General features: G+C 69.2%; 54 protein-coding genes (1 of these 54 only partly in view). 30 read left to right on the top strand and 24 right to left on the bottom strand.

Annotation, left to right across the window (positions count from 1 at the left end; genetic code table 11):
• Together ACFVJS_RS02520 and ACFVJS_RS02515 are read left to right on the top strand one after the other, a co-directional pair.
• A protein-coding gene (locus tag ACFVJS_RS02520) for a LysR substrate-binding domain-containing protein (protein ID WP_378877139.1) crosses the window boundary here: on the top strand, positions 1–59 show its end. 931 nt of this gene lie to the left of the window's left edge; the window shows 59 of its 990 coding nt (coding positions 932–990); its start codon lies beyond the left edge, outside the window; its stop codon occupies positions 57–59.
• A gap of 65 nt (positions 60–124) precedes the next feature.
• Complete coding sequence (locus ACFVJS_RS02515) at positions 125–1,381, top strand: MBL fold metallo-hydrolase (protein ID WP_378877137.1); 1,257 nt, start codon at positions 125–127, stop codon at positions 1,379–1,381.
• A gap of 26 nt (positions 1,382–1,407) precedes the next feature.
• Here the strand turns inward: ACFVJS_RS02515 and ACFVJS_RS02510 are convergent, their stop codons facing one another.
• Positions 1,408–2,583 (bottom strand): 4-hydroxybenzoate 3-monooxygenase, encoded by a 1,176-nt coding sequence (locus tag ACFVJS_RS02510; protein ID WP_378877135.1) that lies wholly within the window; start codon positions 2,581–2,583, stop codon positions 1,408–1,410.
• A 183-nt stretch (positions 2,584–2,766) separates the two neighbouring features.
• On the opposite strand from ACFVJS_RS02510, the gene ACFVJS_RS02505 reads away from it, so the two are divergent.
• The 3 genes from ACFVJS_RS02505 to ACFVJS_RS02495 all read left to right on the top strand — a co-directional run bounded on the left by ACFVJS_RS02505 (position 2,767) and on the right by ACFVJS_RS02495 (position 6,519).
• Positions 2,767–4,629: an AMP-dependent synthetase/ligase gene (locus ACFVJS_RS02505; protein ID WP_378877133.1), complete on the top strand. Its 1,863-nt coding sequence runs from the start codon at positions 2,767–2,769 to the stop codon at positions 4,627–4,629.
• 97 nt (positions 4,630–4,726) lie between these two features.
• Positions 4,727–5,599, top strand: coding sequence for an RNase H family protein (locus ACFVJS_RS02500; protein ID WP_378877131.1), 873 nt, complete (start codon positions 4,727–4,729; stop codon positions 5,597–5,599).
• Between the two features lie 11 nt (positions 5,600–5,610).
• Positions 5,611–6,519, top strand: a complete 909-nt coding sequence (locus tag ACFVJS_RS02495; protein ID WP_378877129.1) for an amidohydrolase family protein — start codon at positions 5,611–5,613, stop codon at positions 6,517–6,519.
• On the opposite strand, the gene ACFVJS_RS02490 is transcribed toward ACFVJS_RS02495, so the two are convergent.
• Entirely contained in the window at positions 6,516–7,631 is a 1,116-nt protein-coding gene (locus ACFVJS_RS02490) for a galactosyldiacylglycerol synthase (RefSeq protein ID WP_378877127.1), read from the bottom strand. The two genes, ACFVJS_RS02495 and ACFVJS_RS02490, sit on opposite strands and share 4 nt — an antisense overlap.
• 114 nt (positions 7,632–7,745) lie before the next feature.
• Here ACFVJS_RS02490 and ACFVJS_RS02485 point away from each other — a divergent pair, with 114 nt between their 5' ends.
• On the top strand, positions 7,746–9,959 hold the full coding sequence (locus tag ACFVJS_RS02485) for an Eco57I restriction-modification methylase domain-containing protein (protein ID WP_378877125.1): 2,214 nt from the start codon (positions 7,746–7,748) through the stop codon (positions 9,957–9,959).
• Positions 9,960–10,013: 54 nt separating this feature from the next.
• On the opposite strand, the gene ACFVJS_RS02480 is transcribed toward ACFVJS_RS02485, so the two are convergent.
• On the bottom strand, positions 10,014–10,862 hold the full coding sequence (locus ACFVJS_RS02480) for an acyl-CoA thioesterase domain-containing protein (protein ID WP_378877122.1): 849 nt from the start codon (positions 10,860–10,862) through the stop codon (positions 10,014–10,016).
• A gap of 134 nt (positions 10,863–10,996) precedes the next feature.
• Between ACFVJS_RS02480 and ACFVJS_RS02475 the strand changes: the two genes are divergently transcribed.
• The 7 genes from ACFVJS_RS02475 (at position 10,997) to ACFVJS_RS02445 (ending at position 17,505) form a co-directional block, all read left to right on the top strand.
• Positions 10,997–12,379 (top strand): NAD-dependent succinate-semialdehyde dehydrogenase, encoded by a 1,383-nt coding sequence (locus ACFVJS_RS02475; protein ID WP_378877120.1) that lies wholly within the window; start codon positions 10,997–10,999, stop codon positions 12,377–12,379.
• A gap of 43 nt (positions 12,380–12,422) precedes the next feature.
• Positions 12,423–13,181, top strand: coding sequence for an alpha/beta hydrolase family protein (locus tag ACFVJS_RS02470; protein ID WP_378877118.1), 759 nt, complete (start codon positions 12,423–12,425; stop codon positions 13,179–13,181).
• Positions 13,182–13,224: 43 nt separating this feature from the next.
• The gene (locus tag ACFVJS_RS02465; RefSeq protein WP_378877116.1) at positions 13,225–13,914 is read left to right on the top strand and encodes a hypothetical protein; all 690 of its coding nucleotides are present in this window, start codon (positions 13,225–13,227) and stop codon (positions 13,912–13,914) included.
• Between the two features lie 283 nt (positions 13,915–14,197).
• On the top strand, positions 14,198–16,405 hold the full coding sequence (locus tag ACFVJS_RS02460) for a DEAD/DEAH box helicase (RefSeq protein ID WP_378877114.1): 2,208 nt from the start codon (positions 14,198–14,200) through the stop codon (positions 16,403–16,405).
• A 136-nt stretch (positions 16,406–16,541) separates the two neighbouring features.
• Complete coding sequence (locus tag ACFVJS_RS02455) at positions 16,542–16,682, top strand: hypothetical protein (RefSeq protein WP_165109916.1); 141 nt, start codon at positions 16,542–16,544, stop codon at positions 16,680–16,682.
• Positions 16,683–16,793: 111 nt separating this feature from the next.
• Complete coding sequence (trxA, locus tag ACFVJS_RS02450) at positions 16,794–17,162, top strand: thioredoxin (protein ID WP_378877112.1); 369 nt, start codon at positions 16,794–16,796, stop codon at positions 17,160–17,162.
• A gap of 43 nt (positions 17,163–17,205) precedes the next feature.
• A complete protein-coding gene (locus tag ACFVJS_RS02445) occupies positions 17,206–17,505 on the top strand; it encodes a chorismate mutase (protein ID WP_378877110.1) in 300 nt (99 codons plus the stop codon).
• A gap of 4 nt (positions 17,506–17,509) precedes the next feature.
• Here ACFVJS_RS02445 and ACFVJS_RS02440 read toward each other — a convergent pair whose 3' ends face one another.
• On the bottom strand, positions 17,510–18,760 hold the full coding sequence (locus ACFVJS_RS02440; protein WP_378877108.1) for an FAD-binding protein: 1,251 nt from the start codon (positions 18,758–18,760) through the stop codon (positions 17,510–17,512).
• A gap of 127 nt (positions 18,761–18,887) precedes the next feature.
• On the opposite strand from ACFVJS_RS02440, the gene ACFVJS_RS02435 reads away from it, so the two are divergent.
• The gene (locus ACFVJS_RS02435) at positions 18,888–20,036 is read left to right on the top strand and encodes an endo-1,4-beta-xylanase (RefSeq protein WP_378877106.1); all 1,149 of its coding nucleotides are present in this window, start codon (positions 18,888–18,890) and stop codon (positions 20,034–20,036) included.
• A gap of 90 nt (positions 20,037–20,126) precedes the next feature.
• On the top strand, positions 20,127–20,315 hold the full coding sequence (locus ACFVJS_RS02430; protein ID WP_378877104.1) for a hypothetical protein: 189 nt from the start codon (positions 20,127–20,129) through the stop codon (positions 20,313–20,315).
• A gap of 17 nt (positions 20,316–20,332) precedes the next feature.
• On the opposite strand, the gene ACFVJS_RS02425 is transcribed toward ACFVJS_RS02430, so the two are convergent.
• From ACFVJS_RS02425 to ACFVJS_RS02400, 6 genes are all read right to left on the bottom strand, one after another.
• Positions 20,333–21,832: a CoA-acylating methylmalonate-semialdehyde dehydrogenase gene (locus ACFVJS_RS02425; RefSeq protein WP_378877102.1), complete on the bottom strand. Its 1,500-nt coding sequence runs from the start codon at positions 21,830–21,832 to the stop codon at positions 20,333–20,335.
• Between the two features lie 19 nt (positions 21,833–21,851).
• A complete protein-coding gene (locus ACFVJS_RS02420; protein ID WP_378877100.1) occupies positions 21,852–23,153 on the bottom strand; it encodes an aspartate aminotransferase family protein in 1,302 nt (433 codons plus the stop codon).
• A gap of 162 nt (positions 23,154–23,315) precedes the next feature.
• On the bottom strand, positions 23,316–24,356 hold the full coding sequence (locus ACFVJS_RS02415) for a TIGR03842 family LLM class F420-dependent oxidoreductase (protein WP_378877098.1): 1,041 nt from the start codon (positions 24,354–24,356) through the stop codon (positions 23,316–23,318).
• Between the two features lie 4 nt (positions 24,357–24,360).
• On the bottom strand, positions 24,361–25,794 hold the full coding sequence (gene hydA / locus ACFVJS_RS02410; RefSeq protein ID WP_378877096.1) for a dihydropyrimidinase: 1,434 nt from the start codon (positions 25,792–25,794) through the stop codon (positions 24,361–24,363).
• 10 nt (positions 25,795–25,804) lie between these two features.
• Entirely contained in the window at positions 25,805–26,653 is an 849-nt protein-coding gene (locus tag ACFVJS_RS02405; RefSeq protein WP_378877094.1) for a nitrilase-related carbon-nitrogen hydrolase, read from the bottom strand.
• Positions 26,654–26,751: 98 nt separating this feature from the next.
• Positions 26,752–27,051, bottom strand: a complete 300-nt coding sequence (locus ACFVJS_RS02400; protein WP_378877092.1) for a hypothetical protein — start codon at positions 27,049–27,051, stop codon at positions 26,752–26,754.
• Between the two features lie 251 nt (positions 27,052–27,302).
• Here ACFVJS_RS02400 and ACFVJS_RS02395 point away from each other — a divergent pair, with 251 nt between their 5' ends.
• Together ACFVJS_RS02395 and ACFVJS_RS02390 are read left to right on the top strand one after the other, a co-directional pair.
• A complete protein-coding gene (locus tag ACFVJS_RS02395) occupies positions 27,303–28,580 on the top strand; it encodes a DUF445 domain-containing protein (RefSeq protein WP_378877090.1) in 1,278 nt (425 codons plus the stop codon).
• Between the two features lie 17 nt (positions 28,581–28,597).
• Positions 28,598–28,840, top strand: coding sequence for an RNA-binding S4 domain-containing protein (locus ACFVJS_RS02390; RefSeq protein ID WP_378877088.1), 243 nt, complete (start codon positions 28,598–28,600; stop codon positions 28,838–28,840).
• Positions 28,841–28,939: 99 nt separating this feature from the next.
• Here the strand turns inward: ACFVJS_RS02390 and ACFVJS_RS02385 are convergent, their stop codons facing one another.
• The 8 genes from ACFVJS_RS02385 to ACFVJS_RS02350 form a co-directional block, all read right to left on the bottom strand.
• Positions 28,940–29,314: an FKBP-type peptidyl-prolyl cis-trans isomerase gene (locus ACFVJS_RS02385; RefSeq protein WP_165109902.1), complete on the bottom strand. Its 375-nt coding sequence runs from the start codon at positions 29,312–29,314 to the stop codon at positions 28,940–28,942.
• Positions 29,315–29,320: 6 nt separating this feature from the next.
• A complete protein-coding gene (locus tag ACFVJS_RS02380; protein ID WP_378877085.1) occupies positions 29,321–31,975 on the bottom strand; it encodes a DUF4153 domain-containing protein in 2,655 nt (884 codons plus the stop codon).
• Entirely contained in the window at positions 31,972–32,673 is a 702-nt protein-coding gene (locus ACFVJS_RS02375; RefSeq protein ID WP_378877083.1) for a response regulator, read from the bottom strand. Before ACFVJS_RS02375 ends, ACFVJS_RS02380 begins: the two co-directional genes overlap by 4 nt.
• Before the next feature lie 77 nt (positions 32,674–32,750).
• Entirely contained in the window at positions 32,751–33,182 is a 432-nt protein-coding gene (locus ACFVJS_RS02370; protein ID WP_378877081.1) for a CBS domain-containing protein, read from the bottom strand.
• Positions 33,183–33,259: 77 nt separating this feature from the next.
• The gene (locus ACFVJS_RS02365) at positions 33,260–34,132 is read right to left on the bottom strand and encodes an inositol monophosphatase family protein (protein WP_378877079.1); all 873 of its coding nucleotides are present in this window, start codon (positions 34,130–34,132) and stop codon (positions 33,260–33,262) included.
• A gap of 97 nt (positions 34,133–34,229) precedes the next feature.
• On the bottom strand, positions 34,230–35,243 hold the full coding sequence (rsgA, locus tag ACFVJS_RS02360; RefSeq protein WP_378877076.1) for a ribosome small subunit-dependent GTPase A: 1,014 nt from the start codon (positions 35,241–35,243) through the stop codon (positions 34,230–34,232).
• A gap of 4 nt (positions 35,244–35,247) precedes the next feature.
• Complete coding sequence (gene aroA / locus ACFVJS_RS02355; RefSeq protein WP_378877074.1) at positions 35,248–36,573, bottom strand: 3-phosphoshikimate 1-carboxyvinyltransferase; 1,326 nt, start codon at positions 36,571–36,573, stop codon at positions 35,248–35,250.
• Positions 36,574–36,642: 69 nt separating this feature from the next.
• Positions 36,643–39,264, bottom strand: coding sequence for a sigma-70 family RNA polymerase sigma factor (locus tag ACFVJS_RS02350; protein ID WP_378877072.1), 2,622 nt, complete (start codon positions 39,262–39,264; stop codon positions 36,643–36,645).
• A gap of 289 nt (positions 39,265–39,553) precedes the next feature.
• Here ACFVJS_RS02350 and ACFVJS_RS02345 point away from each other — a divergent pair, with 289 nt between their 5' ends.
• The 5 genes from ACFVJS_RS02345 to ACFVJS_RS02325 are packed head-to-tail and all read left to right on the top strand — an operon-like array spanning position 39,554 to position 44,453.
• Positions 39,554–40,276, top strand: a complete 723-nt coding sequence (locus tag ACFVJS_RS02345) for a hypothetical protein (protein ID WP_378877070.1) — start codon at positions 39,554–39,556, stop codon at positions 40,274–40,276.
• 54 nt (positions 40,277–40,330) lie between these two features.
• Entirely contained in the window at positions 40,331–41,104 is a 774-nt protein-coding gene (locus ACFVJS_RS02340; protein WP_378877067.1) for an SOS response-associated peptidase, read from the top strand.
• Between the two features lies 1 nt (position 41,105).
• On the top strand, positions 41,106–41,744 hold the full coding sequence (locus tag ACFVJS_RS02335) for an alpha/beta family hydrolase (protein ID WP_378877065.1): 639 nt from the start codon (positions 41,106–41,108) through the stop codon (positions 41,742–41,744).
• 47 nt (positions 41,745–41,791) lie between these two features.
• Positions 41,792–43,573: an IlvD/Edd family dehydratase gene (locus ACFVJS_RS02330; protein WP_378877064.1), complete on the top strand. Its 1,782-nt coding sequence runs from the start codon at positions 41,792–41,794 to the stop codon at positions 43,571–43,573.
• Between the two features lie 10 nt (positions 43,574–43,583).
• The gene (locus tag ACFVJS_RS02325; protein ID WP_378877062.1) at positions 43,584–44,453 is read left to right on the top strand and encodes a fumarylacetoacetate hydrolase family protein; all 870 of its coding nucleotides are present in this window, start codon (positions 43,584–43,586) and stop codon (positions 44,451–44,453) included.
• Here the strand turns inward: ACFVJS_RS02325 and ACFVJS_RS02320 are convergent.
• Positions 44,443–45,531, bottom strand: coding sequence for a LacI family DNA-binding transcriptional regulator (locus ACFVJS_RS02320; protein ID WP_378877060.1), 1,089 nt, complete (start codon positions 45,529–45,531; stop codon positions 44,443–44,445). The genes ACFVJS_RS02325 and ACFVJS_RS02320 overlap by 11 nt on opposite strands.
• A 255-nt stretch (positions 45,532–45,786) precedes the next feature.
• Here ACFVJS_RS02320 and ACFVJS_RS02315 point away from each other — a divergent pair, with 255 nt between their 5' ends.
• From ACFVJS_RS02315 to rsrA, 6 genes are all read left to right on the top strand, one after another.
• Positions 45,787–46,695 (top strand): carbohydrate ABC transporter permease, encoded by a 909-nt coding sequence (locus tag ACFVJS_RS02315; protein WP_378877058.1) that lies wholly within the window; start codon positions 45,787–45,789, stop codon positions 46,693–46,695.
• Complete coding sequence (locus tag ACFVJS_RS02310; protein ID WP_378877056.1) at positions 46,692–47,558, top strand: carbohydrate ABC transporter permease; 867 nt, start codon at positions 46,692–46,694, stop codon at positions 47,556–47,558. The genes ACFVJS_RS02315 and ACFVJS_RS02310 overlap by 4 nt, the downstream gene beginning before the upstream one ends.
• An 82-nt stretch (positions 47,559–47,640) precedes the next feature.
• On the top strand, positions 47,641–48,921 hold the full coding sequence (locus ACFVJS_RS02305) for an ABC transporter substrate-binding protein (RefSeq protein ID WP_378877054.1): 1,281 nt from the start codon (positions 47,641–47,643) through the stop codon (positions 48,919–48,921).
• 70 nt (positions 48,922–48,991) lie between these two features.
• Positions 48,992–50,500, top strand: coding sequence for an alpha-N-arabinofuranosidase (locus ACFVJS_RS02300; protein WP_378877052.1), 1,509 nt, complete (start codon positions 48,992–48,994; stop codon positions 50,498–50,500).
• A 123-nt stretch (positions 50,501–50,623) separates the two neighbouring features.
• Complete coding sequence (locus ACFVJS_RS02295) at positions 50,624–51,271, top strand: sigma-70 family RNA polymerase sigma factor (protein WP_378877160.1); 648 nt, start codon at positions 50,624–50,626, stop codon at positions 51,269–51,271.
• Positions 51,268–51,531, top strand: a complete 264-nt coding sequence (gene rsrA / locus ACFVJS_RS02290) for a mycothiol system anti-sigma-R factor (RefSeq protein WP_328529232.1) — start codon at positions 51,268–51,270, stop codon at positions 51,529–51,531. The genes ACFVJS_RS02295 and rsrA overlap by 4 nt, the downstream gene beginning before the upstream one ends.
• An 83-nt stretch (positions 51,532–51,614) precedes the next feature.
• On the opposite strand, the gene ACFVJS_RS02285 is transcribed toward rsrA, so the two are convergent.
• Both ACFVJS_RS02285 and ACFVJS_RS02280 read right to left on the bottom strand, forming a co-directional pair.
• On the bottom strand, positions 51,615–51,689 hold the full coding sequence (locus ACFVJS_RS02285) for a 50S ribosomal protein bL37 (RefSeq protein WP_370249596.1): 75 nt from the start codon (positions 51,687–51,689) through the stop codon (positions 51,615–51,617).
• Between the two features lie 91 nt (positions 51,690–51,780).
• Positions 51,781–52,620 carry a DUF2785 domain-containing protein gene (locus ACFVJS_RS02280; protein WP_378877049.1) on the bottom strand — a complete coding sequence of 280 codons (840 nt, stop codon included), beginning with the start codon at positions 52,618–52,620 and terminating at the stop codon, positions 51,781–51,783.
• Between the two features lie 83 nt (positions 52,621–52,703).
• On the opposite strand from ACFVJS_RS02280, the gene ACFVJS_RS02275 reads away from it, so the two are divergent.
• Complete coding sequence (locus ACFVJS_RS02275; protein WP_378877047.1) at positions 52,704–54,194, top strand: sensor histidine kinase; 1,491 nt, start codon at positions 52,704–52,706, stop codon at positions 54,192–54,194.
• A 23-nt stretch (positions 54,195–54,217) separates the two neighbouring features.
• Here the strand turns inward: ACFVJS_RS02275 and ACFVJS_RS02270 are convergent, their stop codons facing one another.
• The gene (locus ACFVJS_RS02270) at positions 54,218–54,472 is read right to left on the bottom strand and encodes a WhiB family transcriptional regulator (protein ID WP_008362075.1); all 255 of its coding nucleotides are present in this window, start codon (positions 54,470–54,472) and stop codon (positions 54,218–54,220) included.
• A 293-nt stretch (positions 54,473–54,765) separates the two neighbouring features.
• Between ACFVJS_RS02270 and ACFVJS_RS02265 the strand changes: the two genes are divergently transcribed.
• On the top strand, positions 54,766–55,143 hold the full coding sequence (locus ACFVJS_RS02265) for a hypothetical protein (protein ID WP_378877044.1): 378 nt from the start codon (positions 54,766–54,768) through the stop codon (positions 55,141–55,143).
• Here the strand turns inward: ACFVJS_RS02265 and ACFVJS_RS02260 are convergent.
• Together ACFVJS_RS02260 and ACFVJS_RS02255 are read right to left on the bottom strand one after the other, a co-directional pair.
• The gene (locus ACFVJS_RS02260; protein ID WP_378877042.1) at positions 55,140–55,889 is read right to left on the bottom strand and encodes a SigB/SigF/SigG family RNA polymerase sigma factor; all 750 of its coding nucleotides are present in this window, start codon (positions 55,887–55,889) and stop codon (positions 55,140–55,142) included. The genes ACFVJS_RS02265 and ACFVJS_RS02260 overlap by 4 nt on opposite strands.
• 49 nt (positions 55,890–55,938) lie before the next feature.
• Positions 55,939–56,319: an anti-sigma factor gene (locus ACFVJS_RS02255; protein WP_378877040.1), complete on the bottom strand. Its 381-nt coding sequence runs from the start codon at positions 56,317–56,319 to the stop codon at positions 55,939–55,941.
• Between the last annotated feature and the right edge of the window lie 228 nt (positions 56,320–56,547).

Genomic DNA, 56,547 nt, shown 5'->3' with positions numbered 1-56,547 from the left:
AGGAGGCCGCACCGACGTCTGTGCCGGGCGTCGGTTCTCCACGGAGCCCGGTCATCTGAGACGTGATCTCGAGGTGAGCCCGGCCTGCTCATCCGGAGACGTTGACAACATCCGGCATGAGGAGGTGCGCATATCGCAAGCTGATTTGGTATTGGCGACCCGAACCACTTTCTCCGCAGGATCTGGTGCCATGAACATTCCGGAAGGTTCAGCCAGTTCGACGCCGGGCTCCGGTGTCTCCAGGCGTTTGCTGCTTGCCGGCGCAGGCGCAACCGGGGTCCTCGCGGGGGCGGGCGCGCTGCCCGCATCGGCCACGGGTCCCGAGTCTGCCGCCCGCAAGTTCGGAGCGGGCAGGCGAACCCGTCTCGTTCTCCTGGGCACATCCGGAGGTCCGCCGTGGTGGCCAAGGACTGACCGAGCGGGTGTGGCATCAGCTGTGGTTGTCGGCGACCGGTACTACATCGTGGATGCCGGACACGGCGTGGGTCGTCAGGCCCGGGATGCCCGACTCGGCAACTGGAGACATGACACGGACGGTCCGCTGGACGCCCTTCGCGCGATCTTCCTGACCCATCTGCACTCCGACCACATCATCGACCTGAACAACCTGCTCATCGAGGGGTTGTCGAACGGGCTCGCGCGAGTGACCACACCGGTGCAGGTCTGGGGTCCCGGCAACCGGGGAACGCTTCCTCCCCGTTTCGGGCCACCGCCGGACCCGCAGGTGACGGCACCGGAGAACCCGACGCCGGGAACCGCCGAGATGATCGACCTCATGATGCGGGCGTATGCGACCGACATCAACGATCGGGTCTTCGACACCCGCAAACCACCGCCGTCCGCCCTCGCCTCGGGGTACGACGTCCCCATCCCGGAGCGTTACCTCGCCGACCCCAACGGGAACCCCCATCCGCGGATGAGCCCCGTGCCGTTCTACGAGGACGACCGGGTCCGGGTCTCAGCCACCCTGGTCCAGCACGCTCCGGTCTTTCCCGCGCTTGCCTTTCGCTTCGAGACCGACGACGGGGTGATCGTGTTCTCCGGCGATACCTCACCGAGCGACAACCTCATCGAGATGGCGCACGGTGCCGACATCCTCGTTCACGAGGTCATGGACCGAGAATGGGCCGAGGAGATCTTCCCAGAGCCTCGCGACACGTCGGCCGAGGGCCGCTTCCAGCACTTGATCAACGCGCACACGACCATCGACGAGGTGGGGCCGATCGCAGAGGCCGCAGGCGTACGGACGCTCGTGCTGAACCATCTGGTGCCCGCCAACTGGCCGGAGTACAAGTTCCACCGGGCTCAGAAGAACTTTTCCGGCCTGGTCGTCGTCGGTCGGGATCTCGACGAGTTCGGAGTGGGCGCAGCGCTTGGCTGAACGCCGCAGACCCCCAGGACCGCCGGTCAGAACCCGATCGGCAGCCCGGCGTAGTTCTCCGCGAGCCCGGCCGCAGCGTGCTCGCTGGAGGTCGCCCAACGTAGCTGGGAGAGTTGGAGTTGGGCGTCGAACGGGTCCTCGGCGGTGTGCAGCATCGTGGTCATCCACCAGGAGAAGTGGGTGCAGCGCCAGACGCGGCGCAGTGCGGTCTCGGAGTAGTCGTCCGCCAGTCGCGAGTCACCATCGAGCAGCGCGGTGAGCGCGGGAGCCAGCAGCGCGACGTCGGCGACAGCGAGGTTGAGGCCCTTGGCGCCGGTCGGAGGAACGATGTGGGCGGCGTCGCCGGCCAGGAAGAGCCGGCCGTGGCGCATCGGCGTGGAGACGTGCGAGCGCATCGGCAGCACCGAGCGGTCGGTGATCTGACCCGGCTGCAGTGTCCAGCCGTTCTGGCCGTGGCCGAGCCGGGCGGCGAGGGCGTCCCAGATCTGGTCGTCGGACCAGGTCGCCGGGTCGGTGCCGTTGGGCACCTGGAGGTAGAACCGCGAGACGCTCTTCGAGCGCATCGAGTGCAGTGCGAAGCCGTCGGGATGCCAGGCGTAGATCAGCTCGTCGGTCGAGGGTGCGACGTCGGCGAGGATGCCGAACCAGCTGTAGGGGTAGGTGCGGTCCCAGCTCTCCCGGGCCGGGATCGCGGCACGGCTGGGGCCGAAGGAGCCGTCGCAGCCGACGATCACGTCGGCCCGGATCCGCCGGGCGACCCCGTCGGCGTCGGTGAAGGTGACCGAGGGCCGGTCGGACTCGATGTCGTGCAGCGTGGTGTCGCTGACCTCGTAGTGGACCACCTGCCCGGCGGCGCGTCGGGCCTCGATCAGGTCCTTCTGCACCTCGGTCTGGCCGTAGACGTACACCGCCCGGCCGACCAGGTCGACGAAGTCGAGGTGGTGACGCTCCTCGGGCCACTGCAGATAGATCCCGCGGTGCTTGTCGGCCTCGCGGGCCAGCCGGTCGCCGAGGCCGACCTCGGTGAGCAGGTCGACGCTCGACTGCTCCAGGATGCCGGCACGGATGCGGGCCGCGACGTACTCCTCCGACCGGGTCTCCACCACGACCGAGTCGACTCCGTCGGCGGCGAGGAGATGGCTCAGCAGCAACCCTGCGGGGCCGGCGCCGACGATCACAACCTGCGTACGTTCATCTGCCATGGGGCCGAGTCAACCCCCGTTCGGGCAGTCGTCGCCAGCGTGGTTTTCCGGTGAGTGGAAACGATGGCCGGCGGCACCGATTCCCAAATGGTGCGGACGGGCCCTTGTGTCAGCGCTGGTGCGTCCCTACGGTCGAGGCAACTCAATTGTGACCCGAGTCACAACCAACGAAGGAGCGCCCCGATGCCCGACGTCCTTGCCGAACGCGCCGCCCTCGAGTCCCAGATCGGCGACCAGACCATGGTCGACGTCTTCACCAAGGTGGTCGCCGAACGCGGCGCCGAACCGGCCTTCTCCGACCGGCACACCGCCGACGGTGCGGGCTGGCGCACACTGTCCTGGTCCGAGCTGCACCAGCGGGCCCGCGAGCTCGCCGCTGCCTACATCGAGGCCGGCCTGAAGCCGGGGGAGTCGGTCGCGATCATGGCCGCCAACCGCATCGAGCACATCCTCGCCGACCTGGCCGCGGTGCTCGCCGGTGGCGTGCCGATCAGCATCTACAACACCCTCGCGCCCGATCAGGTGGGCTATGTCGCCGAGCATGCGGACCCGCGGATCGTGGTGCTGGAGACCGACGACCACGTCGCTCGCTGGGCGCTCGGGCTGAAGCGGGAGGAGATCCTCCGGGTCGTGGCGATCGACACCACGGTGGCCGACGACCCGCGGGCGGTCGCCTGGGACGACTTCGTCGCCTCGGGTGCGGCGGCGCTCGCCCGGGACGGCGGGGTCGGCGAGGAGCTCGACGCACGCAGTGCGGCGGTCACCCCGGACGACACCGTCACGATGCTCTACACCTCGGGCACGACCGGGCAGCCCAAGGGCGTGGTGCTCACCCACCGCAACATCGTCTTCGAGACCACCAGCTCGCTGTCGACCTCGGGGATCGAGGAGCCGGGCGTCCTGGTCTCCTACCTGCCGTTCGCGCACATCGCGGAGCGGGTGCTCAGCCTCTACATCCCGCAGTTCAACGGCGGTCACGTCTACCTGATCCAGGACCCCTCGCTGCTGCTCGCCACGCTCCAGGAGGTCCACCCCACCAGCTTCTTCGGGGTGCCGCGGGTGTGGGAGAAGATCCGCACCGGTGTGACCGCGCTGCTCGCCGCCGAGACCGACGACGCCAAGCGGGAGGCCGTGGAGAAGGCGATGGCGGTCGGCCTCGCCTACGTCGAGTCGCAGCAGACCGGGCACACCACCTCGCCCGAGCTGCAGGCTCAGTTCGAGCAGGCCGACGCCGCAGTTCTCTCGACCATGCGTGCCCTGCTCGGGCTCGACAAGGTGGAGTGGGCGGCCAGCGCGGCCGCGCCGATGCCGCTCGAGGTCGCGAAGTTCTTCGCGGGTCTGGGGATCAAGGTCTACGACGTCTACGGGATGACCGAGACCACCGGCGCCGCGACCGCCAACGGGCCCGACGGCTTCCGGCTCGGCACGGTCGGCCGGGCTCATCCCGGGATCGAGGTGCGCATCGCGGAGGACGGCGAGATCCTGTTCCGCGGTCCGATCACGACCCCTGGCTACGTACGCCGGCCGGAGGCGACGGCCGCGCTCCTCGACGAGGACGGCTGGCTGCACACCGGCGACATCGGCTCGCTCGACGAGGACGGCTTCCTCAGCGTCGTCGACCGCAAGAAGGAGATGATCATCAACTCCGCGGGCAAGAACATCGCACCCTCCAACATCGAGAACCTCCTCAAGGAGAGCCCGCTGGTCGGTCACGCGATGGTGGTCGGTGACGGCCGTTCGTACGTCGTCGCCGTGATGACCCTCGACGGCGAGATCGCCCCCGTGGTCGCTCAGAAGCTCGGCGTCGAGGCCGGGTCGCTCGCCGAGCTCGCCCAGCACCCGGTGATCCGCGGCGCGGTGGCCCAGGCGGTCGAGGCCGCCAACGCCCGGCTCTCCCGTCCTGAGCAGGTCAAGGCCTTCGAGCTGCTCGGCGAGGAGTGGACGGCCGAGTCCGAGGAGCTCACGCCCACGTTGAAGCTGAAGCGGCGCGTGGTGAGCAAGAAGTACGCCGACATCATCGACGGTCTCTACGCCGCCGAGCAGTGAGAGGGTCGGCGTCCGGATCCTGACGCCATCCTCTCGTCCTCAGGACCCGCCCGGTAACGTCGAGATCGACTTGTTCGGGCGGGTCAGGAGGTCTGCAATGCGTTGCTTCATCGTCGTCAAGGAGCGCAGCGACGCCGAGAAGTGGGACTGGGTGCTGGCCGGTCCGGGGCTGCACACGGCGGGATCATTGGGTGCTCGCGGGACCGAGGACGCGATCATCGCGGCGGTGGGTGCGGTGTACGACTCGCTCGTCGAGATCGCGCCGGTGCAGATCGTGGTCGCGCTGCCGTCCAACTCCCGGTTCTGGATGCTGACCGACGAGATCGCGGACGCCTATCCCGGGGTCACCGTGGTGCCGTTCGTCGACGATGACGCGGACATCCGCGCGGAGGCCGTGGAGGCGTTGGCGGTCTATCGGGCCGGTCCGCTGCCGCCGCTGGTGGTGGCGACCGACGGCTCGGCCCACCGCGGGTTCATCGGATGGGGCTGGCTCGCCGGCGACGGCCAGCACGGCTTCGGCCGGCAGGTGCCCAACGCCCGGATCCGGGACCCGCAGTCGCTGGTGGTCCTCGCCGAGCTGCAGGCGATCGCGGAGGCGGTGCGTGCGCTGCCGCGGCGCACGCTGACCATCCGGACCGACTCGCGGGTGGCGCTGGCGCTGATCGAGGACTGGCTTCGGGGCGAGGAGTCGATGCCGAAGGGCTACGAGACCGAGCATCGCGCCGAGCTCGCGGGCCTGACCCGGATGCACGACGACCTGTGCCGCGAGTCCGAGCGGCTCTCCTTCGAGTGGGTGCGCGGACACGTCGGCGAGGCGCTCAACGAGGGCGCCGACTCGCTGGCCAAGCTGGCCCGGCGCTTCGCCGAGGGCACCTGGGGGCTGACCGCCGACGAGGTGCCGGCCCGGGCGCGGGCGATCGCCGAGACCTTCGCAGCACCGCTCGCTTCTGGGTCCGCTTCGGCCGGGTAGGTTCGGGTGTCGTGAACCCTCCTGCGGTTGCCATCGCCCCCGACGAGCCCGCGCAGGTCCGCGCACGCCTCGATGCGCTGGGGCTGGACGGCATCTTCGACGTACACACCCACTTCCTGCCCCAGCGGATGCTCGACAAGGTGTGGGCCTACTTCGACTCGGCCGGTCCGCTGACCGGCCGGGCGTGGCCGATCGCTTACCGCCACTCGGAGGAGGAGCGGCTCCGGGTGCTGCGGGCTCTCGGCGTACGTCACTTCACGGCACTCACCTACCCGCACAAGCCGGGGATGGCGGCGTGGCTGAACCAGTGGGGTGCGGAGTTCGCGGCCGACAAGCCGGACTGCCTGCAGTCGGCGACGTTCTACCCGGAGCCGGGGGCCGGCGACTATGTGCGGGAGGCGGTCGAGTCCGGCGCACGGATCTTCAAGGCGCATGTCCAGGTCGGCGACTACGACCCCAACTCGCCGCTGCTGGACCCGGTCTGGGAGGTGCTGTCGGAGTCGCGCACGCCGCTGGTGATCCACTCCGGCCATGGGCCTGCTCCTGGTCGGTTCACGGGTCCGTCCGGGATGGAGACGCTGCTCGGACGCTATCCCGATCTGGTGCTGATCGTCGCTCACATGGGACTGCCGGACTACGCCCGGTTCCTCGATCTGGTGGAGAAGTACGACGGGGTGCATCTGGACACCACGATGGCGTTCACCGCCTTCACCGAGGCTTCGACGCCGTTCCCTGCAGAGGAGCTGTCGCGGCTCGAGGCGCTGGGGGAGCGGGTGCTGTTCGGGAGCGACTTCCCCAACATCCCCTACCCCTACCTGGAGGCGGTCGACGGGGTGCTCGGCCTCGGGCTCGGGGACGAATGGGCGCGTGGTGTGCTCTACGAGAACGCCGCGCGGCTCTTCGGGCTGTTCGCCGCCTAGGCCACGGCGGTCTCGTCGTAGCTGTCGGTGAGGATCTGGACGATGTCGGGGACCCCGAGCGCGAGCCGGTTGAACCGGGGCGACTCGGCGGCGACGACCAGGTGCTTGGCGAGCTCGATCTCGTCGCGGGCCCACGGGATCAGCCCGGCACGGTCCAGGTTGGCGGAGTTGGCGGCGCCGTGGCCGGAGATCGAGCGGTAGGTGATCACCGGGGTGCCGGAGGCGAGAGCCTCGAGGGAGGTGAAGCCGCCGGCGTTCTGGACGACGCAGTCGCTGGTCGCCATCAGGGCGCGTACGTCGGTGCGCCAGCCGAGCGCCACGACTCCGGGGATCCGCTCCAGGCGGCGCTTGAGACAGGGGTCGGTCGCGCAGAGGACGATCGGGGTCATGTCGCTGTGCTCGAGGATGTCGCGGGCGGTCTGCTCGAGTGCGCCGGCGCCGAGCGAGCCGCCGGTGACGAGCGCCCGCGGGCCGGTCAGCTGGAGGTCGGCCAGCGGGTCGGGGAAGACCTGCCCCGGGACGTACGCGGCCCCTGGCGGGACCAGCGGCTGGACCACGGCCGCGTTGCCGCCGAGCATGCGCGCCTCGCGGGCGGCGACCTCGTGGATGGCGAGGTTGAGGTCGATGCCGGGGTGGATCCACAGCGCCGGGACCGCGGCATCGGTGAGGTAGGTGACGGCAGGGACGGTGAGCTGTCCTGACGTGCGGAGGTGGCCGATGACCTGGGAGCAGAAGGGGTGGGTCGAGATGACCAGGTCTGCGCCGCGGATGACTTCGGTGATCTTGCGTGTGGAGAGGCGGAGGAACCGGTTGAACGGCTTGTGGAGCGGGCGTCCGGGCATGACCAGGCTCATCGTGGTGCCCCAGGAGTCCGGGCTGACCTGGAGCTGCATCTTGTAGCCGACCTTCAGGCTGTGCCCGAGTCTCCACGGCATCAGATCGACGAAGTCGAAGATCTCGACGTCGCAACCGGCCTCCCCGAGTGCTCGTGAGATTTCTCGGGACGCGGAGTTGTGCCCCGCGCCGTAGCTCGCCGAGATGATCGCCACGCGGGGGGTCGCGCCGGGCCGGAGGTGAAGGAGGGGCCCGAGCCGCTCCGAGTCGATGGACATGCGCCGGATTCTGTACGCATGGTGTGACGTTGTGGTGAACGGGGGCACCCCGGCGCGTCACTCTTCACCATCGGTTCGCCTCCCCGAACCTGCGGGCGTTCTATGGTTCATCCTGTGATCACGGCCCGGCAACTGCGTCATCGTGCGCGGTCGGCGGTCGCCGAGCTGGGCGGTGGCCCCTCGGCGGTGGCCGTGGTGATGCGCCGGGTCGTGGTGGCCTTCGCGGAGGCGCGAGGCATGGCGCTCACCGATGCGGCATTGGACACTGCGGGGCTGCTGACGACTGCCGGGGACTGTTCGCTGCCGGATCGTCTACTGTCGAATTATCTGTTTCCGGACGGGATCGGAGCCGATGATCTGGTCCTGGAAGAGATCGGCTACGTCTACGAGGCGTTGCTGGAGGACTCCTCGCGGCGCGACAACGGCGCCCACTACACCCCACCAGAGCTCGCTGACGAGGTGGTGGCGCATGCCCTGGCTCCGGTCGCCGCTCCCGACGCCACCGTGGTCGACATCGCTGCCGGCACCGGCGTCTTCCTGCTCGCCTCCGCCCGCTACCTGGCGGCGTCGTGCCGGATGCCGCTGACCGAGGTCGTCAGCGGGTGTCTCTACGGCGCCGACATCGATCCGGTTGCCGTCGACATCGCGAAGCTGTCGCTGTGGCTGCTCTGCGAGGACCCCTCGCTCCCGCTGACCTTCCTCGACGACCGGATCCTGTGCGGCAACTCGCTGGTCGGGCTCGTCGACACCGCCGAACTGCCGGACGGCCTCACCGACCCGAAGGCCTACGCCGATGCGATGGTCGCGGTCGCGCTGCCGCTGGGCGGCCGGCCGGGGAAACGGCTGGAGGAGGCGTACGCAGCGCTGGGCCGGGCACGGCGTCTGCCCGTCCCGGCGGTTCGGCCGATCCACTGGGCGCTGGTCGCGCCCGAGGTGATGGCGCGCGGTGGTTTCGACGCGGTGGTCGGCAACCCGCCCTACCTCGGGGTGAAGCGGGTCCGAGACGCGATCGGTCAGCAGCTGCGCGACTACCTGGCGCACACGCTCGCCGCCGGCACGACGAGGCGGGCCGACTACGTCATCTACTTCCTGCTCCGGGCAGCCGCGCTCAGCCGCGGCGAGATCGGTCTGATCACGACCGACTCGATCAGCGAGGGCGACACCGCACGGTTCGGGCTCAGCACGCTCCTGGATCGCGGCTGGCAGGTCGCCCGGGCGGAGCGGTCGGCCCCGTGGCCGACCGCGGGGGTGAGGTTCGCGAAGATCTGGCTCACCACCCGGCCGCTCGACAGCGCCTGGCTCGACGGCCGCACCGTCCCCGCGATCACCGGGACGCTCGAGGACGGTTTCTCGCTCCCGGAGCCGGCGCGGCTGGATCTCGACGGCCCGCTGCCGCACGGCTACCAGGGCACGATCGTGCTGGGGCGCTCGCTCGTGCTGACGCCGTCGGACGCGGAGGCACTCCGCCGCGGGCCCCTCGGCCACACCGTGCGCCCCTACCTGAGCGGAGAGGACCTGGTCACCCCGTGCGGCTCGACCGCCTCGCGGTTCGTGGTCGACGTCGGCAAGCTCGGCCTCGAGGAGCTCGCCGAGGACCGCGCACTCGCACGTCTGGTGCGGTCGAAGGTGCGCGCCGAGCGCCGCCGCCAGTTCGTGAAGTACCCCCAGCTCAAGGAGCGTTGGTGGGGCTTCCTCAGCCCGGTCGACGAGCTCTACCGCGACGCCGCCGGGCTGTCGCACGTCATCGCGTTCAGCAAGCACAGCAAGCACCTGTGGCCGGTGCTGGTCGGAGCCGACCATGTGTTCTCCAACGGACTGGTGGTCTACCCGACACAGGATGCGGCTGCGTACGCGTTCCTGGCCTCGGACCTACACCGCGTCTGGGCGATGCGCGCCGGCGGCACCATGCTCAACACGGCCTACCGCTACAACCCCTCGCGCCTGCGCGCCACCTACCCGTTCCCCGCAGACCTCGGGCCGCTCCGGCCGGCCGGGCAAGCGCTCCTGGCAGCCCTCGAGCGGGTCGGCGACGAACGCCGGATCGGCATCACCGGCGTACTCAACCTCGTCGGCGACCCCGACACCCACGACCCCGCGACCACCGCCCTCCGGCAGGCCATCGCCGACGTCAACCACGCCACCGCCCGCCTGCACGGCATCGACGAGTCCCTGGCCACCCCCGAGCTGACCCCCTCCGGCTTCGGCCTCACCCCGACCCGCCAGCGAGCCCTCATGGCCGAGCTGGTCGCCCAGAATCTCGCCCTCGCCGAGGCGTCACAAGCGTCGGCCGAGGCGTCGGGTACGTCGGCCGAGACGTCACCACGGTGACGCCTCGGCCAGCGCGAGCGACGCTTCGGCCGACGGGGCCGACCTCTCGGCGGGCTAGACCGGTGTCGCGGGCCCACCTTCGACAGGAGCGGTGAAGTCGACGGTGCGCTTGGCGTTGGCGAGGGCCGTGACGGTGGCGGTGCCGATGGTGCCCTCGCGGTCGAAGACCTCGGCGGTGCCGACGGAGATGCCCTCGTGGGCGACGTGGTCGATGGTGGCGAGACCGACCTCCATCCCGGCGGGGCGGCGGGCGAGGGCGAGGGAGATGTCGGTGTTGATCCACTCGACGCCGTTGCTGCCCCAGTTGGTGACCATCGAGGTGGCGTCGGCGATGGAGGCGACGGTCTGGAACGGGGTCATCGGCTCGCCGGCGACGGTCGGGACCGCGACCTGCCAGGTGACGTGGCGCCCGGCGTTCTGGTGCTTGCCGAAGTCGTCGGACCAGGGGTTCTCGGAGACGAAGAAGGGTACGTGGGGCTCCGAGGTGGGCGGTGCCACCGAGAGCGGCGGGGGAGTGGCGCGCTCGGTCGCGGACCAGACCTCGCCGGCCGGGTTCTCGCCGGCGAGCAGGTAGGTGCAGGTCGCCCGCGCCACGACCTGTTCCGAGCCGTCGCCGGACGACTGGACCATCTCGGCATCGAGCAGCGCGATGCGGGGCCCGTTGCGTACGACGCTCGTCCGGATCCTCGTCGGCACCATCCGCGGCGGCCGGAACAGGTCGACGTGATAGCGGGCCGGCACCAGCTCGGAGGCGCGGCCGAGCACCTCGATCTGGTCCTCGAGGCCGCGGGCGATCAGGCCGCTGGCGGCCACTCCGTGCATGTGGTCCTCGGCCCACATGCTGCGAGCCATCGGCGTAGGCTCGAAGCCGTCATCGGTGCGCCGGAAGAATGCGAGATCCATGCGCACATTCTAGAACGTGTCCTAACTTCGGATTCAGTTGTGAAAACCGGCAAATAGTAACGGTTTCGTCATTACAAGTGGCCTAAAACCACGTACCATCGCACCCAAAGCAGCCCCGATCGAAGAGGACGACGATGAGCAACACGCCTCCGTACCAGGTGACCGACCCCGCCACGGGTGAAGTGATCGAGACCTTCCCGTTCGCCACCGACGCCGAGGTGGAGGAGGCGCTGGCGCGGTCGATGAAGGCGTACGAAGCCTGGCGCTCGACCCCGATCGAGGAGCGTTCCGCGATCGTGAAGCGCGCCGCGGACCTCTTCACCGAGCGCGCCGCGGAGCTCGGCTCGATCATCCGCACCGAGATGGGCAAGAAGACCTCCTCGGGCGCGGGCGAGGCGGAGTTCTCCGGCGAGATCACCGCCTACTACGCCGACCACGGCCCCGAGCTCCTCGCCGACACCGACCTGCCCGGCCACGAGGGCAAAGCGGTCATCCAGCGCCTGCCGCTCGGCCCGGTGCTCGGCGTGATGCCGTGGAACTACCCCTATTACCAGGTCGCCCGTTTCGCCGCGCCCAACCTGGTCGCCGGCAACACGGTCATCCTCAAGCACGCCGAGAACTGCCCGCGCTCCTCGGCCGCGATCGCCAAGATCTTCGAGGACGCCGGCCTTCCCGACGGCGTCTACCAGAACCTCTACGCCACCCACGAGCAGATCGCCACCATGATCGCCGACCCGCGCGTGCGCGCGGTCTCGCTGACCGGCTCCGAGCGCGCCGGCACGGCGGTCGCCGAGGCCGCGGGCCGCAACCTGAAGAAGGTCGTCCTCGAGCTCGGTGGCTCCGACCCCTACATCATCCTCGACTCCGACGACATCGACGCCGCCGCCGAGACCGCCTGGGCGACCCGGATGGAGAACGTCGGCCAGGTCTGCAACGGCAACAAGCGGATGATCGTGAACGAGGAGGTCTACGACGACTTCGTCGCGGCCCTCACCAAGCGTGCCGCCGCGATGACCCCGCTCGAGGGGGAGGACGGCGACGACACCGTCTACTCCCCGCTGGTCGCCCGCAAGGCGGCCGAGGCGCTGCGTGAGCAGATCGAGGACGCGGTCTCCAAGGGCGCCACGCTCCACGCCGGTGGCGAGATCTCCGAGGGTCCCGACGCGTTCTTCGCCCCTGCGGTCCTCACCGGTGTCACCCCGGAGATGCGCGCCTACAGCGAGGAGCTCTTCGGCCCGGTCGCCGTCGTCTACAAGGTGAGCACGGACGAGGAGGCCGTCGAGCTGGCCAACGCGGTCGAGTACGGCCTGGGCGGCGCCGTCTTCTCCACCGACGAGGCCCGCGCGATCGCCGTCGCCCAGCAGCTCGAGGTCGGCATGGCCAACGTCAACACTCCGGCCGGCGAGGGCGCCGACGTGCCCTTCGGTGGCACCAAGCGCTCCGGCTTCGGCCGCGAGCTCGGGCCGCTCGGCATCGACGAGTTCCTCAACAAGCGTCTCTTCTACGTCGAGCGCTGAGCGGACCGATCGGTCGCCCCAGGATTCTGAGAGAATCCTGGGCGTGGCTGAGAAGGTGACCTTCAAGAGTACGTCCGGACCCATGCTGGCCGGTCTCATCGACCTGCCCGAGGGTGAGGTGCGTGGCTGGGGCGTGTTCAGCCACGGCTTCACCCTCGGGAAGGACTCACCGGCCGCCGCGAGGATCTGCAAGCAGCTGGCCGCCGAGGGCATCGGCATGCTCCGCTTCGACAACCTCGGCCTCGGCGACTCCGAGGGCGACTGGGGCGACGGCTCCTTCACCCACAAGGTCGCCGACACCGTCGAGGCCACCCGCTTCATGGCCGAGCGCGGCACCCCTGCCGAGCTGCTCGTGGGCCACTCCTTCGGCGGCGCCGCGGTCCTCGCCGCGGCCAACGACTCGGTCGGCGTCGATGCCGTGGCCACCGTCGGTGCCCCGTTCCAGCCGGCTCACGTCGAGCACAACTACGACGCCGTGCTCTCCCGGGTGATGGAGGACGGCGAGTCGCCGTGGATGGCAGGCGGCAAGTCGCTGACCCTGCGCAAGGCCTTCGTCCATGACGTACGCCGCGCCGACCTGCGCCACAAGATCATGCAGCTCAAGAAGCCGCTCCTGGTCATGCACAGTCCCACCGACACGACGGTCGGCATCGAGAACGCCTCCGACATCTTCAACACCGCCCGCCACCCGCGCTCGTTCGTGGCGCTGGAGGGCTCCGACCATCTCCTCACGAAGAAGGGTCAGGCCCAGCGCGCCGCCCGGATCATCTCCGCCTGGGCGGATCAGTACCTGATCGACTGAGTCGCTTCCGCTGATCCGGCCCGGCGTCGGCTAGGTTCGGGACATGCTCACGAAGCCGAAGTTCCCGATCAAGGAGCTGATCAAGGCAGGTCCCGCGGCGCCGCAGGTGCTTGTCGGGCACCTGGTCGCCACCCAGGGTCCGGAGATCGCCCAGAAGGTGGCCGAGGACCGCGCCGAGCCCGGCTTCGACGCCGATGCGTACGTCGACGAGCTGATCAGGAAGCACCGCTGGTTCGCCCGTGCGCAGGGTGCCGGCGGCGGCGCGATGATCGCGGTCGCCGAGATCCCGGCCCTCATCGGTGGCCCCGCCGCCGTCGCGGCCGCGGCAGGCACGGCGATCCTCGGCGACCTGGTCGCGCTGGCGTGGATCGAGCAGCGGCTGGTGATGCACATCGCGGCTGCGTACGGGCACGATCTGGAGGATCCGGCCCGGGTGGACGAGTTCCTCAGGCTGGCCGGAGTGGATCTGCTCTTCGACGGCGGCGGCAGCGCGGCGGGTGCCGCGGGCAGCAGGTTCGGCGTCCGTGCCGCTTCCCAGTGGGCGGCGAGGAAGACCATCCAGGCCACCAGGTCGATGGCGCAGCTCGTCGGTGCGCGGGTGGCCCGGCGTGTCGTCCTGCGCGGCATCCCGGTGCTCAACATCCCGCTCGGTGTGGTGCTCTCGGACACCGCCACCAAGCGTCTCGGACGGCGCGCACGCGAGTTCTACCGGGCGCGTCCGCGGCCTGCCTGACGCGTGTGTTTGATCAATTGACAGAAAACACCGAACGAGACTTCCACTAACAGGTGTGGGTGGGGTTACACTCGCTGCAAGCGCCCGGCTCGTGGACGTTCGTCGTGGGGACCGAACGAGTCACTGGCCCGGTCGATGAGGCGCCGATCGCGCGTATCCGCTGTTTGGACGCGGTCGTCAGTCGTCAGCCATCGACCTGCGCGAGCCCTGGGAGGGCGACCGGCCGATGAGGGTCGGCATTTGGACATGCCACTCACCCGTGCGTGGCCCAAGGAGGATTCAGTTGGCTCAGGGAGCCGCTACCCGGCGCAACAACCGGTCCGGCCGTTCGCGTAGCAACGGAAACGCCGGCAAGTCCGGGCAGAACGGTCGCCGCAAGGGCGTCCACAAGGACAACGAGGGCATCATCCCGGTGCTCGCTCAGGTCGTCCGCGAGGTCGAGTCGGCCGTGCAGCGCCGCTCGGCGATGCCCGACGTGCGCACCAAGTTCCAGGTCGTCGCGCTCCTCGCCCGAGACGAGCGCCATCGCGTGCTCGAGGACGAGACCCTCAACGACGGCCGCCGCGCCGAGCAGCTCAAGCGTCTGGACGGGATCGCCACGATCCTCGCCAAGACCGCGACCATGGACTCGCGCCTGTTCGAGCTCCTCGCCGAGGACGCCGAGATCTCCGAGGCCGCACTCGACCTGAAGCACGAGCTGATGGCCCGCGGTGGCGTCGACGTGCCCGAGGACGAGGAGGAGGACGAGGACGAGACCCCCGCTGTCGTCGTCCCCGACAAGCGCGTCGTCCCGACGAGCGTCATCCAGCGCCAGCTCTCCAACCCGTTCCTGGTGCCCGACTTCACCAATGCCCGCCCGCCGGTGCACGCCCGCCGCCTGTCCGGCTGGGAGCTCCTCGGCCCGCTGTTCCGCAGTTTCGAGTACGCCGACTCCGGCCCCTCGTGCATGCCGCTGCCCGACCCGCCCGCCTACGGCCCCGGCCATGTCGACGCGCCCGGCACCCGCGAGCTCATGCACCATCAGGCCCAGATGGTCGCCTCGGCGGCGCAGGGCCACCGCACCTACCTGCTGGCCGACGAGCCCGGCCTCGGCAAGACCGCGCAGGCCCTGCTCGCCGCCGAGGCGGCCGACGCCTACCCGCTGCTCGTGGTCGTGCCCAACGTGGTCAAGGCCAACTGGGCGCGCGAGGTCAGCCTCTGGACGCCGTCGAAGAAGGCCACCGTCGTGCACGGCAACGGCGAGGACATCGACGGCTTCGCCGACATCATCGTGGTCAACTACGAGATCCTCGACCGCCACGTCGGCTGGCTCGGCGAGTTCGGCTTCAAGGGCATGGTCGTCGACGAGGCCCACTTCATCAAGAACAAGTCCTCCCAGCGCTCCCAGCACGTGCTGGCCCTCTCCGAGAAGATCCGGCAGCGTACGGCCAACCCGCTGCTGATGGCGCTGACCGGCACCCCGCTGATCAACGACATCGAGGACTTCCGGGCGATCTGGCAGTTCCTCGGCTGGATCGATGACGTCAAGCCGCTCAACGGTCTGCTCGAGGGGCTCGAGGAGACCGGGCTGACCCCGCAGGACAACAGCTTCTACGGCGCCGCCCGCCGCGTCGTCGTCAACCAGGGCATCGTGCGCCGCCGCAAGATCGACGTCGCCAGCGACATCCCGGCGCGCCGTGTGGCCGACCTCCCGGTCGAGCTCGACGACGCCGAGGGCCGCTCGATCCGGGCCGCCGAGGCAGAGCTGGCCAAGCGGATGATGCAGCGCTACGACACCGCGATCGAGACCCGCGTGACCGGAGCCAAGCCGGCTCCGGGCGAGCTCGACCTCGAGCTGATCCGCCGCGTCGCCACCTGGGAGCGCGAGGACCAGGACGCCTCGACGGGCGAGAACGTCTTCGGCATGATGCGCCGCATCGGCAAGGCGAAGGCGACCCTGGCCGCCGACTACGCCGCCCAGCTGGCGCGCAACGTCGGCAAGGTCGTCTTCTTCGCCAAGCACATCGAGGTCATGGACACCGCGCAGAAGCTCTTCGAGGAGCGCGGCATCCGCTACTCCACGATCCGCGGCGACCAGACCTCGAAGGCGCGCGAGAAGGCCATCGACGAGTTCATGAACGACCCCGAGGTCGAGATCATCGTCTGCTCGCTGACCGCCGCCGGGGTCGGCGTCAACCTGCAGGCCGCCTCCAACCTGGTCCTGGCCGAGCTCTCCTGGACCGACGCCGAGCAGACCCAGGCGATCGACCGGGTCCACCGCATCGGCCAGACCGAGCCGGTCACCGCCTGGCGCATCATCGCCAGCCAGACCATCGACACCCGGATCGCCGAGCTGATCGACTCCAAGGCGGGCCTCGCTGCCCGCGCCCTGGACGGCTCCGACGAGGAGGTCACCGACTCCGCCGACGTGCAGCTCGAGGCCCTGGTCTCGCTGCTCACCGACGCGCTCCGCAAGCGCGAGTCGGGCCGCCGGGGTCGCCGCGCCGCCTGACCGGGCCCGACTGGGCCCGACCTGGGCCCGACCTGGGCCCGACCTGGGCCCGACCTGGTTCCGGGACTCGACCCAGGCCTCATCTCAGGGAGAATCCTGAGGTGGGGCCTGGGTGCTGCGGCGTACGCTTGAGCACATGTTCTGGATCATCCTTCTCCTCGTCGCGGCGGCCGTCGGCGGCTACGTGTTCCGGGTGCCGATCGTCGCCAAGCTGACCGGTCAGCCGCGCAGCCGCATCGAGCGGCACATCGGGCCGAAGACCAAGCGCCTTCCCTGATCTGACCGGCCCGGGCACCGCCCTCGGGAATCACCGGTAGGGCACGTACGTTGGGACTACGTGCCCGCCGATCCGGCGCGCACGCGACTCCAGACCGGAAGTGAGAGCCCCATGCCCACCGTCGAGCTCGGCGCAGAGAACTTCGAGAGCACCGTCACCGACAACGAGATCGTTCTCGTCGACTTCTGGGCGTCCTGGTGCGGCCCGTGCCGCCAGTTCAGCCCGATCTACGACGCCGCCTCCGAGGAGCACCCGGAGATCGTCTTCGGCAAGGTCGACACCGAGGCCGAGCAGGCCCTCGCCGGCGCCGCCAACATCACCTCGATCCCGACGCTGATGGCCTTCAAGAAGGGCAACCTCGTCTTCTCCCAGCCCGGCGCCCTGCCTGCGCCCGCGCTGAAGCAGGTCATCGACGCGGTCGTCGACCTCGATATCGACAAGGCGCTGGCCGAGCAGGCCCAGAAGGAGTCCGGCGAGTAAGACTCGTCACTGCTCCTGGCTTCGCATCAGGTTGGATAGCCGTGTGAACGAACCCGACAGCGCCGCCCACGACGAGCTCCTGCGCCTACGCGGCAGCATCGACAATCTCGACGCGGCCCTCGTCCACCTCCTCGCCGAGCGCTTCAAGTGCACCGAGCAGGTCGGCCGGCTGAAGGCGCGCGCGGGCTTCCCGCCTGCCGACCCCAACCGCGAGGCCGTCCAGATCGAGCGGCTCCGCCGACTCTCCGACGACGCCGGGCTCGACCCCGAGTTCGCCGAGAAGATCCTCAACGTGATCATCGCCGAGGTGATCCGCAACCACCGCCAGTTCGTCGAGGACTGAGGGATCAGCCCAGCACCCGGTCCAGCCACGCATTCCAGAACCGGCGATCCGGGTCGAAGCGGCGTACGAGGTCTCTGAAGTCTTCCCAGCGCGGGAAGCCGGCGCCGGGATCTGCGGTGGTGAAGAGCTTGCCCCAATGTGGCCGGGTGCCGGCCGGTAGCCGCCGCTCGAGGTCGGGCAGGAGCTTGCCCACACCGGCAGGGTCGGCCCGCCAGGTGAAGTGCAGTGCCAGTACGTCCGTGCCGTAGGCGGGGGAGAGCCACAGGTCGTCGGCGGCGACCGCGCGGATCTCGCCGACCTGCAGCAACGGCCGGACCCGGTCGGCGAGCGACCGGACGGCGTCGACCGCCTCCTGGGCGCGGTCGAACGGCACCAGGTATTCACTCTGCAGCTCCGCGCCGACGCTCGGCTGGAAGTCGAGCCGGAAGTGGGGCAGTCGCTCGTGCCACGGCCCCGGCACGCCGAGCTGCTCGGTGCACGGCGCCGCGTCGAGACCGGGGATCACGTGGCGAGGCTCGGTCGCGAGCACCGTCCCCGGGATCTGCGGCGTCGTCGAGCTCGACTTCACCCAGACCTTGCCGACCGAGCCGTCGGGCGCGTCGCCCCAACGCGTGAAGATCGACACCGAGTAGGCCGCACCGAGGATCTCGGTCAGATGCTCTCGCAGGTCGGCGAAGGTCAGACCCTCGTGGACCGTCTGGGAGATCTGGTAGCTCGGCGAGGTCAGCAGCTCGAGGTGGGTCACGATCCCCAGGGCGCCGATGCCGACCACGGCCCCGGCGAAGTCGGGTGACCCGGCCTCCAGGCGCACCAGGTCACCCCGGCCGTCGACGATCTCCAGTGCCGTCACGGAGGTGGCCAGCGAGCCGTTGCCGACGCCGGACCCGTGCGTGCCCGTCGCGACCGCTCCGGCCACCGAGATGTGGGGGAGCGAGGCGAGGTTGGGCAGGGCCCGCCCGCGTTCCTCGAGCCAGGCCGCGAGCTCGCCGTAGCGCATCCCGCCGGGCACCCGGACGACGTCTCCGGCCAGGCTCGGGGCGGACTCCAGGGCGTCGAGCGAGACCAGCACACCGGGCGTGTCCGCGAGGTCGGTGAAGGAGTGCCGAGATCCCAGCGCGCGCAGTCGTGGCTCGCGCAGCACGAGGTCACGTACGTCTTCGACGGAGCGTGGTCGCACGAGCTTGCGAGCGGTGTAGTCGTAGCTGCGAGCCCACGTCGATCCGGGAGCGTCGAAGGCGGGGGTCTCGGTGCGCATGCAGGGATCGTAGCCGGATATCGGGGATAGATGCGCGTGAATAGAAAACGTTATCGACAACGATTGATAAGCCCTGCTCGCTCGCGCCACTCTGTGATGCCGATCACATCCACTCCTTGGAGGCATCGTGAAGATTCGCCACCTGGCTGCGGCGATCGCCGCAGTCTCGACCGCAGTCGCCGTCACCGCAGCGTCCACGGCCCACGCTGAGCCCCGCGGCTTCCAGCCCCCGTCCGACTCGCTCCGCTCCTATGCCTCGCAGATCGGTCTCCGCGTCGGTGTCGCGGTCAATCCCGAGGTCCTGGCCGACGAGGAGCTCGCCGGCATCGCCGCCGACGAGTTCTCCAGCCTCACCCCGGAGAACGAGATGAAGTGGGAGACCGTCGAGCCCACCCGCGGCACCTACGACTGGTCGGGTGCCGACGCCGTCGTCGAGTTCGCCAAGGCCCACGGCCAGAAGGTGCGCGGTCACACCCTGCTGTGGCACAACCAGAACCCGGCCTGGCTGACCGAAGGCGTCGACAACGGCACGATCAGCACCGACGAGCTCCGCACGATCCTCGAGAAGCACATCACCGACGAGGTCACCCACTTCCGTGGCAAGGTCTACCAGTGGGACGTCGCCAACGAGTTCTTCGCCGACTCCTGGAGCCCCAACCCGCTCCCCAACGGCATGAACGGCGACAACTTCTGGATCAAGCACCTCGGCACCGGCATCGTCGCCGACGCCTTCCGCTGGGCCCATGCCGCCGACCCCAAGGCCCAGCTGTTCTACAACGACTACAACATCGCCGGTGAGGACGGGAACAGCGCCAAGTCGACCGCGGTCTACAACTGGGCCAAGGAGCTCCTCGCCCAGGGTGTGCCGATCCACGGGATCGGCAACCAGGGTCACCTCGACACCCAGTACGGCTTCTCCGGCCAGCGGTTCCGCGCCGACCTGCAGCGCTACGCCGACCTCGGGCTGAAGGTCGCGGTCACCGAGGCCGACGTACGCACCTTCGTCGACTCCGCCGAGACCCAGGTCCCGACGGACGACCTGGCGCTCTTCGCCCATCCCTACGAGTTCTCGCAGATGCTCCAGGCTTGTCTCGCCGTGCGCGCCTGCACCTCGTTCACGGTGTGGGGCATCGACGACGCCCACTCCTGGGTACCGGGCTGGTTCGAAGGACAGGGCTACGCGTTGCTCTGGGACGTGAACAAGCAGCCCAAGGAGGCGTACACCACGCTGAAGCAGGATCTCCGGCTGGCCCTGGGCGCGGCGCGCCGACACTGAGGCAACCCGGTCACCGTCGGGTCGTGGCGACTCCCGCGCGTCGGTGGTCTACTTGAGACCGAGCACATCGATCGATCTGAGCGAGGGTAGATGAGCGAGTACGCAGCAGAGGCAGACCTCGAGGAGCAGGCGACCGACGTCGTGCAGGAGACTGTCGACGACGAGGCGCCCCTGGACGCCGAGGAGACGGTGACCTCGCCGCCGGACGACGTCAACGAGGCCGACTACGCCGAGCAGAAGCTCGACGCAGTCGGCCCCGACGACGACTACGACTACTGATCCGGCCGGAACACCTGCTAGGAGTTCTGCGGGAACCCCAGGTTGATCCCGCCGTGCGAGGGGTCGAGCCAGCGGGTGGTGACGGCCTTCTCCCGGGTGAAGAAGTCCAGCCCGGCGGGACCGTAGGCCTTCGCGTCCCCGAACAGCGACGCCTTCCAACCGCCGAAGGAGTGGTAGGCGACGGGCACCGGGATCGGCACGTTCACACCGACCATGCCGACCTGCACCTCACGCTGGAACCGGCGCGCGGCGCCGCCGTCGTTGGTGAAGATGGCGGTGCCGTTGCCGAACTGGCCGGAGTTGATCAGCTCCAGACCCTCCTCGTAGCCGGAGACGCGTACGACCGAGAGCACGGGGCCGAAGATCTCCTCGGTGTAGACCGTGGACGTGGTGGGAACGCGGTCGACCAGTGTCGGGCCGATCCAGAACCCGTTGGGATCGCCGTCCACCTCGACCCCGCGGCCGTCGACGACGACCTCCGCCCCGTCGGCGGCGGCCACGTCGACGTAGCTCGCCACCTTGTCGCGGTGGGCGCCGGTGATCAGCGGGCCCATGTCAGTGCCGCGGGTGCCGTCGCCGGTCTTGAGCGTGGCCATCCGGGAGGTGATCTTCGAGATCAGGCTGTCGGCCACCGAGTCGACCGCGAGCACCACCGAGATCGCCATGCAGCGCTCGCCGGCCGATCCGAAGCCGGCGTTGACCGCCGAGTCGGCGACCAGGTCGAGATCGGCGTCGGGCAGCACGAGCATGTGGTTCTTGGCGCCGCCGAGCGCCTGGACACGCTTGCCGGCGGCGGTGCCGCGCTCGTAGACGTAGCGGGCGATCGGGGTGGAGCCGACGAAGGAGATCGAGGCGACGTCGGGGTTGTCGAGGAGCGCGTCGACCGCCTCCTTGTCACCGTGGACGACGTTGTAGACGCCATCGGGCAGTCCTGCCTCGGCCCACAGCTCGGCGATCCAGTTCGACGCGGTCGGGTCCTTCTCAGACGGCTTGATCACCACCGTGTTGCCAGCCGCGATCGCGATCGGGAAGAACCACATCGGCACCATCGCCGGGAAATTGAACGGGCTGATGATGCCCACCACGCCCAGCGGCTGCTTGAGGGTGGTCACGTCGACGCCGGTGGAGACCTGCTCGGAGACGGTGCCCTTGAGCAGATGGGAGAGCCCGCAGGCGAACTCGACGACCTCGAGACCGCGGGCGATCTCGCCGGCGGCGTCGGAGAGCACCTTGCCGTGCTCGGCGGTCAGGATCTCGGCGAGCTCGCCCTTGCGGGCGTTGAGCAGCTCGCGGAACTCGAAGAGCACGGCCGTACGCCGGGTCAACGAGGTCTCGCTCCACTCCGCGTAGGCCTTCTTGGCCGCGGAGACGGCGGTGTCCACGTCGGCGGCCGAGGCGAAGCGTACGTGTTTCTGGACGGTGCCGAGCGCCGGGTTGTAGACGTCGCCGAGACGGGTGCCGGTGCCGGGGTTGGTGGCCCCGCCGATCCAGTGGTCGAGGATGGGGAGATCGGTCATTTCATACGTCCTTTGCGTGTTACAGCGAGCCGAGCACGTCGTCGTAGATCGAGATCGCCTCGGCGACCTCGTCGGGGGTGACGACACACGGAGGCACCACGTGGATGCGGTTCTCCATGGTGAAGGGGATCAGGTTGCGGGCGATCAGGTCGGACTTGATCCTGGCCATCGTCGCGGCCGGCAGCGGCTCGCGGGTCTCGCGGTCGGCGACCAGCTCGAGGGCCCAGAACACCCCGGTGCCGCGTACCTCGCCGATCACGTCGTGCTTCTCGGCCAGCGCCGCGAGGCCGGGTGCGATGTGGTCGGTGCCGATGGTCGCGGCGTTGTCGACGATCCCCTCCTCGTTCATCGCCTCGATGGTCGCCACGATCGACGCCATCGCGAGCGGGTGGCCGGAGTAGGTCAGGCCGCCGGGGAAGACCTGCTCGTCGAAGGTCGCCGCGACCGGGTCGGAGATGATCACCCCGCCGGCCGGTACGTAGCCCGAGTTGACCCCCTTCGCGAAGGTGATCAGGTCGGGCACGACGTCGTAGGCGTCCAGTGCGAGCCACTCGCCGGTGCGACCGAAGCCGGCCATGACCTCGTCGAGGATGAGCATGATCCCGAACTCGTCGGCCAGTGCCCGGACACCGGGGAGATAGCCCGGCGGCGGGATCATGATCCCGGCGGTGCCGGGGATGGTCTCGAGGAGGATCGCCGCGATCGACGCCGGCCCCTCTGCCTCGATGACCCGGCGCAGGTGGTGCAGGGCGCGCTCGGACTCCTGCTCCGGCGTGGTCGCCCAGAACTCCGAGCGGTAGAGGTAGGGGCCGAAGAAGTGCACGTGGCCACGGGCGAACTCATTCGGGATCCGCCGCCAGTCGCCCGTCGCGACGATCGCCGCTCCGGTGTTGCCGTGGTAGGAGCGGTAGGTCGAGAGCACCTTGTCGCGGCCGGTGTGGATGCGGGCCATCCGGATCGCGTTCTCGACCGCGTCGGCGCCGGCGTTGGTGAAGAAGACCTTGTTGAAGCCCACCGGCGCGATGTCGGTGATCCGCTCCGCGGCCTCACCGCGCGCCAGGTTGGCCGTCGTCGGCGCGATCGTGGTCAGCGTCTCGGCCTGCTTCTTGATCGCCTCCACCACCCGGGGGTGCTGGTGGCCGATGTTGGTGTTGACCAGCTGGGAGGAGAAGTCCAGGTAGGTGTGGCCCGAGTCGTCCCACACCCGCGAGCCCTGGCCGCCGGCGATGACGAGCGGGTTCAGCGACGCCTGGGCGGACCAGGAGTGGAAGACGTGGGATCGGTCGAGGTCGTACGCGCGGGCGTCACTGGCGCTGGTCAAGGCTGTCCCCTGGGGTGCGTGGATGGACACGGATCTGGATGCTCACTCTACGCCGGGAACGACGGGGTCGCCGTCGATCCGGAATACTGATTACGACGGTATATCAGGCTAACGGCTACGTTTTCGTTACATTCGTGCGTCATCAGCAACGAAATCGCGCGCTCATGCCTTTGCGGTCGCCGGCCGGTTCACTCGCGGGATCACCAGATCTCCGTACGCAGCCAGCGTCTGCTGCATCGCGTCGTGCTGCAGGTAGACGGCGAACTGGTCGACCCCGAGGCTCGCGAGCCGCTCGAGCTTGGCGACCTGCTCCTCGACCGGGCCGAGGAGGCAGAACCGGTCGACGATCTCGTCGGGCACGAACCGGGTGTGGGTGTTCTCGGCCCGGCCGTGCTCGTTGTAGTCGTAGCCTTCGCGGCCTGCGATGTAGTCGGTGAGCGCCTGCGGGACCACGGCGGTCGAGCCTGTCGAGACCCCGTACTTGGCCACGATGTCGGCGACGTGGTTGCCGACCATCCCGCCGAACCACCGGCACTGCTCGCGGGCGTGGGCCAGGGCCTCGGGCGACCCGTCAGTGACGTACGCAGGGGCGGCCACGCAGAACGTCAGCGACTCCGGGTCCCGGCCGGCGTCGGTGGCCGCCTTCTTGACCGCTCCGATCATCCACTCGGTGATGTCGGGATCGGCGAGCTGGAGGATGAACCCGTCGCCGACCTCGCCGGCCGCCTTCAGCGCGAGCGGGCCGTAGGCAGCGATCCACACCTCCAGCTCGGAGCGCTTGGCCCACGGGAACTGCAGCGTGGAGCCGTTGACCTCGACCGGGCGCCGGTTGGCCAGCTCCCGGATCACCCGGGTCGCCTCGCGCATCTCCTTGATCGTGGACGGCTTCCCGTTGAGCACCCGCACCGCCGAGTCGCCGCGGCCCATACCGCACACGGTGCGGTTGCCGTACATCTCGTTGAGGGTCGCGAAGACCGACGCGGTCACCGTCCAGTCGCGGGTCGCCGGGTTGGTCACGAACGGACCGACCTTGATCGTGCGGGTCTCGGCGAGGATCTGGCTGTAGATGACGTACGGCTCCATCCACAGCAGGTGGCTGTCGAAGGTCCACGCGTAGTCGAAGCCGTACGCCTCGGCCTGCTTCGCCAGCGAGACGACCCGCCAGGCGGGCGGGTTGGTCTGGAGGACGACACCGAAGTCCATGGCGTCACACCAGGTACTGCGACAGGTCGCGCTCGAGGTAGCTGCCGTGGCCCTTGGTGCCCTTGAACTCGCCGTCGGCGACGACCACCGACCCGCGGGAGAGCACCACGTCGACGTGGCCGTCGATCTCGTAGCCCTCCCAGGCGGAGTGGTCCATGTTCATGTGGTGGGTGCGGCCTTCGCCGACGCCGATGGAGGTGTGGCCGGCCGGGTCGTAGACCACGATGTCGGCGTCGGCGCCCGGCGCGATGACGCCCTTGCGGCCGTAGAGGCCGAACATCCGGGCCGGCGTGGTCGCGATCAGCTCCACCCAGCGTTCGAGGGTGATCTGCCCGGTCACCACGCCCTGGTAGAGCAGGTCGACGCGGTGCTCGATCGAGCCGATGCCGTTGGGGATGGCCCGGAAGTCGTCCTTGCCGAGCTCCTTCTGCTCCTTCATGCAGAAGGGGCAGTGGTCGGTGGAGACCATCTGCAGGTCGTTGGTGCGCAGCGCCTGCCACATCGCGTCCTGATGACCCTCGGCGCGCGAGCGCAGCGGCGTCGAGCAGACCCACTTGGCGCCCTCGAAGTCGCCCCACTCCTCCGAGGATGCGCCGAGCTGCTCTTCGAGGGAGAGGTAGAGGTATTGAGGACAGGTCTCGCCGAAGACGTTCTTCCCGTGGTCGCGGGCAGTGGCCAGCTGCTCGACGGCCTGCTTGGCGCTGACGTGCACGACGTAGAGGGGTGCCCGGGCCACGTCGGCGAGCATGATCGCCCGGTGGGTGGCCTCCTCCTCCATCTGCCAGGCGCGCGCGATGCCGTGGTAGTAGGGGCTCGTCTTCCCCGACTCGGCCAGCTGCGCGGCCAGCACGTCGATCGCCGGTCCGTTCTCGGCGTGCATCATGGTGAGCAGCCCGTGGTCGGTCGCCTTCTGCATCGCCCGCAGGACCTGCGCGTCGTCGGAGTAGAAGACGCCCGGGTAGGCCATGAACAGCTTGTAGGAGGTGATCCCCTCGTCCACGAGGGTGTCCATCGCCTTGAGCGCGTCGTCGTCGACCCCACCGATGATCTGGTGGAACCCGTAGTCGATCGCACAGTTGCCGGCGGCCAGCTCGTGCCAGTGCGCCAACCCGTCCTGGACGCGCTCGCCGTAGCGCTGCACCGCGAAGTCGATGATCGTCGTGGTGCCGCCCCAGGCCGCGGCACGGGTGCCGGTCTCGAAGGTGTCGGAGGCGTTGGTGCCGCCGAACGGCAGCTGCATGTGGGTGTGGGCGTCGACGCCGCCGGGGATGACGTACTTCCCGGTCGCGTCGATGGTGAGGTCGGCGTCGATCGTGCCGAACGGGCTGGCGCCGGGGGAGATGAGCGCGACGATCCGCTCGCCGTCCACCAGCACGTCTGCCTGGGTGCGTCCGGTCGCGGAGACGACCGTGCCGCCCGTGATGAGGGTGGTGCTCATGTGGGCCTCCTCAGGGTCGGGGGATGGCGGTGTAGGAGTCGGGCCGCCGGTCGCGATAGAACTGCCAGTCGTCGCGCATCTCCTGGACCATGTTCATGTCGAGGTCGCGTACGAGCAGCTCCTCCTTCTCGCCGGAGCCGAGCTCGCCCACGTAGTTGCCGCGCGGGTCGACGATCTGCGACATCCCGTAGAAGTTGACCGCCTCCGGTCCGTACTCGTTGTCCTCGAGGCCGACCCGGTTGGGCGCGAGCACGAAGTAGCCGTTGGCGACCGCGGCGGCGGGCTGCTCGATCTCCCACAGCCGGTTGGAGAGTCCGGGCTTGGTGGCGTTGGGGTTGAAGACCATGTGGGCCCCGTTGAGCCCGAGCTCGCGCCAGCCCTCGGGGAAGTGGCGGTCGTAGCAGATGTACATCCCCACCTTGCCGACCGCGGACTCGAAGACCGGGTAGCCCAGGTTGCCGGGGCGGAAGTAGAACTTCTCCCAGAACTTCTCCACGTGCGGCAGATGGTTCTTCCGGTACTTGCCGAGGATGGTGCCGTCGGCGTCGACCAGCACGGCGGTGTTGTAGTAGATCCCGGTGTCGGCCTCCTCGTAGATCGGCAGCACCATCACCATGCCCAGCTCCTTGGCCAGGCTCGCGAAGCGCTGCACGATCGGGCCATCGGCCGGCTCGGCGTAGCGGTAGTACTTTTTGTCCTGGGTGATCCCGAAGTAGGGCCCGTAGAAGAGCTCCTGGAAGCAGATCACCTGGGCGCCCTGCGCTGCGGCGTCACGCGCGAAGCCCTCGTGCTTGTCCAGCATGGAGGCCTTGTCCCCGGTCCAGGTGGTCTGGCTGATTGCGGCTCTGACGATGGTCATGCGACTACCTCCCCCTCCATAGAAGCATGCCGCCGCGGCCCGTGGGGCCACGACGGCATTTTTGACTGGAAGGAGGTAGTGCCTGAAAGTCTCCCGCTCTACGCAGCGGTGGCCGGATGACGTACGACCACGTGCTCGACGGCCCTGGCGAGCTCCTCGCGGAGCTCCGGCGCCAGCTGGGGGCAGTCGACCGAGAGGAACAGCTCCATCGCGGAGCGGGTCGCGCGGGCACGCTCGCCGGGCGTCTCCTCAGGGAGGGTGGGCGCGATCTCGGCGAGATGGGCGCTGGTCTCGACCACGGTGTTGCAGTCGTGCGGGGTGAGTGGGGCGCGGGCCTCCCGGCCGGCGCGGACGAGGACGCTGAGAACCTCCACCTTGGCGGCGGTGGTCAACGACATAGCGCTCCTCGACGAGTCGAACAGATGCGACCCCACACCGTCCGCGTTGTGCGACGACATGTATCTCCTCGGTGGGACGTGTGCCTCCCCCGAGGCACTCTCGCCCACTCCAACGACCAGGGGAAGGGAACGGTGACGCCCTTGGGTGCTTTGTAACCCAGCTGTGGGCTGACCCGTGAGTAACCTATAGAAATTACGGTCCTGGTGTTGCAGATCGCCCTTGCGTGGGGCGACCCGGCACAATTGAGCCCATGAGTTCTCCTGGGGGCGCCGGCATCGGCGGCCTGATGGTCGAGACCGAGGCCGATGTCGTACGCCGCCAGGCGCTGCGCCGCATGCGTATCGTCGCCACGGGGCTCCTGGTCGTGGCCGCCATCGTCTACCTGCTGACCCTCGGCATGGACGGGTTCTGGGGATTCGTGAACGCCGGTGCCGAGGCATCCATGGTGGGTGCGATGGCCGACTGGTTCGCGGTGACCGCACTGTTCCGGCACCCGCTCGGGCTGCCGGTGCCGCACACCGCGCTGATCCCGAAGCGGAAGGACGAGCTCGGCGCCAGCCTGGAGGAGTTCGTCCAGGACAACTTCCTGCAGGAGGAGACCATCCGCGAGCGGCTCGGCGTCGCGATGCCCTCGTTGCGGCTCGCGCTGTGGCTCTCCGAGGAAACCAACGCCAAGCGCGTCGTCGACGAGGTCTCCACCGTGGTGGCCGACGGGCTGTCCCGGATCAGCAACCGGCACATCGTCGAGATCATCCAGGACGGGTTCGTGCCTCGCCTGCGCGAGGAGCAGATCGCGCCCCTGCTCGGCGGCACGTTGCAGGCGGCGCTCGACGACGGCGTACATCACGGGCTGGTCGACCTGGCGCTGGTCGAGCTCCACGGCTGGCTCGAGGAGAACGAGGAGATCGTCACCGAGGTGCTCGGTGAGCGGGCCCCGTGGTGGACGCCGCAGGTGCTGCGCGAGCCGGTGACCGCCCGCATCCACGTCGAGCTGGTCCGCTGGATCGCCGACATCCGCGACGACCCCGAGCACCGTGCCCGTAAGGCTCTCGACGCGATGCTGACCGACCTGGCGGACAACCTGCAGCACGACCCGGCGACCATGGAGCGTGCCGAGCGGCTCAAGGAGCGCGTCCTCGATCACCCCGGTGTCATCGACACCGCCATCTCCATCTGGGACGCGCTGCGCCGTGCGCTCACCACCTCTCTGCGCGACCCCGAGGGTGTGGTCCGCCGCCGCGCCCTGGACGAGGTCGTCCGCTACGCCCAGAAGGTCGTCCTCGACGAGACCCTGCAGCGCCGCTACGACGCGCTCGCCTCCGATGTCGCCGTCTACGTCGTCAAGCGTTACGGCCGCGAGGCGACCACCGTCATCACCCACACCATCCAGCGCTGGGACGGCAAGCAAGCCGCCCGTCGCATCGAGCTCTTCGTCGGCCGCGACCTGCAGTTCATCCGCATCAACGGCACCCTCGTCGGCGGCCTCGTCGGCGTCATCATCCACGCCATCGCTGTCCTGGTGAGCTGATGGTGGAGGATGGGCCCGTGAGCGAACCGTTCGACGTACCCATCACCGACGAGGTCATCCGCCTCGGCCAGTTCCTGAAGCTGGCCAATCTGGTCGAGACCGGCTCCGAGGCGCGCCCGGCGATCACCGCCGGCGAGGTGAAGGTCAACGGCGAGACCGAGCTCCGCCGCGGCCGCCAGCTCCGCGTCGGCGACGTCGTGGAGTACGCCGGCCAGGCGGCTCGGGTCTCCGCCGAGGCCGACTTCGACGTCCCCTGGTAGGTAGGTTTCCCCGGCTAACCGGGGAAACCTGCACTTCTCCGGCGTTGCATTGCCAGAGAAGTGCAGGAATACCCGGTTAACCGGGTATTCCTACGCCCGCTACTTCTCGACCTTGACCAGGTCGCAGACGAAGATCAGGGTCTCGCCGGGCTTGATGACCGCACCGGCGCCGCGGTCGCCGTAGGCCAGGTGGGGCGGGATGACGAGCTGGCGGCGGCCGCCGACCTTCATGCCCAGGATGCCCTGGTCCCAGCCCTGGATGACCTGGCCGATGCCGACGCGGAAGTCGAGCGGCTCGCCGCGGTTGTAGGACGCGTCGAACTCCTCGCCGGTGGACAGCGCCACGCCGACGTAGTGGACCGAGACGCGGTCGCGCTCGGTGGCCTCCTCGCCGTCACCGATGGTGATGTCCTTGATGACGAGGTCGGTCGGAGGGGTGGGGTCGACGAAGTCGATCTCAGGCTTCTGGCTCATGGGAAATCAGTCTACGTATCGAGTCTCGCTGGGGCACACCGCCGTCGCGTCAGTCGCGTCGGTCGTCGCGGGGTAGGTCGGGGTCATGCCGTCGGCGCGCTCGCGGCCGAGGTTCCACTCCAACCAGTCGCCCTCGCGGTCGTTGGCGCCGAGCACACATCCGCGCAGGTCCTCGGGGAGCTTCTCCAAGGCCGGCACCGCATCGTCACTGAGCCCGGAGAGGAAGTCGGTGTCGATCTTCCCGGTCTCCTCATAGCGCGAGACGTTGTGCTCGGCGATCCAGGCGTCCGGGTTGATCGCGGCGATGCCGAGCAGGGCGACGGCGCCGCTGACCAGCGCGAACCTGCCGAGCCAGAGGCCGCCGCCGATGGCGCCGCCGGCGACCGCGGCGACCAGCCCGACGATCACCAGCAGTCCCAGCCAGGCCTCGAAGACGTCGACGAGGAGCCGGAGCTGGGTGAAGCCGTACGCCTCCTGGTAGAGGTGCATCCGATACAGCGCCGACCCGACGACGACCAGCGCCTCGGCGGCCAGCAGCCCGAGCGCGACCCGCAGCCACATCCGGTCGGCGACGGTCTCCACCGGTGCCTTGCGGGCCGCCGCCCAGATCACCAGCAGCGTCAGCGCGGTCGCGACGGTGAGCTGCCCGAACCCCTGGTGGACGTATTCGGCGTACGTCAGTCCGGTCGTCTCGCGCAGGTAGTCCTCGCCGCCGAAGACCGCGGTCGCCTGCGCGACCAGGAACGCCGCGAAGACGGCGACGACGACACCCACCGGAGCCAGCCACTCGTAGCGGTTGGCGACGGGCTGGGACGTACGCTCGCTGCGGTCGATCCGGGGCGGGTTCACGGCCAGGTACGCAGCCGCCAGGACGACCCCGAAGACGAAGACGGTCATGAAGATCCGAGCGACGACGGTGTCGGGGCGTACGTCCGGCACGAACTGGTCGACCCAGCTGCCCAGCACCGCGTCGGCGGTGGTGAACAGGAGGCCGAAGATCACCAGCCCGAGCAGGGAGAGGACCGTGGTGCGCGCGACCGCGGCACCGTGACCGCGGCCGGAGACGCTGGTCAGCGTCCGGCCCAGCCATGGGATGCCACGCAGCCCGGCCAGCGGCCAGGAGATCCCGGTCAGCACGATCCCGAGCAGCGTCTTCGCCCCGGTCGAGGCGCAGAGCAGGACCGCGATGGCCGTGAGCAGGCACAGCACGACGATCCATTCGGCGTCGCGGATCACCGCGACCGAGGAGAGCAGCGCAAACAGCACGTAGCAGACGATCGGGAACCAGTTGCGGCGTCGCTCACTCGCCAGCATCACGACCGCGCCGGCGGCCAGCAGCACGACGACGGTGCCGAGCCCGGCGTTGCGGTCGGGGATCAGCAGACCGCCGAGCAGGCCGGCGACCACGGCGCCGATGAAGAGCCCGAACCTCCCCGTGACGCCGGAGTCGGGCCAGTAGGTGCCGAAGATGTCGTCGAGGACAGACGGGGTGGCGTAGGCGGCCTTGGGGTCCGTCGCGGACGTCTCGGCCGACTTGGCTGGCCCTGCCGGTTCGGCGGGCTGGGCGGGCTGGGCGGGCTCGGCCGCCGGGGGAGTGGTGGGCATCTGGGTCTCCTCGTGGGTGGGGGTGAGTTGACTGGCGGTGAGCGGATGGGGCACAGGGCGTGCGGGTGGCCGCAGTGGAAGGTCGACGCGCACGCGGGCACCGGCGGTGCCGGGAAGTGGATCGAGGAAGGCGATGGAGCCGCCGTGCAGGTCGGTGACCCAGCGGGCGATGGCGAGACCGAGCCCGGTCCCGCCGCCCTCGGCCGAGGCGCTGAGGGTGCCGAAGGGCTCGAAGACGCGACTTCGGTCGGCGACCGGGACGCCGGGCCCGGAGTCGAGGACCTCGAGGTGGTAGCGCTCGCCGTCGAGGCCGGCGCGCACGACCACCACGCCGTCCCGCGGACTGTGTCGGGAGGCGTTGTCGAGGAGATTGACGACGAGCTGGCTGAGCCGATCGGCGTCGGCCTCGACGACAAGAGAGTCCGGTGCGTCGATCTCGTAGGTGACCGGCCGTCCATTGACCCGTGCCTCCGCGACGCAGGCCTCCAGCAGCGACGCGAGCTCGACCGACGACGTGCTCAGCGGTGCCTTGCCGGCATCGACGCGCGCCAGGTCGAGCAGGTCCTCGACCAGCCGGCTCAGGCGCTCCGCCTGGTCGAGCGCGGTCTGGAGGGCGGCCGGGTCGGAGCCGACGCCGTCGACCAGGTTCTCCAGGACAACGGTGAGAGCCGCCAGGGGCGTACGCAGCTCGTGGGAGACGTTGGCGACCAGATCCCGGCGCTGGCGGTCGACGGCGCCGAGGTCGCTGGCCATCGTGTTGAAGGCACGGCCCAGCTGACCGACCTCGTCGGCCCCGCCGACAGGCACCGAGACCGAGTAGTCGCCGCGGGCCATCCGGCGGGCCGCGACCGTCATCTGCCGCAGCGGCGAGGTCATCCCGGCCGCGAGCAGCTGGGTGACCGCGAGCGCGATCCCGATCGTGACCGGGATCGAGATCCACGGCGATACCCCGGTGACTCGCCCGACCGAGGCGACGACCGCCGCCACCAGGGCGCTGGCGGCGACCAGGAGGCCGAGCTTGACCTTGATCGAGGAGACCCGTTCCAGCGGCGTCATTCGCCCGCCTCCAGCGCGTAGCCGACCCCGTGCACGGTCCGTACCCGAGCGGAGCCGATCTTGGCACGCAGTCCCTTCACATGGCTGTCGACGGTGCGGGTGCCTGAGGCGTCGTTCCAGCCCCAGACCTCGGCGAGCAGCCGCTCGCGGGTGACCACGGCGCCCGGGTCGGCGGCCAGGCAGACCAGCAGGTCGAACTCGGTCGGCGTCAGCCGCACCTCGGACCCGTCGACCCACACCCGACGGGCAGCGGAATCCATCCGCAGCCCCCCGATCTCGGCCGTACGCCGCGGCGACCCGGCCAGCTCGGCGGCCCGCTCGACGCGCCGCAGGAGCGCGTTCACCCGGGCCACGAGCTCGCGAGCCCGGAACGGCTTCGTCAGGTAGTCGTCCGCCCCGACGCCGAGCCCGACCAGCACGTCGGCCTCGTCGGTACGGGCGGTGAGCATGAGCACCGGCACGGGACGTACGGCCTGGATCCGGCGGCACACCTCCAGGCCGTCGTAGCCGGGCAGCATCACGTCGAGGACGACCAGGTCCGGCGAGGTCTCCTCGAAGCAGGAGACGGCACCGGGGCCGTCCCACGCGCGGACGACGTCGTATCCCTCGGCGGTGAGCCGGTCGGAGACGGCCTGGTTGATGACCGGCTCGTCCTCGACCACGAGAACCCGGCGGGTGGCGGTCACATGTTCTGGCACATGCTCAGGCTAGAAGCCGGAGCGGCCGGAAAGGCTGCAGAAGTTGTGAAGGTCCTGTGCAGACCTGGGCAACGGCCTTACGTCTGGTGGACGTACGCCTCGAGCTGGTCGCGCTCGAAGGCGAGCTGGTCGATGCGGTGCTTGACCAGGTCGCCGATGCTGACGATGCCGACCAGGGCGCCGTCCGCGACCACCGGCATGTGCCGGATCCGGCGCGCTGTCATGATGCCCAGGATCTCGTCGATGGTGGCCTCGGGGTCGCACGTCTCGACCTCGGTGGTCATGATCGAGGAGACCTCGGCGGCGAGCAGGGCGTCGTTCTCGTGGAGGCGCCGCACGACGTCGCGCTCGGAGACGATCCCGGCGACGGCGGTGCCGTCACTGCTGACGACACAAGCCCCGATGCTGTGCTCGGCGAGCACCCCGAGCAGATCACGCACGGTGGCGGTTGAAGCGATCGTGACCACCTCGGCGATCGCCTTGCGAGTGAGTACGTCCGCGATCTTCATGCATCAACGGTAGCGGCTGTGACTGGCGTCACGCCAGGGTCTGTTCGGGGACGCGGCGCCGAGCCAGGCGTCGTCCACTACTCGCTTGCCGGACGGCGGAACGCGGTGACCGACCCGGGCTGCGCGGCCGGCCAGTCGGCGTCGTTGTTGTCGTCGGGCAGCCCGCCGAGGAAGGAGAGCACGGCGTCGTGCAGGTGGCCGTTGGTGGCCAGCGCGTTGCCGCCCCACGGCCCCGGGTCGCCGGCCAGCGATGTGAACTGGCCGCCGGCCTCGCGCACGATGATGTCCAGCGCCGCCATGTCGTAGACCTCGAGCTCCGGCTCGACGGCGATGTCGACCGCGCCCTCGGCGACGAGCATGTAGGACCAGAAGTCGGAGTAGGCACGGGTGCGCCAGCAGCTGCGCATCAGCGCCAGGAAGTCCTCGAGCCGCTCGCGCTCCTCCCAGCCGTGGAGCGAGGAGTAGGACATCGAGGCGTCCTCCAGGCGGCGTACGTCGGAGACCTGGCACTGGGTCGACTTCATCAGCGACTTGCCGGTGTGGGCACCCTGGCCCTTGGCCGCCCACCAGCGTCGCCCGAGCTGGGGCGCGGAGACGACCGACATCACGACCTCGTTGTCGACGGCGAGCGCGATCAGCGTCGCCCAGACCGGCACGCCGCGCACGAAGTTCTTCGTCCCGTCGATCGGGTCGACGATCCAGCGCCGGCTGGACGAGCCGGAGGACCCGGACTCCTCACCGGTGATCGCGTCGCGCGTGCGCGCACGGGAGAGGGTGCGACGGATCGACTCCTCCACGGCCTTGTCCGCGTCCGAGACGGGGGTGAGGTCGGGCTTGGTCATGACGTGCAGGTCGAGCGCCTTGAACCGCGACGTCGACAGGGAGTCGGCGTCGTCGGCCAGCAGGTGCGCCAGCCGCAGGTCGTCGTTGTAGTCAGGAGTGCTCGCCACGAGGGTTCACTCTAGTGGCTAGGGGCCTGGAGCGAAGCCTCCCCTGGTAACCGGTTCCCCACGAAAACACCGCCTGGGGCATCGAGGATCACCCAGGTCAGAGCGCGTACGCCGGCACCGACCGCGCCTCGAGCAGGCGACGGAAGGACGCGACCCGCTCGGGATCGAGCCTGCCGGCCTCGATCGCCGCGTCCAGACCGCACTCGGGCTCGTCCGCGGCGTGCGTGCACCCGCGTGGGCACTCGGCCGTCGCCTCCTCCAGATCCGGGAAGGAGACGATGAGCCGTTCGGGCTCGACATGGGCCAGACCGAACGTACGGATCCCCGGGGTGTCCACGATCCACCCGGCTTCATCGGGCAACCGCAGCATCAGCGCCGAGGTGGACGTGTGCCGCCCGCGGCCGGTGACCGCGTTGACGTGCCCGACCTCCCGCCCGGCGTCGGGCACGATGGCGTTGACCAGCGTCGACTTCCCCACGCCGCTGTGGCCGAGAAGCACCGACGTACGTCCGTCGAGCTCGGCGCGCAGCGCGCTCATGTCGCCGCCGCGCTGCGTCACGACCCACGGCACGCCCAGCGACCGGTAGATCGAGACCAGCGACTCCGGGTCGGCAAGGTCGGCCTTGGTGATGCACAGCAGCGGGTCGATCCCCGCCTCGTAGGCGGCCACCAGCGCGCGGTCGATGAATCCGGTGCGCGGCTCGGGGTCGGCGATGGCGGTGACGATGACGAGCTGGTCGGCGTTGGCCACCACGACCCGCTCGACGGGGTCGTCGTCATCGGCCGTACGCCGCAGCACCGTCTCCCGTGGCTCGACCTCGACGATCCGGGCCAGCGCGCCTTCGGCGCCCGAGGTGTCGCCGACGACCTTGACCCGGTCGCCGACGACCACGCCCTTGCGGCCGAGCGGGCGGGCCTTGACCGCCCACACTTCGACCTCGGGGGCAGCGTCCATCACCAGCGTGAACCGGCCACGGTCGACCGTGATCACCCGCCCGAGGTCGGCGTCGTCGTAGCTGGGCCGATCCTTCGTACGCGGTCGGGTGCGGCGCCGCGGACGGTCGTAGTGCTCGACGTCCTCGGTCCCGTAGCGCCGCTGTGCCTTTGCCATGTCGTCAGGAGAGTTCGGTCGAAGCGGAGCGCGAGACGAACAGCTCTGCCCAGAAGGGCGCGAAGTCGGTGAAGGTCTTGGAGGTGGTGGTGATGTTCTCGACCAGGACGTCATCGACGGCTGCCCCGATGATCACGCCGGCGTGGGCCATCCGGTGGTCGGCGTAGGTGTGGAACACCCCGCCGTGCAGGGTCGCGGGCCGGATCGTCAGGCCGTCGGGGTGCTCGGTGACGTCGGCCCCGAGGGCGCCCAGCTCCTGGGCGAGCGCGGCGAGCCGGTCGGTCTCGTGGCCGCGGATGTGGCCGATGCCGGTCAGGTGCGAGGGCGTCTCGGCGAGAGCGCAGAGCGCTGCGACGGCGGGGGTGAGCTCGCCGATGTCGTGCATGTCCAGGTCGATCCCGGTGAGGCGTTCCGGACCGGTCACGGTGAGCCCGTCGTCGTCCACCTGCACCTCGCAGCCCATCAGCGAGAGCACCTCGCGCAGCTGGTCGCCCGGCTGGTCGGTGGCCTGCGGCCAGTCGCGCACGGTCACGGTGCCGCCGGAGACCGCAGCGAGCGCCAGGAAGGGAGCGGCGTTGGACAGGTCCGGCTCGATGGCGCGGTCCAGTGCCTTGATCGGCCCGGGCGCCACCGTCCAGCGGTTGGCCTCGGAGTCATCGACCGCGACGCCGTGCTCGCGCAGCATCGCGACCGTCATGTCGATGTGGGGGAGCGAGGGCACGGGCTTGCCCTCGTGGCGGATGTCCACGCCCTGTTCGTAGCGCGCCCCTGCCAGCAGCAGCGCGCTGATGAACTGGCTCGACGCCGAGGCGTCGACCACCACGGTGCCCCCGGGCACCGCACCGGCGCCGCGGATCGTGAACGGCAGCCCGTCGGCCTCGATGTTCACGCCGAGGTCGCGAAGCGCGCGGAGCACCTCGCCGACCGGCCGCTTGCGCATGTGCGGGTCGCCGTCGAAGGCGATCGTGCCGGTGGAGAGCGCGGCCACCGGAGGTACGAAGCGCATCACCGTCCCTGCCAGCCCGCAGTCGACCTCGGCGTCGGCGCCGAACGCCCCGGGCGTCACGACCCAGTCGTCGCCCGAGGTGTCCACCTGCGAGCCCAGCGACGTCAGCGCCGCCGCCATCAGCAGCGTGTCGCGGGACCGCAGCGCACGATGTACGACGCTGGGCCCGTCGGCGATCGAGGCCAGCAGCAGCGCCCGGTTGGTCAGCGACTTGCTCCCGGGCAGTGACACCGTCGCGTTCACCGGACCGCGCGCTCGTGGTGCCGGCCAGGGGTCTGCCGGTCCGTTCGCAGGGTCAGCGGCACGGTCCGTCGTCGTAGTCACAGGTCCAACTTTAGAGGTTCTGCGACCCGAGGCGGCCGTCGGTCGCCGGGGATGAAATCCGAGATGAGATCAGCCGATCCCGATCGCCTTCAGGAAGGCCTCCCAGGTCAGACCGCCGGTCGAGGCCCCACGCTCGGGCTCGGGCGTCTCGTCCGGGTCGGCGCCCTGGCCGGGCTCGTCCGGGTTCGCGGGGTCCTCGGGGTCCTCGGGCAGTGAGGGACTCTCGCTCGGGACGTCCGGGTCGCCGGGCTCGTCCGAGGACGGGATCGGCACCTGGGGCACGTCCGGAGTCGTCGGCGGCGTGGGCACCTGCGGCACGTCGGGCGTGGTCGGCGGGGTGGTCGGCGGGGTGGTCGGCGGGGTGGGCACCTGCGGGACGTCCGGGGTCTCGGTGGGAGAGGGCGTCGGGGTCGGCGTGGGCTCCGTCTCAGCGGTGCCGGAGATGCTGTCGCGATTGTTGCTCGCGTCGCTGTCCTCGTAACCCGCCGGCACGATGCGGGCCTCGAATGTCCACGTCTCGCCCGCCTTCGGGATGAAGCTGACCTGTGCCGCTCGGCCGTCACCGGCCAGCTGGCACTCGTAGGAGTAGGTGCTGCTCGTCGGCGGTGGAGCGAAGGTGCCGCAGGCCTGCCAGCCCAGGTAGGCCGGCTCCATGCCCGTCACGGTGATCACCAGCTTGGTGGACCGGCCGTCGGCTGCCTCGGGGAGGCCGGTGACGTCCGCGGTCGCGTCCACGTAACCTCGCGAGCCAGGGAAACCGAAGAACCACGCACCGAACCCGCCGTCCTGCGGGGTGGCGTCAACCTCGACTTTTGGGTCGTGCTCCGGAGCTTGCTCGAAGGTCACCTCCACAGCACCGACGTCCTTGCCGCCGTGGCCGTCCGAGATCTGATAGGTGAAGGTGTCACGGGTCCCGTCGTAGCCGGGGGTCATCGTGTAGACGACCTTGCCGTCGACGATCTCGGCGGTGCCGTGCGCGGGCTGGTCGACGATCTTCACCAGGTCGAGGGTGTCGCCGTTGTCGTCGGTGTCGTTGGCCAGTACGTCGATGGTCCCCTGCGCGGTCGAGGGCTGGTTGCCGTTGCCGTTGCCGTTGTTGCCCTGACCGTTGCCGTTCGACCCCGGGGTCTTGGTCAGGGTCGCGGCGTCGCCGGCGGCCTTCGGTTCGGCGTTGGGCGTGGTGACGTTCACCGTGCCGGAGACCTCGCCGCCGTTGCCGTCGGTGAGGACGTACTCGATCGTGTCGGTGCCGCGCCACCCCTTGTCGGGGACGTACGTCACCGTCGTGACCGGCTCGCCGGCCATCCGGAGGCCACCGAAGATCGCGCCGCTGACTCCGCCGCCCTTGCCGCCGGACGTCGTGGAACCGCCCTTGGTGACGGTGCCGTGAGCCGGGGAGGCGACGGTGGCCTCCTTGACCGAGAGCGGGTCGCCGTCCGCGTCGCTGGCGCCGCGGGTCAGGTCGATGACCGTCTTGCCGCCGGGAGTGGCCTCCACGTCGGGCAGAGGGGTGGTGATGACCGGCGCCTCCTGCGTCTGCGCAGGGGCGGTGTCCGCAGGCTGGTCGGCGGGCTGGTCGGCCGGCTGGTCGGCCGGAGGGTCAGCAGGAGGCGCCGCCGGCGCAGGCGCGGGCTGGTCGGCGGGCGGGGCCGCCGGAGGAGCCGCGGGCGGAGCTGCCGGGGCCGGGTCGGCGGCGGGCGCCTCCGCGGCTGGTTCGTTCGCGGCCGGCGTCTTCGGGGCGGGGTCGCCGCCGGAGAGCGCGAACCCGGCGACCACGGCCGCCGCGGCCGCGACACCGGCACCACCCGCGACCGTACGTCCCACGGGGTCACCCAGCACCCAGTCTCGGACCCGTCCGAAGAAGAGCACCACGCCACCCTTGGCGGCGACGCCGCTGCCGACCGCGAGGTAGCCCGCGCCCGCGGCGCCGAGAAGGGCCGGAGCGAGCCAAGCGCCCATCCCGGAGTTGACCTCGGTGAGCTCGAGGTAGATGGCGGTGCACGCTCGGCAGTCCTGCAGGTGGTCGTCCACCTTCTTCGAGTCGCGCTTCGACAGACCGTTGCGGATGTAGGCGCCGAGGTTGGCACGCGTGGTGGCGCAGGCCTCCTCGCCGGCGTCCTGCGCGTGCATCGAGATGAAGGCCTGCTTGAGGCCCTCCCGGGCCCGGTAGGCGAGCGCAGACACGGAGTTGGCCGACATGCCGAGCAGCGGCGCGATCTCGGCCGGCTTCTGACCCTCGACCTCGGTGTGCCACAACACCTGCTGCCAGCGCTCCGGGAGTTGCTGGAACGCCTTGGCGGCGGCCTGGTTGTCGAAGCCGGACACCGCGGTGTCCTCGAAGGGCACCCCCGGGTCGAACGGCGTCAGATCGTCGGTCGTGGTCAGCTTCGAGGCGGCGCGGATCTTGTCCACGTGGAGTCGGCGCAGCGAGGTCAGCAGGTAGGCACGGAACGCCAGGTCCGGGCCGCCACCCTTCTGCAGCACGTTGAGCACCTTCGCGAACGCCTCGGAGACGAGGTCGTCGACATCGCCCGGTGACACCAGCTGACGAGCGAGCCGGCGGGCCGACTCCACATGGCGCTCGAACAGCGTCCCGTACGCATCCAGGTCACCACCACGGACGGCGGTGATCAGCTCGGCGTCGCCAGGGGCGTCGAGGGTAGGTAGAGAGGTGGGGGTCGTTTCGCTCACGGCACCAGAGACGTTAGATGGACAAAGGTATGACGCGGGTTGCGCCACGAGGAGACATGCGTTGTGCTAACGACTGCGGTGGCCCGCACGTCACGCCCCCTCCGGGATCTGACAACAAGTTCCGAGAAACCCAGAAATCGCGGGTCCCTATCGCGTCATGCTCACTGATTTCGCGCGTCAAGTCCATGTGCAGCGCGATCGGTTCGCGCGCACCACTGTAGCTGTGACCGGACGACTTCGGACAAGGAAACGACACCAACGCCAGGTAACACGAGGAAAGGGGTGAGTTGTGCGGCTGTTCTTCGGTGGGCGGCGTACGCCTGCGACCTCCCCACCTGAGACCACCGAGCTCTCCGAGAAGCAGCGCGCGGCGCTCCCGCCTCGGTTCGAGGCGGTCGCCGAGGCGCTGGCCGAACGGAGCAGCTACGTCGCCGAGGCCTGCTGGGTGGTCGGGCACGGCCTCGCCGAGAGCGGGGTGTCGCTCGGCGAGAGTCTCGAGGACCTCCGCACGACGACCCAGACGGTCGAGAGCCGCGATCCGGCCTTCGCCGAGGTGCATGCGCTCTCCGTCGCCTGGAGCGAGGCGACTCTCGGCTACCTGCACACCATCTCGTGCGCCGACCCGCTGACCGGCCTGTCCACCCTCGCCCACGTACGTGAGCGCATCTCGGAGCTCTACCGTGATGCCAAGGCGTGCAGCCACGCGCTGGTCGTCACCGACGCCCACGTCCCAGGTGTCCCGGGCGGCAAGACCGACAGCATCGCCACCGCCCGCCGGATGTCGCTGCTGGGCCAGACGGCCCGCACCGTCTTCGCGGGCGCCGCCGCCGTCGGACAGGTCGCCCACAGCCGGATGGTCGTGGTCGCACCGCGCGACGAGACGCTGGTCAAACGGCTCGGGCTCCTCAAACGGATGGTCGAGCACAGCGCCGACCGGATCTGGATCGAGGGCCTCCCGGAGAACGACAGGTCCGCCGGCTTCCTGCTCGACGAGCTCGCCCGCGGAGCCTAGAAGAGCCTGGAAATACGGGGAAACACCACTCGCACGCGGCGCTAAGGTGAACGTATGTGCGGTCGTTACGCGTCCAGCCGTCAACCGGATGAGCTGGCCGAGGAGTTCGAGATCGATGAGCTGCGCCTGCAGGAGCCGCTCACCGAGAGCTACAACGTCGCGCCGACCGACGAGGTCTACGCCGTCCTCGAGCGTCCGCCGCACAGTTCGCCTCGGGGTCCGCTTCGGCAGGACGAGGAGAACGCGTCCACCGAGCGCCAGCTCCGTGCCGTACGTTGGGGCCTGGTCCCGTCCTGGGCCAAAGACGTCAAGATCGGCAACCGGATGATCAACGCCCGGATGGAGACGGTGAGCGAGAAGCCCGCCTACCGCCGGGCCTTCGCCAAGCGCCGCTGCCTGCTCCCCGCCGACGGCTACTTCGAGTGGTACGCCACCGATGCCAAGGACGCGAAGGGCAAGCCCCGCAAGCAACCCTACTTCATCACCCCGAAGGACGGGGGAGTGCTGGCGATGGCCGGCCTCTACGAGCTGTGGCCCGATCCCGCCAAGGACGAGGACGATCCCACCCGCTGGCTGTGGAGCTGCACGGTGATCACCACCGAGGCGGAGGACTCCCTGGGGCGGATCCACGACCGGATGCCGCTCATGGTGGAGCGCGCACGCTGGGACCAGTGGCTCGACCCGACCCGTCCGGGTGACGTGGCGCTGCTGACCCCGGCGGCGCCCGGCCAGCTGGAGGCCTACCCCGTCTCGACGCTGGTGAGCAACGTACGCAACAACGGCCGTGAGCTGATCGAGCCGCTGCCGCTCGAGGAAGCCTGGGGATGACATGGGTGGAACCACGACGCAGATGATCGACACGCCCTACGGAGAAGGGCGGCTCTACACCCGCCGGGCGCGGCGACCACAGGCGACCCTGCTGCTCTCCCACGGCGCCGGCAACGGCATCGACACCCATGACCTGATGGCGCTCAACGATGCGCTCCCCGCCCAGGGGATCACGGTGGTCCGCTTCGAGCAGCCCTGGCGGGTCAAGGGGAAGCCGGTGGCCACGCCCCCGAAGTCGCTCGACGCGGCGCTCACGCTCGCCGCCAACTGGATGCGGGTGCGTACGCCGCTGGTGGTCGGAGGCCGCTCCGCCGGCGCCCGCTCGGCGGTCCGCACGGCCCGCGGGTTCGGCGCCGCCGGGGCGCTCTGCCTGGCCTTCCCGCTGCACCCGGTCGGCAAGCCCCATATCTCCCGCGCCCACGAGCTGCTCGAGGCCAGGGTGCCGACGTTGGTGCTGCAGGGCACCCGGGACAGGTTCGGCAGGCCCGAGGAGTTCCCCGAGAGCGTCGAGGTCACCCCGATCCCGGGTGCGGACCACTCGCTCGTCGTCGGCAAGCGGGGCCCGGTCACACAGGCCGACGCGGACGCCATCCTGGTCGAGTCCACCCTGGAGTGGCTGGTCCGCGAGGTCATCGCCTAGACCGATTCTCAGGGCGGGCGGTGCGTGGCGCCGCTAGGGTTTACCACGTGGTAAATCCTCCTCGCCTGCGCAGCCGCGACTGGTTCGACAACCCGGCCAACCCCGCGATGACGGCGCTCTACATCGAGCGCTACATGAACTGGGGCGTGACGCGGGAGGAGCTCCAGTCGGGCAAGCCCGTGATCGGCATCGCGCAGACCGGCTCGGACCTGGCGCCCTGCAACCGGCACCACCTCGGGCTGGCGCAGCGCGTACGCGACGGGATCCGAGAGATGGGTGGGATCGCGTTCGAGTTCCCGGTGCACCCGATCCACGAGATGGGGAAGCGGCCGACGGCGGCGCTGGACCGCAACCTCGCCTACCTCGGTCTGGTGGAGGTGCTCTACGGCTACCCCCTCGACGGCGTCGTGCTGACGACGGGGTGCGACAAGACCACGCCGGCGTGCGTGATGGCCGCCGCCACGGTGAACGTCCCGGCGATCGTGCTCTCGGGCGGGCCGATGCTCAACGGCTGGCTGAAGGGGAAGCGCATCGGCTCGGGCACGATCATCTGGAAGGCGCGCGAGATGCTCGCCGCGGGGGAGATCGACGTGGCCGAGTTCACCGAGCTGATCGCATCGTCCGCGCCGTCGCCGGGCCACTGCAACACCATGGGCACCGCTGCCACGATGAACAGTCTCGCCGAGACCCTCGGGATGAGCCTGCCGGGCTCGGCCGCGATCCCGGCGCCGCACCGTGATCGTGGCCGGGTGGCCTACCTGACGGGGAGGCGCATCGTCGAGATGGTGCACGAGGACCTCAAGCCCTCCGACGTCCTGACCCGGGAGGCCTTCGAGAACGCGATCGTCGTCAACTCCGCGATCGGTGGCTCCACCAACGCTCCGGTCCACATCAACGCGATCGCCAGGCACGTCGGGGTCGACCTCGGCATCGAGGAGTGGGAGACCATCGGTCACCGGATCCCGCTCCTGGTCGACATGCAGCCCGCCGGCAGGTTCCTCGGTGAGGAGTTCCATCGTGCGGGCGGAGTGCCGGCCGTCGTCCACGAGCTGATGCGTCACGGGCTGATCCACGAGGATGCGCTCACCGTGAACGGACGGACCATCGGCGAGAACTGCCGCAACACGGCGAGCGAGGACGCCGAGGTGATCCGCGGCTTCGACAACCCCCTCGTGGAGCAGGCCGGCTTCATCGTGATGACGGGAAACCTGTTCGACAGCGCGATCATGAAGACCAGCGTGATCTCGGACGAGTTCCGGGAACGCTACCTCTCCGATCCCGAGCACCCGAACGTGTTCGAGGGTCGGGCGATCGTCTTCGACGGGCCCGAGGACTACCACGCCCGCATCGACGATCCCGCGCTCGAGATCGACGAGGGGTGCATCCTGTTCATCCGGGGTGTCGGCCCGATCGGGTATCCCGGCTCGGCAGAGGTCGTCAACATGCAGCCTCCCGCCGCCCTCATCGAGGGTGGCGTGCACTCATTGCCCTGCGTGGGCGACGGACGCCAGTCCGGTACGTCGGGATCGCCCTCGATCCTCAACGCCTCGCCCGAGGCCGCCGTCGGAGGTGGCCTGGCGCTGCTGCGTACGGGCGATCGTGTCCGGATCGACCTCAACGCGGGACGGGCGGACATGCTGGTCTCGGACGAGGAGCTGGCCGAGCGGCGCGAGGCCCTCGGGGAGTTCCCGGTGCCGGAGTCGCAGACACCGTGGCAGGAGATCCAGCGGTCCATGGTGGGCCAGCTCGCCGACGGCATGGTCCTCGAGCCCGCTGTGAAGTACCAACGCGTGGTGCAGACCAAGGGCACCCCGCGCGACAACCACTGAGGAGCAGACGATGCACCTTGTCCGATACGACAGCGGCAACGGCCCCCGGGTCGGCGTACGCAGGGACGACTCGATCACGCCGCTGAGCGATGCCGGATCGATGGCGGATCTCCTCGCGATGCCGTACGACGAGCTCCGGGCCACCGTCGAGTCCGCCTCCGCGGGCCTGGTCCCGGTCGAGTCCGCACGTCTGCTCGCCCCGCTGGACGGGCGGGCCGAGCTGTGGTGTGCGGGCGTCACCTACGCCCGCTCGCGCAGCGCCCGGATGGAGGAGAGCGCCGAGCGGTCGGTCTACGACAAGGTCTACTCCGCGCAGCGGCCCGAGCTGTTCCTGAAGGCGCCGGCCTGGCGGCTGGTCACCGACGGCGAGCCGGTCGGTATCCGAGCGGACTCCGGCCACGACGTGCCCGAGCCGGAGCTCGCGGTCGTGGCCAACGCCCACGGCGAGGTCGTCGGCTACTCGGTCTGCAACGACATGAGCTCCCGCTCGATCGAGGGCGAGAACCCGCTCTATCTGTCCCAGGCCAAGGTCTACGCAGGAGCAGCAGCGCTCGCGGCCGGCATCAAACCCGCATGGGAGGTCGCTGACGCCACCGATCTGGCCATCACCCTGGTGATCCGCCGGGGTGAGCACGAGGTGGTCGCGGCGGAGACGAACTCCGGCCAGCTCGTACGCCCGATACCCGAGCTCGTCGACTACCTGTTCGCCGGCAACGACTTCCCTGACGGCGCGGCGCTGGCCACCGGCACCGGGATCGTCCCCGACCTCGACTTCAGCCTTCGGCCCGGCGACGTGGTGGAGATCGAGGTCGCCGAGGTCGGAAGGCTCGTGAACCGGGTGGAGGCGGGCAAGGAGCCCTTCCGGTGGCTCAGCCGTTGAGCTTGTGAGCCGCCGCGCCGGACTGCCGCGCCGAGGTCTGTGACATCTTGGAGGCGGTGCCGCCGGAGGACTCCCGCACGATGACCTCGAAGGCAGCCTTGTGCAGCCGCGCCGGCCGCGACGACCCGGCGCCCCACTCGATGCGCTCGACGAGCATGCTGACCGCCGTCTCGGCGATCTCCGCGCGACCGGGATCGATGCTGGAGAGCGAGGGGACGGTGAGGTGGCTGATGGCGATGTTGTCGAAGCCGATCACGGCGACGTCGTCGGGCACGGCGCGCCCCGCTTCGCCGAGAGCCCGGAGCGCACCCAGCGCGAGCGCGTCGGTCAGCGTGAAGATGGCGTCGAACTCCAGCCCCGACTCGAGCAGCTGCCGGGCCGCGTCGGCGCCGTCCTCCGGATGCCAGGGCGCGACGACACGCTCGAGCCGGGGATCGTGCTCGATACCGGCGGCCACCAGAGCCTCCCGGTAGCCCTGGATCCGCAGGTTCGAGGGCCCCAGCCGCCGGGTCTCGTCGTCGGGATGGGCGCCGATGACGGCGATCCGCCGGCGCCCCAGGGAGATCAGGTGCTCGACGGCGGCGCGGGCAGCGCTGACGTTGTGCATCGTCACGTGGTCGGTGGGTCCACCGAAGATCCACTCTCCGAGCATGACCAACGGGAAGTCGACGTACGACAACAGGTCGCGGTCCTCGATGCCGAGCTGCTCCGGGCTGAAGAGCAGGCCATCGGTCTGGGGGAGCCCGTGGGTCAGGAGCTCGATCTCGTGCTCGCGGTCGCCTCCGAGCTGCCCGACGATCACGCTCAGCCCACGCTTGGCTGCTGCCGCGATGACGGCATCGGCCAGCTCGGCGAAGTAGGCCTGCTTCAGCTCCGGCACCGCCAGCCCGATGACGCCGGTGCGGCCGGAGCGCAGGCCGCGTGCGGAATGGTTCGGCCGGTAGCCCAGCTCGGCGATCGCCTGCTGGACCCGGGCGCGCGTGTCCGGGTGCACGTTCGGGTGGTCGTTCACCACGTTGGACACCGTCTTGGGTGAGACGCGGGCAAGGGCCGCGACGTCGCGCATCGTCACAGCCATCGTCGCCTCGTGTTCCCTCGTGCCCCCGGTCGAGGGGCAGCCTACATCGGTGTTTTGCGTCGGCCCTGCCTGCCCTTTCGGACACTCGGTGTGGCGAATGTCACGTTCGGGTCTTGACACGGCTCCGACTGCAGGACAAGGATATGCGCTGATTACCACGTAGTAAATCCGCTGGTGAGAGACGTACATCGTCGTAAACCGGCGGTTTTGTTCCCCCCACCCGCGTGTGATGCCTCAGCGAAGAGGAGTCCTTTGATGGTCGTTCTCCGGCGGCTGCTGTACTCGCAGAAGGCGGCGCCCTACCTCTTCATCGCGCCGTTCGTGATCACGCTGCTCGCCTTCTGGCTCCTCCCGCTCGCGCGCACCTTCCTGCTGAGCACCCAGGAGGTGGTGTTCGGGCAGGCCGCCTTCATCGGTCTCGACAACTACCAGCGGCTCTGGGAGGACCGGCTCTTCTGGAAGGCGATGTTCAACAGCGCCCGTTACATGGTGCTGACCATCGCGCTCCTGATCCCGATCCCGCTGGTGCTGGCCGCGCTCATCAACTCCAAGATCGGCAGCGACCGCGTCAAGGCGGTCTTCAAGGCCTCGATGTTCGTGCCGGCGCTGACCTCCGTCGTCGTCGCCGGCATCATCTTCCGACTGATGTTCGCCGAGACCGGCACGGGGCTGATGAACCAGATCGTCGGGATCTTCGGCCTCGAGCCGGTCCGCTGGCTGCGCATCGACACCGGCGGGCTGATCGCTCTGCTGGCGCTGGCGATGTGGCGCTGGACCGGGGTCAACATCCTCTACTTCCTGGCAGGCATGCAGTCCATCCCGGAGGAGTACTACGAGGCCGCGACCATCGACGGCGCCAGCAGGCTGCAGCAGTTCTTCCACATCACCCTGCCCAACCTGAAGCCGACCATCGTCTACGTCACCACCATCAGCATCTACGGCGGCCTGGCGATGTTCCTGGAGAGCTTCATGCTCTACCGCGGCAACGCCTCGCCCAACGACCAGGGGCTCACCGTGATCGGCTACCTCTACCGGCGGGGGATCGAGCAGAACGACCTGGGCTTCGCCTCCGCGGTCGGTGTCGTGCTCGTCGTGGTCATCATGGCCATCAACCTCACCTTCCTCACGCTCAGCGGAACCTTCAAGAAGGAGAGCGCGCGATGAGTTCCGAGTCCGCCACCCGCACGAGGATCCAGCTGCCGTACTGGCTCCACGGGTCGGTCCAGACCGCGCTGCTGCTGGTGCTGACCCTGGTCGTCCTCGCTCCGCTGCTGATCATGTTCGTGGCGACGTTCCAAGACGGCAACGACGTCATCCGGCGTGGCCTCTCCCTCGACATCGACCGCAGCTCGCTGTCGCTGGACAACTACGTGATGCTCTTCACCGACTCCGGGCCGTACTTCCGGTGGTTCGCCAACTCGATCCTGCTCACCGTCGTGCAGGTGGCCGGGACGCTGCTGGTCAGCTCGTTCGTCGCCTACGGTTTCGCCGTCTACGAGTTCAAGGGCAAGACCGCGCTGTTCATCGCCGTTCTGCTGCTCATGGCCGTGCCGTTCGAGATCATGATGCTCCCGCTGTACGTGCTCGTGAACGACATCGGCCTGGCCGACTCCTACTCGGTGATCGTGCTGCCGTTCCTGGCCGCGGCGGTGACCATCTTCTACTTCCGGCAGTACTTCCTCGGCATCCCGAAAGACCTGCTCGAAGCGGGCCGGATGGACGGCGCCACGGAGTTCGGCATCTTCTTCAAGATCGTGGTGCCGGTGGCGAAACCGGCATTCGCGGCGATGGCCATCCTCAACGGGATGATCATCTGGAACAACTTCCTCTGGCCGCTGCTGGTGCTGCGCTCGGAGTCGAAGTTCACCCTCCCGATCGGACTCAACACCCTGCTCACCCCCCATGAGAACAACTACGAGCTGCTCATCATCGGGTCCATGTTCTCGCTCCTTCCCGTCCTGGTGCTCTTCCTGCTGTTCCAGCGGTTCTTCGTCGCTGGCATGACGGCCGGGGCGCTCAAGGGGTGACCCCTTTGCACAAACCTCACAGATGGAGAGAGCCATGACAACAAGGCGGAGAATCACCTCCTTACTCGCCGCGGGACTCGCCGTGACGCTCACGCTGAGCGCCTGCGGCGGCTCCGAGGAGGAAGGCGGGCCTGACGCACAGGGCCGCACCAGCATCGACATGTGGGTGTTCGCGGAGCTGCACGGCACCTACTACGAGGCCATGGCCGAGGAGTGGAACGAGAAGAACCCCGACAAGGAGATCAAGCTCGACGTCACGGTCTTCCCCTACGACGAGATGCACAACAAGCTGCAGCTGGCGGTGAACTCCGGCAAGGGGCTCCCCGACGTCGTGGACATCGAGGTGAACAAGTTCTCCAACTTCGTCACCGAGGACGGACGTACGCCGCTGGCCGACCTGTCCGAAGCCGCCGAGCCCTACGAGGAGGACATCGTGCAGGCCCGGATGGACCTGTACGCCCGGGAGGGCAAGCAGCTCGGCTTCCCGACCCACGTCGGGGCTCAGGTGGCCTTCTACAACGTCCCGCTGCTGGAGAAGGCCGGGGTCGACTACACGACCATCCACACCTGGGACGACTTCAAGGCGGCCGGCGCGAAGTACAACAAGGCGACCGGCAAGGCGTTCGGCGTCGCCAGCACCGACACCAACATCGTGCAGCCGCTGGTCATGGCGCAGCTCGGCGGCAACCTGTTCGACGAGGAGGGCAACGTCACCGTGAACAGCCCGGAGGTCGTCGAGGCGATCGAGCTGCTGCAGGACATGCAGAAGGCCGGAGCGCTCTCGACCATCCCGGGTGGTAGCCCGGACATCGAGGAGGCCTACGGCCCCATCAACAACGGCGAGTACGCGGCCATCGTCTACCCGGCCTGGTACACCTCCCGGTTCGTCGACTACATGCCCGATCTGGCCGGTGACATCGCGATCGCGCCGGCGCCGGTCATCGAGGGCGGTGAGGTCGCCACGATCGGTGGTGGCGGCACCGGCACCGCGGTGATCGACAGCTCCCCGGACAAGGACTTCGCCATGGAGTGGCTCGCCTTCGCGAAGCTGTCGCCGGAGGCCAACGTCGCCGTCTGGGAGGAGCTCGGCTTCGACCCGGTCAACATGTCCGTGTGGGAGGACAAGGACGTCACCCACAACCCGGAGAACAAGTTCAACAAGTACTTCCAGACCAACCTCTTCGACGTGCTCAACGAGGTCAAGGGCGACATCGGCCACTTCGAGTCCTTCGAGAACCCGAACCTGCCCAAGGTCGATGAAGTGTTCACGACCAGCACGTACAACCAGATCTTCGGGGACGGTGTCCCGGCCAAGCAGGCGCTGGACCAGGCGCAGGCCGATCTGGAGAACCAGCTCAAGTAGATGGCGACGGACCCGGGCGCCGGCGTGAGGCCGGCGCCCGGGATGCCGCTGCCCGGACCAGGAGGAACCCATGGAGAACGGCAAGCTGACGATCGATCCGGCGTTCACCGTCGCCCCCGTCAACAGGAGGGTCTTCGGATCGTTCGTGGAGCACATGGGGCGTTGTGTCTACGGCGGCATCTTCGAGCCAGGACACCCGACGGCGGACGACGACGGCCTGCGCGGCGACGTACTGGATCTCGTACGCGAGCTCGGGGTGACCGCCGTTCGCTACCCCGGCGGCAACTTCGTCTCCGGCTACAAGTGGGAGGACGGAGTGGGGCCGCGCGACCAGCGGCCGACTCGCCTGGAGCCTGCGTGGCGGAGCATCGAGACCAACGCGTTCGGCCTCAACGAGTTCATGACCTGGGCGAGGAAGGCCGGCATCGAGCCGATCATGGCGGTGAACCTGGGCACGCGCGGCCTGCCGGAGGCCCTCGAGCTGCTGGAGTACGCCAACCACCGCAGCGGGACGGAGCTGTCGGACCGTCGCATCGCGCACGGCGCCGCTGAGCCGCACGACATCCGGATGTGGTGTCTCGGCAACGAGATGGACGGGCCCTGGCAGCTGGGCCACAAGACGGCCGAGGAGTACGGCCGGCTTGCCAAGGAGGTGGCGAGGGGCATGCGTCAGTACGACGCCGACCTCGAGCTGGTCGCCTGCGGCAGCTCCGGCCGCTCGATGCCCACCTTCGGGGCCTGGGAGGCGACGGTGCTCGAGCACACCTACGACGAGGTCGACTTCGTCTCGGCGCACGCCTACTACGAGCTCGAAGGCGATGACGTCGCGAGCTTCCTCGCCTCGTCGATCGACATGGACCTCTTCATCCGGGACGTCGTCGCGACGGCTGACCACATCGGCGCGAAGCTCGCCTCGCCGAAACGGATCACCATCTCCTTCGACGAGTGGAACGTCTGGTACATGAAGAAGTTCCAGCAGGAGGGCATGCCGGAGGACTGGACCTTCGCCCCTCGGCTCAGCGAGGACGCCTACACGGCGCTCGACGCCGTCGTCGTCGGCTCGCTGCTCATCACCTTGCTCAAGCACAGCGACCGGGTGACCGCCGCCTGCCAGGCCCAGCTGGTCAACACCATCGGCTCGATCAGGTGCGAGCCCGGCGGGCCGGCGTGGAGGCAGTCGATCTTCCACCCGTTCGCGCTGACCGCCCGGTTCGCGCAGGGGGAGGTGCTCGAGCCGCGGGTGGTCGCTCCGACGATGGCCACCGCCAAGCACGGTGACGTCTCCGTCCTCGACTCCGTGGCGACCCACGACGCGGAGAACGGCCGCGTGGCGGTGTTCGTGGTCAACCGGCACCCGTCGGAGTCGCTCGCCTTCTCCACCGACCTCCGCTACTTCGGCGGCGTGGACCTGGTCGAGGCAAAGGTCCTGGGCGGTGAGGACATGTTCGCGGTGAACACCATGGAGGATCCCGACCGGGTGGTGCCGAGGGCGTACGACTCGGCGAAGGTCGTGGGTGGCGCGCTCGAGGCCGAGCTGCCTCCGGCCTCGTGGAGCATGTTCGTCCTGCAGACGTCGTGAGGTAGCCGACGGCCGCGAGGCTCTCCGACCGCGGGGAATGTTTCGCGGCCGTCGCGGCGTTCACGGAGCATGACCATCCTGCTCGAACGCCCCACGGAGAACGTGTCGCCGATGGGCGCCCCGATGCTCACGCGCGTACCCTGGGACGTGATGAGCGACAACACTGATGAGGTCGTCGACCTGGCCACCGAGACGCCCGAGGAGCGCGCCCTGCGCTTCGAGCGGGACGCGCTGCCCTTCCTCGACCAGCTCTACTCGGCTGCGATGCGGATGACTCGCAACCCGTCCGACGCTGAGGACCTGGTGCAGGAGACGTTCGCCAAGGCGTACTCCTCCTTCCACCAGTTCAAGCCCGGCACCAACCTGAAGGCTTGGCTCTACCGCATCCTCACCAACACCTTCATCAACACCTACCGCAAGAAGCAGCGCCAGCCGCAGCAGTCGATGTCCGAGGACGTCGAGGACTGGCAGCTCGCTCGGGCCGAGTCGCACACCTCGACCGGTCTGAAGTCGGCGGAGATGGAGGCCCTCGAGCACCTGCCCGACTCCCAGGTCAAGGACGCTCTGCAGCGCCTGCCGGAGGAGTTCCGGCTCGCCGTCTACCTCGCCGACGTCGAGGGATTCGCCTACAAGGAGATCGCCGAGATCATGGAAACCCCGATCGGCACCGTGATGTCGCGGCTTCACCGCGGTCGGCGCCAGCTGCGCGATCTTCTCTCCGACTACGTACGCACCAACGATCTCACCGGCGCTCGTGGAGGTGCGTCATGAGTGCCCACAAACACGACGCCTCACCCAGCGACTGCGCCGACTTCCTCGAGCAGATCGTCTTCCTGATCGACAACGAGCTCGCCGAGGCGGACGCCGACCAGGTCAAGCTCCACCTGCAGAGCTGCAACCCGTGCCTGGAGACCTACGACCAGCAGCGCATCGTCAAGGCGGTCGTCGCGCGCTCGTGCACGGAGGTCGCTCCGGGTGACCTGCGCGCGAAGATCATGGTCCAGATCCAGGAGCTCCGCACGAGGTCCTGAACCGGCCACAGACGCGACGAGAGCCCCAGCCGATCGGCTGGGGCTCTCACGTCATTACAGCTCTGACCCTTGACGGGCCGTGTTCAGCTGTTGGGGCGCTTGCCGTGGTTCGCGCCCTTCTTGCGGCGCGCGCGGCGCTTGCGGCCGGTCTTGCCCATGATGATCTCCTCCATTGGGGTACGTCGACCCCGAGGGGCCTCGGGACAGTCTCTCAAACCCAGGTGCGTGAGAGCCAATCTGGGCCGGTCTCTAGCTCAGGTAGGCGCTGTTGGACTTCTTCAGCGCCGCGACCACGACCAGCAGCAGGTCGCCGCGGATCTGCGGGATGTCGTTGCTGAGCGCGAGCTGGATGTAGAGCGCCCGCAGAAATGCCTCGGCGTTGCCGGTGAGCAGGAACGGGTCGCGCTCGGGGGTCTCCGGGGTCGCGGTGGCCACCGTGACGATCCGGTTGATCCACGGCTCCATGATGTTGAGCGGGACCAGGTTGCGGCGCAGCACGGACATCGTGGCCGCCGCCAGCCGGTCGGGCTCGCCATGGGTGTAGATGGTGTCGCCGCGAGCCAGCACCCGGTCGGCGACGACGTCGAGGATGACCGTCAGCTCGGGCTTGCCGAGGTGCTCGGAGGAGGCCAGGGTGCCGAGGGCGTCGGCGCCGCGGGCGACCGCGTGGGCCCAGCCGCGCTCGGGGACGAAGGCGCGCAGGTCGCGCTCGCGCAGCAGCCAGGTGGCGATCCGGTCGCCCCACTCCAGCACCTTCTCCGCGGGCACCAGCGAGCGGGCGTTGTCGCGGGCGATGCACTCGGCCAGGGCCTCGACCGAGGAGGCCCGGCGGAAGACGCCGTTGTTGCCGGAGTCGCCGAGGCCGACCACCAGGCCGGCAGCCATCCCGTCGCCCAGACCCGCGAGCAGGTCGTCGTAGACACCGCGCTGGATCCACGTCGACAGCGCCGGCACGGCCAGCCCGCTGCGTACGTCCGGGTCGGGGTCGCCGAGCATCCGGGTGAGCTCGATCGTGAGGTCGCCGAGGGGCCGGTCCGTGGGTACAGCGAGACCGGTCGAGTGAACCTCCCGCCAGTACGCCTCCGACATGGGGAACATCCTGCCAAACCCTGCCGCGCGTGGACATCCGACCCGCGCAATGCCCTACCAAGGTCTACATCTACGCTGTGCCCGTGCCCACCCTGAGTGAGCTTGCCCAGAGCCACACCGACCTCGACAGCGAGGATGTCGGCTGGCTTCAGCTGCTCATGGCCGACTGGCAGATCCTGGCTGATCTCTCCTTCGCCGACCTGGTCCTGTGGCTGCCCGACAAGTCGGGCAACGGCTTCTGGGCGGCCGGGCAGATGCGGCCCACGACCGGCCCGACGGCCTATGTCGACGACATCGTCGGCATGTTCGTGCCGAAGGGGCGCCACGCCACCCTCGACGACGCCGTCGACGCCGGCCGCCTCGTGCGTGAGGGCGATCCGGAGTGGCGCGACGATCTCCCGGTGCGGGTCGAGACGATCCCCGTACGCCGCGCCGGCCGCATCATCGCGGTGCTGAGCCGCAACACCAACCTGCTGGGCGTACGCACGCCTTCCAAGCTCGAGCTGACCTATCTGCAGACCGCCTCCGACCTGACCCAGATGATCGCCAACGGCTACTTCCCGGCGGCGGGCCAGCGCAGCGACCACACCGATACCCCACGGGTCGGGGACGGGTTCGTGCGGGTGGATGCCGACGGCGTCGTCGACTACGCCAGCCCCAACGCGCTCTCGGTCTTCCGTCGGCTGGGCCTCTCCGGCGATCTCGCGGGGCAGTCCCTGGCCGGGATGACCCGCGCCCTGGTGCCACCGCGCAAGCGCCCCGACGAGGAGACGCTGAGCGCCGTGCTCGGTGGACGGGCCCACCGCGACACCGAGATCGACACCGGGGTGATGGCGATCATCATGCGCTCGATCCCGCTACGGCCGCGTGGCGAGGCGATCGGTGCGCTGGTGCTGCTGCGTGACGTCACCGACCTGCGCCGACGCGATCGTGAGCTCGTCACCAAGGACGCGACCATCCGCGAGATCCACCATCGGGTGAAGAACAACCTACAAACCGTGGCCGCGCTGCTTCGCATGCAGTCGCGCCGGGTCGATTCCGGGGTGGCCCAGGACGCGCTGAACGAGGCCGTACGCCGGGTCGGGTCGATCGCGCTGGTCCACGAGATCCTCTCCCAGCAGGCCGTCGAGGAGACCGTCGAGTTCGACGAGATCGCCGACCGGCTCGCCTCCATGGTCGGGGAGGTGACCTCGGTCGGCGTCCCGGTGCGCGTACGTCGCGAGGGGTCGTTCGGGTCGCTGCCCTCGGAGGTGGCCACGCCGATGGCGATGGTCGTGACCGAGCTGCTGCAGAACGCGGTCGAGCACGGCTACCGAGGTCGCGGTCCCGGCGATCCCGAGATGGGCAAGATCGTGATGTCCGTACGACAACAACCCGCCGGGCATCTCCAGGTGACCATCGATGACGACGGTCATGGACTACCCGACGGGTTCAGTCTCGACACCTCGACCAACCTGGGGTTGTCGATCGTCAAGACTCTCGTCGAAGGCGAGCTCGGGGGCCGGCTCTCGTTGGGACCCCGGCCTGATGGCCACGGGGCGAGGGCTTCGGTCGAGCTGCCGTTGGAACTCTAGGGGTGGGTGACCTCTAGGGGTGGTCAGACGGCGGTGCGGACACGGGAGCGGGCGTTGCGGCGCTTCAGCGCACGACGCTCGTCCTCGCTCAATCCACCCCACACGCCGTGGTCCTGACCGGCCTCAAGAGCCCACTGAAGACACTGCTCCCGGACGTCGCAACGCCGGCAGACCTGCTTGGCTTCCTCGATCTGCAGGATGGCCGGACCGGTGTTTCCGATGGGGAAGAACAGTTCCGGGTCTTCATCGAGACAAGCCGAACGGTGGCGCCAATCCATGGCTGGGTAGACCCTCTTTCTGACGTAGGATGGGCAAGGCCCTGGTGCTGCGAGACCCTGCGAGTGGGCACGTGGCGGGGATGTGTGAATGTCTTCACGTGCGTGCTGTCTCTAGAGTTCCAAGAAATGGACGCCGAAACAACCCCTAACCAGTGTCTGGTTCGTCACCGGACCGTAACACTCAGTCTTCCTCACGCTAGACATTTCGGTAACGCGGTGAGTTACCCGAAAACCCGGTGGTGTATGCTGCCCGCCGATTTTCGTCAGTCCGGGGCTGGTTCTAGGCTGCTGAGGTGACCGCGCAGCAACGCCCCTGGACTCTCCTGCTGACCGTGATCGCCGCTGGCGTCGAGGCTGCGGCGATGCTGCTGTGGGGCGCCCTGGAGTTCGTACGCATCCCCGACGCCGCCTCGCTCACGACCGCGGTCGCGGGCGGGATGTTCTTCCTGCTCTGCGCCGCGGGCATCGGCTGGTGCGCGTTCATGATCTGGCGGCTGGAGTCGTGGTCGCGCGCGCCGCTGGTGCTCGTCCAGCTGATCGTTCTCGGCCTGGCGTGGAACCTGCGCGAGGACCTCGCCATCTCCGGCGGGCTCGCGCTGGTCGCGCTGGTCGCTCTCGTCGGCATCTTCGCGCCGCCGAGCATCGCCGCTCTCGAGGAGCGCCAGAGCTAGTCCTCCTCGAGCGCCTTGCGGAGCTGCTTGAGCGAGCGGTTGAGCAGCCGGGAGACCTGCATCTGCGACACGCCGAGCTCGGCGGCGATCTCCGTCTGGGTCTTGTTGCGGAAGAACTTCAGCATCAGCACCTGCTTCTCGTGCGCGGAGAGGCCGTCGAGCACCGGCTTGATCGACTCGCGTACCTCGACGTCGTCGAGACGCAGGTCGTGGGCCGTCAGCGAGTCGAGCATCGGCGCGGTCTCGTCGCTCTCGGAGTCGAGGGACAGCGCTGCGTACGCATTGCTGGACTCCAGGCCCTCGACGACGGTCTCGATACTGACGCCGAGGCGGGTGGCGAGGTCGCGGGCCGTGGGGGAGCGGCCGAGCTCTTGGGAGAGCTCGGCGGTGGCGTCGCGCAGGTTCTGCTGCAGGTCGCGCAGGCGACGGGGAACGCTGACCGCCCACCGGCTGTCGCGGAAGTAGCGCTTGATCTCGCCGAGGATCGTGGGCACGGCGTACGTCGAGAACTCCACGTCGCGCCCGAGGTCGTAGCGGTCCACGGCGTTGAGCAGGCCGACCACGCCGACCTGGACGAGGTCCTCGTGCGGCTCACCGCGGCCGTAGAACTGGGAGGCGCAGTACTCCACCAGCGCCATGTTGAGATGAACCAGCTCGTCGCGGGCAGCGGTGCGCTCGGCGTCGGTCAGGTCAGGTCCGGCGAGGGCCGTGAAGAGCTCGCGGGAGCGGGCGCGGGCGTTGTCCACCTCGCCGGTGCTCCTGGACCTCGACGACCGAATCGTCTCCTGCGCCATGTCAGCGCGCGGCTCCAAGCGGGGTCGCTCCCGCGACCAGCGAGATCCTGAGCTGGTCGCCTTCGGGGGTGGCGGTGACCTCCCTGGCCAGGGTGGTGAGCACCTGCCAGGCGAAGCTCTCCTCGTCGATCTCGGCCTCGGCGTCGCAGGTCGTGGTCACCGTGACCCCGATGGTGTCGTCGCCGAGATCGAAGACGACGTCCAGGTCCGCGCTCTCCGCAGCGCACTCCAGACAGATCGCCGCAGCCTCGCTGACCGCCATCCGCAGGTCCTCGATGTCCTCGAGGGTGAAGTCGAGGCGCGCGGCGAGCGCGGCGGTCGTCGTACGCAGCACGGAGACGTAAGCGCCTTCTGCAGGAAGGCGCAGCTCGACCTGGGGCATCTGGGTTTGTCAGTCCTTCGTGTTGGCTTGCGCCCGATTATGCATCGAGACCGCTCTCGCCGGGCCGGTAACGCACCACAGCCGCTCCGCGGACGGAGCGGCTGTGGCGTACGGGCTGGATCTCGTGAGAGGGTCAGGCCTTCTTGGTCGCCCAGAAGATCTCGGCGATCTCGTCGATCTTGGCCAGGAGCTTGTCGGCGGTCTCGAGGTCGAGGGTGCCCTTGGTGC

Source organism: Nocardioides sp. NPDC057772 (assembly GCF_042798075.1).
GTDB lineage: Bacteria > Actinomycetota > Actinomycetes > Propionibacteriales > Nocardioidaceae > Nocardioides.
The sequence above is the reverse complement of the archived record's forward strand: the minus strand, read 5'-3'. Positions and strand labels throughout refer to the sequence as shown.

What these genes read in the sequence shown, in the direction of transcription:
- ACFVJS_RS02510 (WP_378877135.1), bottom strand. Translation starts at nt 2,583, where the DNA reads ATGGCAGATGAACGTACGCAGGTTGTGATCGTCGGCGCCGGCCCCGCA.
- ACFVJS_RS02505 (WP_378877133.1), top strand. Translation starts at nt 2,767, where the DNA reads ATGCCCGACGTCCTTGCCGAACGCGCCGCCCTCGAGTCCCAGATCGGC.
- ACFVJS_RS02500 (WP_378877131.1), top strand. Translation starts at nt 4,727, where the DNA reads ATGCGTTGCTTCATCGTCGTCAAGGAGCGCAGCGACGCCGAGAAGTGG.
- ACFVJS_RS02490 (WP_378877127.1), bottom strand. Translation starts at nt 7,631, where the DNA reads ATGTCCATCGACTCGGAGCGGCTCGGGCCCCTCCTTCACCTCCGGCCC.
- ACFVJS_RS02480 (WP_378877122.1), bottom strand. Translation starts at nt 10,862, where the DNA reads ATGGATCTCGCATTCTTCCGGCGCACCGATGACGGCTTCGAGCCTACG.
- ACFVJS_RS02475 (WP_378877120.1), top strand. Translation starts at nt 10,997, where the DNA reads ATGAGCAACACGCCTCCGTACCAGGTGACCGACCCCGCCACGGGTGAA.
- ACFVJS_RS02465 (WP_378877116.1), top strand. Translation starts at nt 13,225, where the DNA reads ATGCTCACGAAGCCGAAGTTCCCGATCAAGGAGCTGATCAAGGCAGGT.
- ACFVJS_RS02455 (WP_165109916.1), top strand. Translation starts at nt 16,542, where the DNA reads ATGTTCTGGATCATCCTTCTCCTCGTCGCGGCGGCCGTCGGCGGCTAC.
- trxA (WP_378877112.1), top strand. Translation starts at nt 16,794, where the DNA reads ATGCCCACCGTCGAGCTCGGCGCAGAGAACTTCGAGAGCACCGTCACC.
- ACFVJS_RS02440 (WP_378877108.1), bottom strand. Translation starts at nt 18,760, where the DNA reads ATGCGCACCGAGACCCCCGCCTTCGACGCTCCCGGATCGACGTGGGCT.
- ACFVJS_RS02430 (WP_378877104.1), top strand. Translation starts at nt 20,127, where the DNA reads ATGAGCGAGTACGCAGCAGAGGCAGACCTCGAGGAGCAGGCGACCGAC.
- ACFVJS_RS02425 (WP_378877102.1), bottom strand. Translation starts at nt 21,832, where the DNA reads ATGACCGATCTCCCCATCCTCGACCACTGGATCGGCGGGGCCACCAAC.
- ACFVJS_RS02415 (WP_378877098.1), bottom strand. Translation starts at nt 24,356, where the DNA reads ATGGACTTCGGTGTCGTCCTCCAGACCAACCCGCCCGCCTGGCGGGTC.
- hydA (WP_378877096.1), bottom strand. Translation starts at nt 25,794, where the DNA reads ATGAGCACCACCCTCATCACGGGCGGCACGGTCGTCTCCGCGACCGGA.
- ACFVJS_RS02405 (WP_378877094.1), bottom strand. Translation starts at nt 26,653, where the DNA reads ATGACCATCGTCAGAGCCGCAATCAGCCAGACCACCTGGACCGGGGAC.
- ACFVJS_RS02400 (WP_378877092.1), bottom strand. Translation starts at nt 27,051, where the DNA reads ATGTCGTTGACCACCGCCGCCAAGGTGGAGGTTCTCAGCGTCCTCGTC.
- ACFVJS_RS02395 (WP_378877090.1), top strand. Translation starts at nt 27,303, where the DNA reads ATGAGTTCTCCTGGGGGCGCCGGCATCGGCGGCCTGATGGTCGAGACC.
- ACFVJS_RS02385 (WP_165109902.1), bottom strand. Translation starts at nt 29,314, where the DNA reads ATGAGCCAGAAGCCTGAGATCGACTTCGTCGACCCCACCCCTCCGACC.
- ACFVJS_RS02380 (WP_378877085.1), bottom strand. Translation starts at nt 31,975, where the DNA reads ATGACGCCGCTGGAACGGGTCTCCTCGATCAAGGTCAAGCTCGGCCTC.
- ACFVJS_RS02370 (WP_378877081.1), bottom strand. Translation starts at nt 33,182, where the DNA reads ATGAAGATCGCGGACGTACTCACTCGCAAGGCGATCGCCGAGGTGGTC.
- rsgA (WP_378877076.1), bottom strand. Translation starts at nt 35,243, where the DNA reads ATGGCAAAGGCACAGCGGCGCTACGGGACCGAGGACGTCGAGCACTAC.
- ACFVJS_RS02340 (WP_378877067.1), top strand. Translation starts at nt 40,331, where the DNA reads ATGTGCGGTCGTTACGCGTCCAGCCGTCAACCGGATGAGCTGGCCGAG.
- ACFVJS_RS02335 (WP_378877065.1), top strand. Translation starts at nt 41,106, where the DNA reads ATGGGTGGAACCACGACGCAGATGATCGACACGCCCTACGGAGAAGGG.
- ACFVJS_RS02325 (WP_378877062.1), top strand. Translation starts at nt 43,584, where the DNA reads ATGCACCTTGTCCGATACGACAGCGGCAACGGCCCCCGGGTCGGCGTA.
- ACFVJS_RS02320 (WP_378877060.1), bottom strand. Translation starts at nt 45,531, where the DNA reads ATGGCTGTGACGATGCGCGACGTCGCGGCCCTTGCCCGCGTCTCACCC.
- ACFVJS_RS02315 (WP_378877058.1), top strand. Translation starts at nt 45,787, where the DNA reads ATGGTCGTTCTCCGGCGGCTGCTGTACTCGCAGAAGGCGGCGCCCTAC.
- ACFVJS_RS02310 (WP_378877056.1), top strand. Translation starts at nt 46,692, where the DNA reads ATGAGTTCCGAGTCCGCCACCCGCACGAGGATCCAGCTGCCGTACTGG.
- ACFVJS_RS02300 (WP_378877052.1), top strand. Translation starts at nt 48,992, where the DNA reads ATGGAGAACGGCAAGCTGACGATCGATCCGGCGTTCACCGTCGCCCCC.
- ACFVJS_RS02295 (WP_378877160.1), top strand. Translation starts at nt 50,624, where the DNA reads ATGCTCACGCGCGTACCCTGGGACGTGATGAGCGACAACACTGATGAG.
- rsrA (WP_328529232.1), top strand. Translation starts at nt 51,268, where the DNA reads ATGAGTGCCCACAAACACGACGCCTCACCCAGCGACTGCGCCGACTTC.
- ACFVJS_RS02280 (WP_378877049.1), bottom strand. Translation starts at nt 52,620, where the DNA reads ATGTCGGAGGCGTACTGGCGGGAGGTTCACTCGACCGGTCTCGCTGTA.
- ACFVJS_RS02270 (WP_008362075.1), bottom strand. Translation starts at nt 54,472, where the DNA reads ATGGATTGGCGCCACCGTTCGGCTTGTCTCGATGAAGACCCGGAACTG.
- ACFVJS_RS02255 (WP_378877040.1), bottom strand. Translation starts at nt 56,319, where the DNA reads ATGCCCCAGGTCGAGCTGCGCCTTCCTGCAGAAGGCGCTTACGTCTCC.